At 63.0% G+C, this 45,350-nt stretch carries 38 protein-coding genes; 26 read left to right on the top strand and 12 right to left on the bottom strand.

All coding sequences use genetic code 11. The annotated features are described in order from the left end of the window. Window positions 1-94 precede the first annotated feature (94 nt). The 3 genes from ACTG4K_RS15495 to ACTG4K_RS15485 form a co-directional block, all read right to left on the bottom strand. Window positions 95-1,138 carry an ArsJ-associated glyceraldehyde-3-phosphate dehydrogenase gene (locus ACTG4K_RS15495; RefSeq protein WP_439115109.1) on the bottom strand — a complete coding sequence of 348 codons (1,044 nt, stop codon included), beginning with the start codon at window positions 1,136-1,138 and terminating at the stop codon, window positions 95-97. A 674-nt stretch (window positions 1,139-1,812) separates the two neighbouring features. Next, the gene (locus ACTG4K_RS15490) at window positions 1,813-2,727 is read right to left on the bottom strand and encodes a ketopantoate reductase family protein (protein ID WP_439115120.1); all 915 of its coding nucleotides are present in this window, start codon (window positions 2,725-2,727) and stop codon (window positions 1,813-1,815) included. A gap of 43 nt (window positions 2,728-2,770) precedes the next feature. Next, window positions 2,771-3,070 carry a hypothetical protein gene (locus tag ACTG4K_RS15485; RefSeq protein ID WP_439115108.1) on the bottom strand — a complete coding sequence of 100 codons (300 nt, stop codon included), beginning with the start codon at window positions 3,068-3,070 and terminating at the stop codon, window positions 2,771-2,773. A 329-nt stretch (window positions 3,071-3,399) separates the two neighbouring features. Here ACTG4K_RS15485 and ACTG4K_RS15480 point away from each other — a divergent pair, with 329 nt between their 5' ends. The 9 genes from ACTG4K_RS15480 to ACTG4K_RS15440 all read left to right on the top strand — a co-directional run bounded on the left by ACTG4K_RS15480 (window position 3,400) and on the right by ACTG4K_RS15440 (window position 13,152). Continuing rightward, on the top strand, window positions 3,400-4,302 hold the full coding sequence (locus ACTG4K_RS15480; protein WP_439115107.1) for a transporter substrate-binding domain-containing protein: 903 nt from the start codon (window positions 3,400-3,402) through the stop codon (window positions 4,300-4,302). A gap of 46 nt (window positions 4,303-4,348) precedes the next feature. Next, window positions 4,349-5,257, top strand: a complete 909-nt coding sequence (locus ACTG4K_RS15475; RefSeq protein ID WP_439115106.1) for an amino acid ABC transporter substrate-binding protein — start codon at window positions 4,349-4,351, stop codon at window positions 5,255-5,257. 91 nt (window positions 5,258-5,348) lie between these two features. Beyond that, the gene (locus tag ACTG4K_RS15470; protein WP_439115105.1) at window positions 5,349-6,248 is read left to right on the top strand and encodes an amino acid ABC transporter substrate-binding protein; all 900 of its coding nucleotides are present in this window, start codon (window positions 5,349-5,351) and stop codon (window positions 6,246-6,248) included. Between the two features lie 76 nt (window positions 6,249-6,324). Beyond that, a complete protein-coding gene (locus ACTG4K_RS15465) occupies window positions 6,325-7,065 on the top strand; it encodes an amino acid ABC transporter permease (protein ID WP_439115104.1) in 741 nt (246 codons plus the stop codon). Window position 7,066: 1 nt separating this feature from the next. Further along, window positions 7,067-7,732: an amino acid ABC transporter permease gene (locus tag ACTG4K_RS15460; protein WP_439115103.1), complete on the top strand. Its 666-nt coding sequence runs from the start codon at window positions 7,067-7,069 to the stop codon at window positions 7,730-7,732. Window positions 7,733-7,749: 17 nt separating this feature from the next. Next, window positions 7,750-8,484, top strand: coding sequence for an amino acid ABC transporter ATP-binding protein (locus ACTG4K_RS15455; protein ID WP_439115102.1), 735 nt, complete (start codon window positions 7,750-7,752; stop codon window positions 8,482-8,484). Between the two features lie 77 nt (window positions 8,485-8,561). Then, on the top strand, window positions 8,562-10,460 hold the full coding sequence (locus ACTG4K_RS15450; protein ID WP_439115101.1) for an ATP-binding protein: 1,899 nt from the start codon (window positions 8,562-8,564) through the stop codon (window positions 10,458-10,460). Then, window positions 10,457-11,827: a sigma-54-dependent transcriptional regulator gene (locus ACTG4K_RS15445; RefSeq protein ID WP_439115100.1), complete on the top strand. Its 1,371-nt coding sequence runs from the start codon at window positions 10,457-10,459 to the stop codon at window positions 11,825-11,827. The genes ACTG4K_RS15450 and ACTG4K_RS15445 overlap by 4 nt, the downstream gene beginning before the upstream one ends. 53 nt (window positions 11,828-11,880) lie before the next feature. Next, window positions 11,881-13,152 carry an amidohydrolase family protein gene (locus ACTG4K_RS15440; protein WP_439115099.1) on the top strand — a complete coding sequence of 424 codons (1,272 nt, stop codon included), beginning with the start codon at window positions 11,881-11,883 and terminating at the stop codon, window positions 13,150-13,152. Between the two features lie 568 nt (window positions 13,153-13,720). Here the strand turns inward: ACTG4K_RS15440 and ACTG4K_RS15435 are convergent. Continuing rightward, window positions 13,721-14,431: a hypothetical protein gene (locus ACTG4K_RS15435; RefSeq protein WP_439115098.1), complete on the bottom strand. Its 711-nt coding sequence runs from the start codon at window positions 14,429-14,431 to the stop codon at window positions 13,721-13,723. Between the two features lie 320 nt (window positions 14,432-14,751). Between ACTG4K_RS15435 and ACTG4K_RS15430 the strand changes: the two genes are divergently transcribed. The 5 genes from ACTG4K_RS15430 (at window position 14,752) to ACTG4K_RS15410 (ending at window position 21,005) form a co-directional block, all read left to right on the top strand. After that, entirely contained in the window at window positions 14,752-15,822 is a 1,071-nt protein-coding gene (locus tag ACTG4K_RS15430) for an ABC-three component system protein (protein WP_439115097.1), read from the top strand. Next, window positions 15,819-16,319 (top strand): three component ABC system middle component, encoded by a 501-nt coding sequence (locus ACTG4K_RS15425; RefSeq protein ID WP_439115096.1) that lies wholly within the window; start codon window positions 15,819-15,821, stop codon window positions 16,317-16,319. Before ACTG4K_RS15430 ends, ACTG4K_RS15425 begins: the two co-directional genes overlap by 4 nt. Next, entirely contained in the window at window positions 16,319-18,319 is a 2,001-nt protein-coding gene (locus tag ACTG4K_RS15420; RefSeq protein ID WP_439115095.1) for a DUF3732 domain-containing protein, read from the top strand. The genes ACTG4K_RS15425 and ACTG4K_RS15420 overlap by 1 nt, the downstream gene beginning before the upstream one ends. Before the next feature lie 265 nt (window positions 18,320-18,584). Then, on the top strand, window positions 18,585-18,752 hold the full coding sequence (locus tag ACTG4K_RS15415) for a hypothetical protein (protein WP_439115094.1): 168 nt from the start codon (window positions 18,585-18,587) through the stop codon (window positions 18,750-18,752). Between the two features lie 45 nt (window positions 18,753-18,797). Continuing rightward, on the top strand, window positions 18,798-21,005 hold the full coding sequence (locus ACTG4K_RS15410) for an ankyrin repeat domain-containing protein (protein ID WP_439115093.1): 2,208 nt from the start codon (window positions 18,798-18,800) through the stop codon (window positions 21,003-21,005). 580 nt (window positions 21,006-21,585) lie between these two features. Here the strand turns inward: ACTG4K_RS15410 and xdhB are convergent. Both xdhB and xdhA read right to left on the bottom strand, forming a co-directional pair. Continuing rightward, window positions 21,586-23,895 (bottom strand): xanthine dehydrogenase molybdopterin binding subunit, encoded by a 2,310-nt coding sequence (xdhB, locus tag ACTG4K_RS15405; RefSeq protein ID WP_439115092.1) that lies wholly within the window; start codon window positions 23,893-23,895, stop codon window positions 21,586-21,588. Then, the gene (gene xdhA / locus ACTG4K_RS15400) at window positions 23,892-25,388 is read right to left on the bottom strand and encodes a xanthine dehydrogenase small subunit (RefSeq protein WP_439115091.1); all 1,497 of its coding nucleotides are present in this window, start codon (window positions 25,386-25,388) and stop codon (window positions 23,892-23,894) included. Before xdhA ends, xdhB begins: the two co-directional genes overlap by 4 nt. A gap of 94 nt (window positions 25,389-25,482) precedes the next feature. On the opposite strand from xdhA, the gene ACTG4K_RS15395 reads away from it, so the two are divergent. From ACTG4K_RS15395 to ACTG4K_RS15365, 7 genes are all read left to right on the top strand, one after another. Beyond that, window positions 25,483-26,436 (top strand): LysR family transcriptional regulator, encoded by a 954-nt coding sequence (locus ACTG4K_RS15395; protein WP_439115090.1) that lies wholly within the window; start codon window positions 25,483-25,485, stop codon window positions 26,434-26,436. 17 nt (window positions 26,437-26,453) lie between these two features. Next, the gene (locus ACTG4K_RS15390) at window positions 26,454-27,995 is read left to right on the top strand and encodes an ABC transporter ATP-binding protein (protein WP_439115089.1); all 1,542 of its coding nucleotides are present in this window, start codon (window positions 26,454-26,456) and stop codon (window positions 27,993-27,995) included. Then, window positions 27,982-29,037 (top strand): ABC transporter permease, encoded by a 1,056-nt coding sequence (locus ACTG4K_RS15385; RefSeq protein WP_439115088.1) that lies wholly within the window; start codon window positions 27,982-27,984, stop codon window positions 29,035-29,037. The genes ACTG4K_RS15390 and ACTG4K_RS15385 overlap by 14 nt, the downstream gene beginning before the upstream one ends. 15 nt (window positions 29,038-29,052) lie before the next feature. Further along, window positions 29,053-29,973, top strand: coding sequence for an ABC transporter permease (locus tag ACTG4K_RS15380; RefSeq protein ID WP_439115087.1), 921 nt, complete (start codon window positions 29,053-29,055; stop codon window positions 29,971-29,973). 75 nt (window positions 29,974-30,048) lie between these two features. Continuing rightward, complete coding sequence (locus ACTG4K_RS15375; protein ID WP_439115086.1) at window positions 30,049-31,194, top strand: BMP family ABC transporter substrate-binding protein; 1,146 nt, start codon at window positions 30,049-30,051, stop codon at window positions 31,192-31,194. A 154-nt stretch (window positions 31,195-31,348) separates the two neighbouring features. Then, on the top strand, window positions 31,349-32,404 hold the full coding sequence (locus ACTG4K_RS15370; RefSeq protein ID WP_439115085.1) for a Rieske 2Fe-2S domain-containing protein: 1,056 nt from the start codon (window positions 31,349-31,351) through the stop codon (window positions 32,402-32,404). A 38-nt stretch (window positions 32,405-32,442) separates the two neighbouring features. Further along, window positions 32,443-33,483 carry an adenosine deaminase gene (locus ACTG4K_RS15365; RefSeq protein WP_439115084.1) on the top strand — a complete coding sequence of 347 codons (1,041 nt, stop codon included), beginning with the start codon at window positions 32,443-32,445 and terminating at the stop codon, window positions 33,481-33,483. Window positions 33,484-33,565: 82 nt separating this feature from the next. On the opposite strand, the gene ACTG4K_RS15360 is transcribed toward ACTG4K_RS15365, so the two are convergent. Further along, on the bottom strand, window positions 33,566-35,086 hold the full coding sequence (locus ACTG4K_RS15360) for a tripartite tricarboxylate transporter permease (protein ID WP_439115083.1): 1,521 nt from the start codon (window positions 35,084-35,086) through the stop codon (window positions 33,566-33,568). A 54-nt stretch (window positions 35,087-35,140) separates the two neighbouring features. After that, window positions 35,141-35,587 carry a tripartite tricarboxylate transporter TctB family protein gene (locus ACTG4K_RS15355; protein WP_439115082.1) on the bottom strand — a complete coding sequence of 149 codons (447 nt, stop codon included), beginning with the start codon at window positions 35,585-35,587 and terminating at the stop codon, window positions 35,141-35,143. 338 nt (window positions 35,588-35,925) lie between these two features. Between ACTG4K_RS15355 and ACTG4K_RS15350 the strand changes: the two genes are divergently transcribed. Both ACTG4K_RS15350 and guaD read left to right on the top strand, forming a co-directional pair. Continuing rightward, on the top strand, window positions 35,926-37,041 hold the full coding sequence (locus ACTG4K_RS15350; RefSeq protein ID WP_439115081.1) for a BMP family ABC transporter substrate-binding protein: 1,116 nt from the start codon (window positions 35,926-35,928) through the stop codon (window positions 37,039-37,041). 84 nt (window positions 37,042-37,125) lie between these two features. Then, window positions 37,126-38,415, top strand: a complete 1,290-nt coding sequence (gene guaD / locus ACTG4K_RS15345) for a guanine deaminase (RefSeq protein WP_439115080.1) — start codon at window positions 37,126-37,128, stop codon at window positions 38,413-38,415. A 61-nt stretch (window positions 38,416-38,476) separates the two neighbouring features. On the opposite strand, the gene ACTG4K_RS15340 is transcribed toward guaD, so the two are convergent. Genes ACTG4K_RS15340 through ACTG4K_RS15330 form a run of 3 tightly spaced genes read right to left on the bottom strand, consistent with a single transcriptional unit; the run spans window position 38,477 to window position 41,512 of the window. After that, window positions 38,477-39,475: a cytochrome d ubiquinol oxidase subunit II gene (locus ACTG4K_RS15340; RefSeq protein WP_439115079.1), complete on the bottom strand. Its 999-nt coding sequence runs from the start codon at window positions 39,473-39,475 to the stop codon at window positions 38,477-38,479. Between the two features lie 49 nt (window positions 39,476-39,524). Further along, entirely contained in the window at window positions 39,525-40,889 is a 1,365-nt protein-coding gene (locus ACTG4K_RS15335) for a cytochrome ubiquinol oxidase subunit I (protein ID WP_439115078.1), read from the bottom strand. A gap of 26 nt (window positions 40,890-40,915) precedes the next feature. After that, window positions 40,916-41,512 (bottom strand): GbsR/MarR family transcriptional regulator, encoded by a 597-nt coding sequence (locus tag ACTG4K_RS15330; protein ID WP_439115077.1) that lies wholly within the window; start codon window positions 41,510-41,512, stop codon window positions 40,916-40,918. 116 nt (window positions 41,513-41,628) lie between these two features. Here ACTG4K_RS15330 and dcd point away from each other — a divergent pair, with 116 nt between their 5' ends. Together dcd and ACTG4K_RS15320 are read left to right on the top strand one after the other, a co-directional pair. Then, complete coding sequence (dcd, locus tag ACTG4K_RS15325; RefSeq protein ID WP_439115076.1) at window positions 41,629-42,204, top strand: dCTP deaminase; 576 nt, start codon at window positions 41,629-41,631, stop codon at window positions 42,202-42,204. A gap of 199 nt (window positions 42,205-42,403) precedes the next feature. Beyond that, window positions 42,404-43,507: a fatty acid desaturase gene (locus tag ACTG4K_RS15320; protein ID WP_439115075.1), complete on the top strand. Its 1,104-nt coding sequence runs from the start codon at window positions 42,404-42,406 to the stop codon at window positions 43,505-43,507. A gap of 81 nt (window positions 43,508-43,588) precedes the next feature. Here ACTG4K_RS15320 and ACTG4K_RS15315 read toward each other — a convergent pair whose 3' ends face one another. Next, complete coding sequence (locus ACTG4K_RS15315) at window positions 43,589-44,287, bottom strand: DUF4136 domain-containing protein (protein ID WP_439115074.1); 699 nt, start codon at window positions 44,285-44,287, stop codon at window positions 43,589-43,591. Between the two features lie 151 nt (window positions 44,288-44,438). On the opposite strand from ACTG4K_RS15315, the gene ypfJ reads away from it, so the two are divergent. Beyond that, window positions 44,439-45,317, top strand: coding sequence for a KPN_02809 family neutral zinc metallopeptidase (ypfJ, locus tag ACTG4K_RS15310; protein ID WP_439115073.1), 879 nt, complete (start codon window positions 44,439-44,441; stop codon window positions 45,315-45,317). Window positions 45,318-45,350: the final 33 nt, after the last annotated feature.

Genomic DNA, 45,350 nt, shown 5'->3' with positions numbered 1-45,350 from the left:
GGTGAGGGTGAAGCCCCAGTAAGCGGCCGTGACGATGGCGTAGTTGCGGGTGGCGCTGCTGGCGCCGGGTGGCGATGCGGTGGCTTGAGACATGTCAAAGACCCAGGCTGTCCATGTAACCCGCCAGGTCCACCATGCGGCAGGCGTAGCCCATTTCGTTGTCGTACCAGGCGTACACCTTGAGCAGCGTGCCGTCGGTCACCAGGGTGGACAGGCCATCCACGATAGAGCTGCGTGTGTCGCGGGCGTAATCGGCGCTCACCAGCGGGCGCGCTTCATAGCCCAGGATACCGGCCAGCGGGCCGTTGGCGGCGGCCTCAAACAGCGCGTTCACTTCTTCGGCTGTGGTGGGGCGGTTGAGTTCAAACACACAGTCGGTCAGCGAGGCGTTGAGCGCCGGCACGCGCACCGCGTGGCCGTTGAGCTTGCCCTTGAGTTCGGGGTAGATCAGCGCGATGGCGGTGGCGCTGCCCGTGGTCGTGGGGGCCAGGCTCATCATGGCGCTGCGGGCGCGGCGCAGGTCTTTGTGCGGCGCGTCCACCACCAGGTTGGTGTTGGTGGGGTTGTGCAGCGTGGTGATCTGGCCGTGCTTGATGCCAATGGCCTCGTGCACCACCTTCACCACCGGCGCCAGGCAGTTGGTGGTGCAACTGGCGGCGGTCACGATGCGGTCGCGCGCCGGGTTGTACAGGTGCTCGTTCACGCCGACCACGATGTTCAGCACCTCGCCCACTTTCACCGGTGCCGCCACGATCACGCGCTTGGCGCCCCGGTCCAGGTGGCCCTGGATGGTCTCGGGCGTAAGGAACTTGCCGGTGCATTCCAGTACCAGGTCCACGCCCAGCTCGCCCCACGGGATGTCGCCCGGGGAGGTGTGGCTGCTGAACGAGAGCGTGCGTTCGTTGATGCGGATGGCGTGCTCGCCCTCAGCGGCGATGTCGGCACGCCATTTGCCCTGTACGCTGTCAAAGGCCAGCAGGTGGGCGGTGGCGGCAGCGCCCCCTTTTACCTCGTTGAGGTGCACCACTTCCAGGCGGTTGCCAGAGCGGGGGTCGGTGCTGTCGCGCTCGGCTGCGCCGAAGGCGGCGCGCAGGGCCAGGCGGCCGATGCGGCCCATGCCATTGATACCTACTTTCATGTGCAAAGCTCCTGTGCTTGATAGTTCATGTATTGTTGAATTATTCATTCGAAAGATGACGGTGTTGTGACACGCATGTTCAAAAACTGCGGGTCTCGGCCTGAGGCCTGCAGGCCCTCTTACCCGTCGCTGTATCCAAATTCCACGGTCTCCCAAGTCAGCGCTGCACCCGGCGCGCAGGCAGAACCGAGGTTCAGCGAGCGCAATCGAGGTTTTTTTTCGCGGCAGTAAACGTGACACCTGATGCTGCAGTGTGATCACCCTGAAACGGCGGTTCCCCGTTGAGCGGTCGCTCGTTCGGAAAATTGCCTCAGGTTTATTGGCGTCGGTGCCGTCGGTTCGTTCGGCCGAGAGCAGATGCTTGACGCGGAGCGAGCCGCATCGTCCCGGCTCAGCGGCCGCAACACCGCTTACCGCCGACGTTCATGATGGTGCGTGTGCCGATTCAAGGTGAGCGCGTGGTGCCAGAAAACGGGAGTACGCCACGATGAGACGAGCGTTGCCAATCGCAATCGCTGCACGCCGGTCTGTGGCCACACCGGGGGGATCGGCCTCTCGGGGCGAAACCAGTCGCCGGGGGCGCCACCCTCTTTCCCTGCCCCAGAGACCACAAAACACAGGCCTGCTGCAGCTCGCAAGGCCCGCGTGAACGCAGCCGCTTGGGCTTGCATGGCTTACGGCGGTGTTTTCACCGGGGTGGGTGGCTGTTCCACCAGCCGGGTCACCGCCCACAGCACCTGGTTGGCCGGTGTGGACACGCCCAGCGCTGCGCCGCGTTGCACCACGTAGCCGTTGAGGTGGTCGATCTCGCTGGGCTTGCCGCGCATCAGGTCTTGCGCAGTGGATGACAACTGGGTGGGCATCGTTTCGGCGATGTGGCGCACGGCGGTCTCCACGTCGCCGGCCAGGGTCACGCCGTCGGCAGCGGCCACGGCGCGGCATTCGGCCACCACGTCGCGCATGACCGCCAGCACGCCGGGACGCTGCACGAGTTCACCGTAGGCGATGCGGCCCACGGCCGAGAGCGCGTTGTAGGCGCAGTTGAGAATGAGTTTGGCCCAGAGTGCGCCACGCACGTTGTCGCTCACTTCGGTGGGCACGCCAGCGGCCACCAGGGCATGCGCCAGCTGGGCGCTGCGCGGTGAGGGTTCAATGACAAGTTCGCCGCGCCCGTGGTGTCTCAGGTGGCCAGGGCCGGCCATTTCGGTGGCCACATAGACCACGGCAGCCGCCACGGCCACACCGGGCAGCACGGAGCGCAGTCGCTCGGCGTTGTCCACGCCGTTTTGCAGGCACAGCACCAGCGCGTCGGGCAAAAGGTACTTGCGCATTTGTTCGCCGGCCGCTTCGGTGTCGGGCGACTTGACAGCAAACAGCACCACGTCGGCCCCGGCCACGGCGCTGGCTTCGGTGCTGGCCGCCAGCGGCACGGCTTCATCGAAATTCAGCGTTTGCAGGCGCAGGCCGCGTGCCTGAACCACCTGCACATGCGCCGGGCGGCCAATGAGCGTGACGCGGTGGCCGGCACGGGCCAGCATGCCGCCGTAATAGCAGCCCACGGCACCCGCGCCCATGACGGCAACCTTCAAAGCGTGGTGGGTGGGCATGGTCAAAGCGCGTTCAAAAGCGCGTTCAGAGCGGGTCGGCCAGCAGCTTGGACAGGGCAGCGACGTTGGCCGCGCTGGGCACTTGCGGCTTCATTTCGTCTTCTTCGGCGGTGGCGTTTTCGTGTGCCTGGATGGCGTGCACCATGGCGTATTGGTTTTCCCAGGACAGCGTTTTGCCCTCGGGGCACATGTCGCGCACGGTGCCAAACCAGTAGTAGCCGTCTTTGCCGCCAAAGAGCGTGTCGATGGCGCCAGCGTCGCCAGTTTTGATGCCCTGGGCCGCGAGGATGAGCTTGAGTTTGTGGAGGGAAGCGGAGTAATGCATGGGGCGTTTTTTATGGCGAACGGGGCAGCGGGACCGGGCGTGCCGGAGCACCGCAGCAGGGCCGCAGATTGTACTGAAGGCAGCATGCCGCGCGTTCAGCCTCGGCGCTGGTCGTCGGAGCGCGCCGGGCTTGGGCTGTGCGGTGTCGGCGGTCGGAAATCCGTTTTTTGGGTGGCCGGGGTGAGACGGTTTTCCGTTCGGTCGGGCGCGCCATGCCCGCCGAAAACACGGCTGGATGGCATTTTTTAGTGCCATTGAAAGCCTGTTCCTAGGGTTAACACCCGCTGGCATGGCGTTTGCAATAAGACACCTAACCACCCGCCACAACCATGAACCGTTTGCTCTCACTGTTTCCTTGTTGGCTGATATGCACGACCCTGGGCGCGCAGGCGCAGGCGCAGACGCCGGTGCTCACCACGCTGCAGAAAATTTCGCAAACCGCCACCATCAACCTGGGGCACCGCGAGTCGTCGGTGCCGTTTTCTTATTACGACAACCGCCGCCAGGTGGTGGGCTATTCGCATGACCTGATGCTGGCCGTCACGCAGAGCATCCAGAAGGAGCTCAAGTTGCCTGCGCTCGCGGTGAAGCTGGTGCCGGTGACGTCTCAAAACAGGATTCCCCTGGTGCAGAACGGTTCGGTGGACCTGGAGTGCGGCTCCACCACGAACAACCGCGAGCGGGCGCGCCAGGTGGCGTTTTCGGTGTCCATTTTCCAGACCAGTTCGCGGCTGCTCACCCGCCAGGATTCGGGCGTGGCCGAGCTGTCCGACTTGAAGGGGCGGCGCGTGCTGGTCACGGCCGGCACCACCAGCGAGCGCCAGCTCATGCTGTATGGCGAAACCCGTGGCATGCGCTTTGACATCGAGTCTGCCAAGGACCATGGACAGGCGTTTGCGCAGCTGCAGAGCGGCCGGGCGGAGGCGTTCATGATGGACGACGCTGTGTTGTACGGCTTGCGCGCCAAGGCCGATCGGCCCGACGACTGGCGTGTGGTGGGCCAGCCGATGGCCGCTGAGGTCTACGCCTGCATGCTGCGCAAAGACGATCCAGCATTCAAGGCGGTGGTAGACCGCAGCCTGACGCAGCTGATGCAGTCGGGCGAGGCGCTGAAGATTTACCGCCGCTGGTTTCAGTCGCCGATTCCGCCCAAAGGCCTAAACCTGAACTGGCCCGCGCCCGAGTCGCTGTTGGACTTGTACCGCACGCCCAACGACCGGCCGCTGGGCTGATCGGTTGAGGTTGTTTGACCCGCACCCGCTCACTCCAGGAATCCCCATGCCCTCACGCCCGTCTTTGGTCTTTATCGCTTGGCCGATCTTGCTCGCCATCGGCTTGGGCCCCGCGCTGCTGTCTGCGCATGCAGGGCCGGTGCTCGACCGCATCCGTTCCAGCGGCACGGTGGTGCTGGCACACCGCGAATCGTCGGTGCCGTTTTCCTTTGTGGGTGCCGACGGCCAGCCGGTGGGTTATGCGATGGATCTGTGCCTGAAGCTGGTGCAGGCGGTGGGCAAAGCGCTGAGCTTGCCCCAGGTGGGCACGAAGTTCGTTCAGGTCACCCCGTCCAACCGCATGGCGATGATCGAAAACAACACGGCCGACCTGGAGTGCGGTTCGACCACCAGCAACGCCGAGCGCCGTGAGAAGGTGGCGTTCACGGTGCCGCACTACATCACCGGCGCGCGCTACCTGGTGCGCGCCGACAGCCCGATTGCTGTGTTGCGCGACTTCAAAGGCCGCAAGCTGGTTTCCACTTCAGCAACCACCCCGCTGAAGGCGGTGACCCAAGCCAACAACCAGTTCATGCTGGGCATCACGGTGCTGGAGGCGCCCGACCACACGCGGGCGGTGGACATGGTGGCCTCAGGCGAAGTCGATGGGTTTGTGATGGACGACGTGTTGCTGTTTGGCTTGGCGGCCGGCCGACCCGACCCCAAGGCCTTCAAGGTGGTGGGCAAGTTCCTGACCATCGAGCCCCTGGCCATCATGCTGCCGCGCAACGACCCCGACTTCAAAAAATTGATCGATGCCGAGATGAAGCGACTGATTCGCACACAAGAGGCACAAGCCCTTTATGAGCGCTGGTTCCAGAGCCCCATACCGCCGTCCAACCGCTCGCTGAATCTGCCCATGAACTACCTGCTCAAGGATTTTTGGAAGTACCCCACCGACCAGGTGCCGGGTTGATGCCGATCCCGTTGTTGTTCCTTGTTTCCCGTTCGCTGTTTTTTTGTTCGCTGTTTTTTTGTTTTTCCCAACCCCCCTCAAAGGAATCACCATGAAGAAAACCCTGTTGGCTTTGGCTGCTTTGCTGGCCACCTCGACCGCAATGGCCCAAACGAGCGACACGCTCAAGAAAATCAAAGACACCGGTGGCGTGACCATGGGCGTGCGCGAGTCCTCGGGTGCGCTGTCGTACACCTTGGGTGACGGCAAGTTCGTGGGCTACCACGTCGAGATCTGCCAGAAAGTGCTGGCCGACGTGCAAAAGCAGCTGGGCCTGGCCAAGCTGGACATCAAGTACCAGCCCGTGACCTCGCAAAACCGCATTCCGCTGGTGCAAAACGGCACGGTGGACATCGAGTGCGGCTCGACCACCAACAACGCCGCGCGCCAGAAAGACGTGTCATTCGCCGTCACCACCTTTGTGGAGGAAGTGCGCATAGCCGTGAAGGCCAATTCCGGCATCACCTCCATTGGCCAGCTCAACGGCAAGAAAGTGGCTACCACCACAGGTACCACCTCGGTGCAGACGCTGCGCCGCAACGAGCGCGCCACCGGCGTTAACTTTGACGAGGTGTTCGGCAAAGACCACGCCGACAGCTTCCTGTTGCTCGAGTCCGGCCGTGCCGATGCCTTCGTGATGGACGGCGCCATTCTGGCCGGCAACATCGCCAAGGCCAAGAACCCGGCCGACTTCAAGCTCGTGGGCGAAGTCCTGTCGGTGGAACCCATCGCCATCATGATCCGCAAGGACGACGCCGCCTTCAAAAAGGCTGTGGACGACAGCCTCAAGGCCATGATGAAGTCGGGCGACATGGCCAAGCTGTGGACCAAGTGGTTTGAGCAGCCCATTGCCCCGTCCAACACCACGGTGGGCATGCCCGTGAACGAGAACACCAAGCTCGCCTGGGCCAACCCCAACGACAAGCCGATGGAAGACTACGCAAAGAAGTGATTTGCCCGGTTTGAAGGCATGAGCCTGGCCGCCCGGAACGTTTCGGGCGGCCCCATTTTTACTGAGGGGAATCGGTGTGGGTACATGGGATTGGCAGGTGTTTTGCAAAGACACCATTGAAGGTGAGGTGCAGCCCGGCTGCTTTGGCCAGGGTGGCGACATCACCTACCTGGACTGGCTGCTGTCTGCCTGGGGCTGGACACTGAGCGTGGCCGTGCTGGCTTTGGTGGTGGCGGTGCTGGTGGGCGCGGTGATGGGCATTTTTCGCACCACGCCCAGCAAATGGCTGGTGGCGGTGGGCAATGTGTGGACCGAGCTGTTTCGCAACATTCCGCTGCTGGTGCAGGTGTTCCTGTGGTATCACGTGCTGCCATCGCTGTTTGCGCCGCTGCGCGAGGTGCCCAGCTTCATTCTGGTGGTGTTCGCGCTGGGCTTCTTCACCTCGGCACGCATCGCCGAGCAGGTTCGCGCCGGCATTCAGAGCCTGCCGCAGGGTCAGCGCTACGCCGGCCTGGCCATGGGCCTGACGCTGGCGCAGACCTACCGCTACGTGCTGCTGCCCATGGCGTTTCGCATCGTCATACCGCCGCTCACCAGCGAAAGCATGAACATCATCAAGAATTCCTCGGTCGCTTTTGCCGTGTCGATTGCCGAACTCACCATGTTCGCCATGCAGGCGCAAGAAGAAACTTCGCGCGGCATCGAGGTGTACCTGGCGGTGACGGGGCTGTATTTCGTCTCCGCCTTCGCCGTCAACCGCCTCGCCCTGTTCATTGAACACAAGGTGCAGGTGCCCGGCATGATCGGAGGCCACTGAGATGAACCTCGACTTTTCGTTTCTCGATGTGTCGGTGCTGCAGAGCTTCGTGCTCAAGGGCCTTATCTTTTCGGTGCAACTCACCCTGGTGGCCATGGTCGGTGGCATTGTGTTGGGCACGGTGCTGGCGCTGATGCGGCTGTCGGGCAAGAAGTGGCTGGTGATACCGGCAGCGTTCTACGTGAACACGCTGCGTTCCATCCCGCTGGTGATGGTGATTTTGTGGTTCTTCCTGCTCATCCCGCTCATGATCGGCCAGCCCATGGGCGCGGAGCTGTCGGCCATGATCACCTTCACCGTGTTCGAAGCCGCGTACTTCTCGGAAATCATGCGCGCGGGCATCCAGAGCGTGCCCAAGGGGCAGGTGAACGCGGGCTACGCGGTGGGCTTGACCTACGGCCAGACCATGCAGTTCATTGTGTTGCCGCAGGCGTTTCGCAACATGCTGCCGGTGCTGATGACGCAGACCATCATCCTGTTTCAAGACACCTCGCTGGTGTACGCCATAGGCGCTTACGACCTGCTCAAAGGCTTTGAAGTGGCGGGTAAAAACTTCAACCGTCCAGTGGAAACCTATTTGGTCGCCGCTGTCGTGTATTTCGTCATTTGTTTCACGCTGTCGATGCTGGTGCGTCGGCTGCAGAAGAAAATTGCCATCATCCGCTGAGCGGCTGGAGAAGAACCATGATCGACATCAAAAACGTTTCCAAGTGGTACGGCAGTTTCCAGGTGCTGACCGACTGCACCACCGCCATTCAGAAGGGTGAGGTGGTGGTGGTGTGTGGCCCATCCGGCTCGGGCAAATCCACGCTGATCAAAACCGTGAACGCGCTGGAGCCCTTTCAAAAGGGCGACATCGTGGTGGATGGCATCAGCATCGCCAACCCCAAGACCAACCTGCCCCAGCTGCGCAGCCGCGTGGGTATGGTGTTCCAGCACTTTGAGCTGTTCCCGCACCTGAGCGTGACCGAAAACCTCACGCTGGCGCAGATCAAGGTGCTCGGCCGCAACGCCGACGAGGCCAAGACGCGCGGCCTGAAGATGTTGGACCGCGTGGGCCTGATGGCGCACAAAGACAAATTCCCCGGCCAGCTTTCGGGTGGACAGCAGCAGCGCGTGGCCATTGCGCGGGCGCTCAGCATGGACCCGATCGTGATGCTGTTCGACGAACCCACGTCGGCGCTGGACCCGGAAATGGTGGGCGAGGTGCTCGACGTGATGGTGAAGCTGGCCCACGAAGGCATGACCATGATGTGTGTGACGCATGAAATGGGTTTTGCCAAGAAGGTCAGCCATCGGGTGATCTTCATGGACGCCGGAAAGATCGTGGAAGATTGCCGCCGTGACGAGTTCTTCGGCAACCCCGACGCGCGTTCGCCCCGCGCCAAAGAATTTCTCTCCAAGATCCTGGCGCATTGAGGTTTTTCCAAGAGGTCGCCATCCACCCCGCACCCCTGTTCGGCCCACCGCCATCCCCGCCACGCCGTGGGCCCGGGTTGGCTTTGCGGCGCGCGCTGGTGGTGCTGGTGGCGCTGGCGCTGGTTGCGGCGGCCGGTTACGGGGTTTTTGAGCGCAGCTTCGACCAGGGCACCAGCCACCTGAGAGCCGCCTCCAACGGCCGCCTCGATCTGTTTGCCTCGGTGGTGGAGGCGCGTGTGCGCCGCCTGGAGCCGGTGCCGGCCACCATCCAGCTCAACCCCTTGGTGGTGCGGCTGCTGCAGACGCCCACGGCCGCGCATGCGCAAGCCGCCAACGACTACCTGGCCCGCCTGAATGCCCACCTGGGCAGCCTGGCGGTGTTTGTGCTGGATGTGCGCGGCGTGGTGCTGGCCTCCAGCAACACCGCGCTGCGCGACGACAGCCTGCGCGGCGAAGACGTGTCGTACCGCCCGTATTACCTGGAAGCGCTGGCCGGGCGCTCCACGCGCCACTTCGCTATCGGCAGCGGGGGCTATGCGGGCTACTTTGCTTCGCACCCCATCTACGACGGCCCCCGGGTGGTGGGCGTGGCGGCCATCAAGATTGGACTCGACGCGCTGGAACAAACCTGGCCCATGCTGGGCGCTCCGGCCTTGGTGACCGATGCCAATCAGGTGGTGATCCTGTCGTCGCAGCCCCAGTGGCGCTACACCTCGCTGGCGCCTTTGCCCACCGAGCGCCGGGTGGACCTGCAACTGGCGCAAACCTATGGTGCGCTGCGCCTGCCCCGGTTTCCCCTGAGCGTGGACCTGTCGGTGAACGAAGATTCCCAGGAGGTGCAAGGCCTGCTGCGCGGGGACGAGGCTCGGGTTTCTGCGGCGCTGGGTCAGGCGCCTGGCCGGGCCGATTTCATGGTGTTGGGCCGCTCGCTGGACGGCATGGACTGGCGCGTGCTCATCTTCAGCAGCCTGGCCACGGTGCGCCACCAGGCCCAGATCGACGGCATCGGCGGCGCTGTTTCCATGGCCTTCCTGCTGTTGCTGGCGCTGTACTGGGCGCAGCGTCAGCGCATTGAACGCCAGAAGCTGGCGGCCAAACGCCAGCTGGAGCAGGCCAACGTCGCACTGGAGCAAGAGGTGGCCCGGCGCACGCAAGAGCTGACCGACGCCAACACCTTGCTGCGCAAAGAAGTGACCGATCGCGAGCAGACCGAAATCACCCTGCGCGCGGCGCAAAACGAACGGGTGCACGCCGGCAAAATGGCGGTGCTGGGCCAGCTGGCGGCCAGCATCACGCACGAGCTCACGCAGCCGCTGGGCGCCATCCGCACCTTGTCGGGCAACGCCACCGAGTTCATGCGCCGAGGCAACCACGGCGCGGCGCAAGACAACCTGTCCATCGTGGCTCGGCTGGTTGACCAGATGGCGCGCATCATCGACCCGCTCAAAAGCTTTTCGCGCAAATCGACCGTGCGCCCTGAACCGACCGATGTGGGCCGCACCATTGAGCAGGCGCTGTTTTTGTTCCAGCTGCGCCAGCGCCACGAAAAAGTAGAGATCGACAACCAATGCCCGCCTGGGCGCTGGGTCGCCTGGTGCGATGCCAACCGGCTGGAGCAGGTGCTGGTCAACCTGGTGGGCAACGCGCTGGACGCCATGCGCGACGCCCCCCAAAAAACCCTGCGCATCACCGCCGAACTGCGCGCAGCGCACGAACCGCAGCTCATCGCCATTCAGGTGCAAGACACCGGCAAGGGCCTGAGCGAGGCCGACCTGGCCCACCTGTTCGAGCCGTTCTACACCACCAAAGCCAGCGGTGCTGGCCTGGGGCTGGGGCTGGTGATCTGCCGCGACATTGCCGCAGAATTCCAGGGCGACCTGACCGCTCGCAACGTACCCGGCGCGGGCGCTTGCTTCACCCTCACCGTGCCGCTGTGTCAACCTGCCACCCACGCACCTGTTCCTTTCAAACCATGAACCGCACCCTCACAGTTTTCCTGGTGGAAGACGATGCCGCCATGCAGCTCGGCTGCGTGCAGGCCCTGCAACTGGCCGACATTGCCGTGCGCGCTTTCGATTCGGCCGAAGCCGTGCTGCCACACATCAGCCCCGGCCTGGCCGGCGTGGTGGTCACCGACATGCGCCTGCCCGGGGCCGATGGCCTGTCGGTTATTTGCGAGGCGCGCGACATCGATCCCGACCTGCCGGTCATCATGATCACTGGCCACGGCGATGTGAACCTGGCCGTGCAGGCCATGCGCAGCGGTGCCTACGACTTCATTCCCAAACCGTTTTCACCCGAGCAGCTGGTGGAGGTGGTGCAACGCGCCCTGGAAAAGCGCCGCCTCACGCTGGAAGTGGCCAACCTGCGCCGCGCGCTCTCGCTCAGCGAAGGGCTGGAAGGGCAGCTGGTGGGCCATTCCCCCGCCATCCGCCGGGTGCGCCAGCTGGTCATGGAGGTGGCCGATTCACCGGTGGACGTGCTCATTCGTGGTGAAACCGGCACCGGCAAAGAGGTGGTGGCGCGCGCGCTGCACGAGCATTCACGCCGCTGCAAAGCGCCTTATGTGGCGCTGAACTGCGGCGGCTTGCCCGACTCACTGCTCGACAGCGAACTCTTTGGCCACGAGGCCGGCGCCTTCACCGGGGCGCAAAAGCGCCGCATCGGGCGCATCGAACACGCCCACGGCGGCACCCTGTTTCTGGACGAGCTGGAAAGCATGCCGCAGGGCGTGCAGGTGAAGCTGCTGCGCGTGCTGCAAGAGCGCAGCCTGGAGCGCCTGGGCTCCAACCAGAGCCAGTCGGTGGACGTGCGCGTGGTCGCTGCCACCAAAGACGACCTGCTGGAGCGGGCGCGGCAGGGCAGCTTTCGCGCCGACCTGGTGTACCGCCTGAACGTGGTCAACATCGAACTGCCGCCCCTGCGCGAGCGCCGCGACGACATACCCATGCTGCTGGAGCATTTCATGCTCCTGGCGGCCAGCCGCTACGGCCGCCAGCAACCCAACATTCCCCAGGCCCAGCTGCGCCAGCTGATGGCGCGAGACTGGCCCGGCAACGTGCGCGAGCTGCGCAACGTAGCCGACGCGCTGGTGCTGGGCGTGGGTCCGCAGTGGGTTTCACCGCACGGGCCAGCGCCCGACGCGGCCGACCCCGAAGCGCAGCCCACGCTGACCGAAACGGTGGAGCAGTTCGAACGCAGCCTGATCGCCGAAGCCCTGCAACGCCAAGCCGGCCACGTGGGCCAGACCGCCAAAGCGCTGCGCATTCCCAAAACCACCCTGGTGGACAAGATCAGGAAGCATGGGCTGGGCAAGGGGGATGCGGCTGTGGACGGGTATTGAGGCAGTGCCTTCTGGGGGGTCGACTGGTGCCACAAAGCAGACACAATGCTCCCATGCTCGACCTGCTGATCACCCACGCCACGCTCCCCGACGGGCGAACCGACATGTCTGTTGCGGTGCAAGCCGGCCGTATTGTCGAGGTGGCCGCCGGGCTGCTGGCGCCTGCGCACGAAACGGTGGATGCCGCTGGGCAGTTGCTGAGCCCGCCGTTTTGCGATCCGCACTTTCACCTGGACGCCACGCTCAGCTATGGCCTGCCACGCGTGAACCAGAGCGGCACCTTGCTCGAAGGCATTGCGCTTTGGGGTGAACTCAAGCCGCTGTTGACCCAAGACGCGCTGGTGGAGCGGGCGCTGACGTACTGCGACTGGGCCGTGGCCAAAGGCCTGCTGGCGATTCGCAGCCATGTGGACACCAGCGACGCCAGCCTGTTGCCGGTGCGTGCCCTGCTGGCGGTGAAACAGCGCGTGGCGCCTTATCTGGACTTGCAGCTGGTGGCCTTTCCGCAAGACGGCGTGTTGCGCGCCCCGGGTGGCCTGGACAACCTGAAGCGTGCGCTGGACCTGGGCGTGGACGTGGTGGGCGGCATCCCGCATTTCGAGCGCACCATGAGCGAGGGCGCAGCCAGCGTGAAGGTGTTGTGTGAATTGGCGGCACAGCGCGGCCTGCCGGTGGACATGCATTGCGACGAGTCGGACGACCCGCTCTCGCGCCACATCGAAACGCTGGCGTATGAAACCCAGCGCCTGGGCCTGCAGGGCCGCGTCAACGGCTCGCACCTCACGTCGATGCACAGCATGGACAACTACTACGTGAGCAAGCTGATCCCGCTCATCGCCGAAAGCGGCGTCAGCGCGGTGGCCAACCCGCTGATCAACATCACGCTGCAAGGCCGGCACGACACCTACCCCAAGCGGCGCGGCCTGACGCGCGTGCCCGAGCTGATGGCCGCTGGCGTGACGGTGGCCTTCGGCCACGACTGCGTGATGGACCCGTGGTACAGCCTGGGGCAGGCGGACATGCTGGAGGTGGCGCACATGGGCCTGCATGTGGCGCAGATGACCAGCCAGGCCGGCATGCGCCAGTGCTTTGACGCGGTGACCGTGAACGCGGCGAAGGTGATGGGGCTCACGGGCTACGGCATCGCGCCGGGCAACGCAGCGAGCTTTGTGCTGCTGCAGGCGCGCGACCCCATCGAGGCGATCCGCCTGCGTGCCACGCGGCTGAAGGTGTGGCGCAAGGGGCGGCTGTTGTCGCACATGGCGCCCGCTGCCGCAGACCTGGCCCTGCCGGGGCGTCCCGGCTCCACGGCGTTCGTCCGGTAGGGGCGGCGGTCTGGCTTGGTGGTGATGTGGCTGCTGGGTTGTTGGTCAGTTTGAGGCTGATATGCACAGGTCCCAGTTATGAACAGTTGCCAAGGGCGATCAAGCTGAGTGCTTCGATTCGTTTATGCCACGGACAGCTGCGGTTTTCGTGAACTGGACATAGGCCCTGCGTAGCCGCAAGACTTGTGATCCCATAAAAGGAGAAGGCGCTGTCCTGGCTGCAGGATCCCTTCGTCGTCGCACGCCGCTTCGGGGCAGATGACTCGCTATTGGACTTGCTCAAGAACTTGTGACTATGTTTAGCCCGTGGCCGCGATGGCTCTTCCCGTTCGAGGGAGCGCCGCTGCCGTGCAGATCCGAACTGCTCATAACAGCCTTTATGTAGAGCTCTACATAAAGGCTGATTACCGACGCTCAGTGGAAAAACTCAGACGGCGGCTGTGCGCCCAAAGCAGGCTCTCACAGGAATTCTGGTAGTAGCTTTCTGAAGCTAGCGTCCTGCCAATTTGTCGTTCTACTCATCCAGAAGTTCGGTTTTCCCGCAGACGCCGCCCATGTTCATCCCTTTTCAGGTGCTCGGCGCCGCCAATGCCCTGAAGCCTAATTGTTGAGTCGGCGGTTCATCTCCGAACGAGCGGTAGTAGATGCGGCCATCGCTGCCGCTCGGGACAAAGTTCGTTGTGGCCAGCCATCCCCGCACCCGGTGCATCGCGGAGATGAAGGCTGGCATCACATCGACATACACGCTCGCGACATCGAAGCCTTCCCTGTTTGCCACAGTCGATATGTCGGCAAAGCGCAGGTCCTGCTCCCACAGCGCGCCGATGGTGGCCCTGTCCGCTGCCTTCAATTTGGCGTTGGGCAACCGCTTCCGAAAGTCATCGAGTGGCAGGTAGTAGCGCAGCACCACAAGCTCTGATTCAGGCGTCAGGCTGGCGAACAAATACTTGCGTGATGGCAGCTTCTTGGTCTCCTCGTGCGCCAGAACGAAGGCGTCCCAGCTCAGGAAAAGATCGTGGTCGCGATGATGGATGGCGTTACGCAGCACGATGAGCAGCGCCGTGTCCGCGTGCTTGAAGTAGTTAAAGCCTTGCAGGTCTTTCGTGACGTCGTACAGAGTATGAAACTTCTCAAGCTTTCCCTCGAGAGTGCGGTCCTGTCTCGTGACCGCGTCTGGGCGGTCGACTTCGTATAGCGCAGCAAAGTCCATGTGGGCCTCGACATACAGCCGTAGCGTATTCGACAGGCTTTCCCATGCGTGTTCGATGACCGTCGCCATTCCTTCTCCCTTGTTCTGCGCTTGCGACACCCGCCCGCTGTCAGTATTGTTACCTTAGTCAACCCCCAGGGCGATTAACACTCCGGCCGCTCTCGCACCGTGCCGTCCCCTGCCGCTCAATATCTTTGAAGGCCTTATTGCAGCGCATGTAAGATTGTGTAGGCATCAAATTAGGGGGGTCAATGTCGAAAACGACGGGGAGAGGAAACTCTCGACTGCGGCGTAAGACCGAGGTCCCTGGTCAGGCGTTGGGCATCGGGCTTCAGTACACGCGTCTCGTGCAACTACTGTTCCAGGCTCCTCCAGGTAGCGCCTGCAGCATGGAGTATTTGGACGACGTCGCGCAGGAAGATCCCGAGGGTGTCAAGCTCGGACAGAGCAAGAGCGCTCGCACGGCCAACCCTGTAGCGGATCGAGCCAAATCGCTTTGGAAGACTTTGTCGAACTGGATCACGTTGGCAGAGGAGGGCGGCTGCGATCCGGACCGTACGGTGTTCGAGATGTATGTGTCGCGCCCCGTGTCGGGGACACTGGTCGATGCCTTTTCTGCTGCCACAACGTTGGACGCCTCCCAGGCCGCCATCCTGATGGCGCGCACCACGCTGTGGGGCGAGGCGCCGAAATACCCCCTGCGTAGCGCTGTCGCGACTGAGATCACGCACTACGTTGGCAAAGTCTTCGATGCCGACCCAGAGCTGGTGACGCGGGTGATCAAAAACTTCACCCTGACGTGCGCCTCGGGGAGCCCGCAGGCCGACGTCATAGCCATTCTCAAGACACACCCGATCTCGCATAGCCGCATTCGTGACATCGCTGACCACATGAGTGGCGTCGTCAAGAATCGTATTGACGAGCTCTTAGAGGTGGGTAAGCCGGCCATCGTCACGAGCGACGAGTTCCACACTTGGTACACCGCTTACGTCCAGAAGATCGACCGAGACACGGTGCTGCAAAGTCATGCAAAGCGGCCCAGCGATCAAGAAACCGAAGTCTATCTTCCCAGGGTGTTCGTTCAACAGCTTGACATGATCGGTTTGCCGTTTGAGGACAAGCTCGAGGCAGTGAGTGACTACCTCATGGCAGCAGCGGACCGCACGGCTTGGGCCGCTAGCGGAGACGTGGACCCCACGTCGTTCGACGAACTTGACGTCAACCTCAAGCGCAGGTGGAAGAACAAGCGGCTTGCCTGCAAGGTTGCTCATGGTGACAAATGCCTTGATGTGCAGGGTTTAGCGCTATACGCCGATTGCATGGACCTCACCGTGGCTGTGCAGCAGAAGGAGACACCTGACCACTTCATCCCGGGCTGCCTGCACCGCTTGGCTGATGACCTGTTGATCGGCTGGCATCCTGAGTTCGCAGTTCAGCTCAGACCTAAGAAGGCGGCATGACGATGCTGGCAAGAGAAGCGCAGAACGTACAGAACCCCGCACTTGGCGCGGCCATCCTTTGGCGCTTTTGCTGTGCCTATGGGACGACACACCCAACGAACGACGCGCCTGCTCTGCCCACATTGTTTGTAGTGTTGCCAATCGTGTTGCACCAGGCTACCGCCGAACTGCTGCGCCGTACCCGGCCGAGTTCGGGCCTTCGAGCCTTCGCGGCCAAATTCGGCGACACCACCGTCTCCAAGCAAGACCTGCTGCTGCAGATCCATGATCGAGCGCTGCGCTGGCGAACCCTGACGCTGCAATCGATCGAACTGGCGGCGGCGGGGCACTTGATCCATCTGACCGAAACCGGCGAGGTCATACCCTTGTCCAAGACCAAGGCGCGCGGGCTGCCCGATGAAGTAAAGCAGCTGATGAACGACGCGGAAAAGCTCGGCGCGTGGTGCGGGTCACTGACCCTGCACGAGATTGCGACAACACTAAAGGTGAGGCTCTGATGTTTTTCCAGATCCGTGCGATTCTGCTTTGGCCCCGTAATTCGGCCTTCAAACCGCGTCGGCTGCAGTTTGCCTTAGGCAAGGTCAATGTGATCAGCGGGGCCTCGCGTACCGGCAAGTCAGCGGTCATCCCCATCATTGATTATTGCCTGGGCTCCAGCACCTGCTCCATCCCTGTCAACACCATCCGCAAGCACTGCGAGTGGTTCGGTGTGATCGTTGCGACCGCCCAAGGCGACAAACTGCTGGCGCGTCGGGAACCCGGCGCGCAGCGAAGCACCGACGACATGTTTCTGATGGAAGCAAACACCATCGTCGACGTGCCGCACCGCATCGTAAAGAACACTAATGCCGATGCGGTGAAGCGTCTGCTTGACGACCTGGCAGGTCTCTCAAAGCTGGACTTTTCGGGCGGCGAGGAATCGACCGGCTTCGACGGACGGCCGAGTTTTCGGGATCTGGCTGCCTTCACTTTTCAGCCGCAGAACATAATTGCCAACCCTGATGTGTTGTTCTTCAAGACCAACACCTACGAGCACCGCGAGAAGCTGCGCAAGATCTTCCCTTACGTGTTGGGGGCAGTGACACCAGGGTTGATGGCCAAGCAGTTCGAGCTGCAGCGCACGAGGTCGGAGTTGAGGCGCAAGGAGCGCGAACTCAAGGAAGCCCAGGAGGTGTCGGCGCGCTGGCTGGCCGATCTCACCGCCAAGTTCAGCGAGGCGCAGGAGTTGGGCCTGACTCCTAAGCCGGAGCAGCAGCTGACGCGGAGCCAGATGATCGAGTTGCTAGAAGAGGTTGTCGCCCGCACGGATCTGACGATCACTGTCAGCACTGCGACAATTTCCGAAGCTCTGAGCGAACTCAACGGCCTGGAGGCGGAGGAGCGGGAGGTATCGCGCGAGCTGACCACGCTGCGGCACCGGCTGGAAGAGATGAACCGAATGCGCGTGGGTGGCAACCAGTACGACGCCGCCATCGGCTTGCAGCGGGGCCGCCTACAGCTGTCCAGTTGGTTGATCGGCCATACCGACGACCAGGCTGACTGCCCCATGTGTGGCAGCCACACGGCGTCGGCCCGCACAAAGCTCGAAGTGCTGTCCGCCCGGCTTGAAGAAGTTGAGGCTGAGGTCGGCGTGGACAAGGAAGTACCTGCGGCCTTCGATCGGGAATTGCAGCGTGTGACGACCGAGGTTGGCGTGACAACAGAACGCCTTCGCTCAGTTCAGCTTCGCAAGCGGGCATTGTCCGGCCGATCAAAGGAAGCCAGTGAGCGCCAGTTCGCGGCGAAAAAGGGCGAGCGCTTTGTCGGGAATTTGGAAGCAGCGTTGGATCTGCACAGGCGACTGGGCAGCGACAGCGGCTTGGTGGACGAGGTGGCAAAGATGCGCGACATCGTGCAAGCGTTGGAGGCCGAGTTGAAAGCACAGGAGGTAGACACTCGCAAGCGCCGCGCCCTGAATGCCGTAAATAGCCATGCCGGTCGACTCCTGCCCTCCCTAGACGTCGAGAACCCGGACGACCCGATCTCGCTGGAAATCAGCGACCTGACGATCAAAGTCCGCGGCGCGGATCGTGACGATTACCTGTCGGAAATTGGCAGCGGCTCTAACTGGCTTTCCTACCACCTTGCCATGCTGCTGGCGCTTCATCAGTTCTACCTGTCCCAGAATCAGAGCCCGGTGCCAGGCTTCCTAGTGCTGGATCAGCCCAGCCAGGTTTACTTCCCAAAGAACTTGGTGCGACGTCCGGATGAAGGGGATCAGGAGCTGCGCCTGCGCGACGAGGATATCGACGCAGTGCGCAAGGTCTTCGAGGTCCTGGGCAAGGTTGTGATGAGAGCCGAGGGCAAGCTGCAGGTCATTGTGCTGGACCATGCGTCGCGCGACGTGTGGGGCGACAGTGCGGGGGTTGTGGGCCTGAAAGAGTGGCGTGAAGGCATCAAGCTCGTACCGATGCGTTGGCTGGAAGAGGACCCTGACGGGGCGCCGCATCAAGGTTGAAAGTCCCTCATTTCTCTAAGGTGCCACTGGCGCATGGATGACACGCTGTGTGGCCATGACTGTGAATTCAGTATTGCTACATCTCCGTCAGCATTCGCTGCAAAACCGCACCTGAAGCTTCGATGATCGCTTTGACTATGGGCAGCGAAATGCTTCAGCAGAAAAATCACCAGAATCATTCGGTGCCGTGTCGTGATCGAAATCAGTGCCTGCAGGAGGATAGCGACGTGCTGCTTTTGGCACGTATTTCCCCGAAAGGACTGACATGAACACGAAGATTTCCACCCCGGCCGGTCGCCCCGCATCGCCGATGACTCCTGTTGCGGCTTCCCGCATTCAGGGCACGGCGGCCAAGGGCAATGGCGGTGGCGTTGCCAAGGGCAGTTTTGCTGCGCGAGCCCAGAGTGCGGCCACGAAGGTTGGTAAACGCTAAATCGGCACGGGCGGCATCCGTGCCGCCCGCCCAAACACAACAGATATGACAATCTACGTTTTTCCACAGGTCGGCCAGCTCCTCCGAGCACTCATCACCAGTGCGGGCTACCGTCGCCGAATCACCGACCTCGGCCTAGACAAAGATCTTGACGACTTGGCCACCGATTTTCGCCCAGGCTCATCGTGCGACTTGATGGTGAAAATCGAAGACGCCGTCCAGCGCGACATGGCCGTGGACTGCGGCGTGCAGTGGGCACAGTTCTTCCGCCTGACTTGGCACAAGACGCGCTGCGCCATTCAACAGTCCGTGCAAGCGGTCGATACCGGCCCCCTTGCTGATGAATCAGGGGGAGCGGCTGTTCGCCACGGCTTCGAGGTTCCGATGTTGTCGGGCCTTGTAAAGCTGGTGGCTCACGAACACCCTGGCATAGACATCGATTCCTGGTGGAGCAGTCCAGTAGCCGCTTGGGTCAAGCTGATAGCGAACTTCGCAAAGTTGACCGAAAGTGAAATTGTGTCCCGTCTTCACGAAACTCCCAGGACAACTGAGCGTTGGATGGCCGGTGAGCCTACCCGTGAGTTGCAGTGGCCGTTTCGTAAGACCGTGTTGAAGGTACTACATGACAATAGTGGAGGTAAACAGCACTCGCCTCAAGATGTGGACCAACTTACTGGCTGGTTGACTTTCGCTGTCGCATTCCAATCGCTGACTATTGAGACCCGTAAACTCATCCGACAGGATTTTGAGCTGAGACGGCAGCATCCATGGTCACTGCAAGAGTTCCTGACCAAACTGACTCACCAGAGTCTGATTGCTGGGGCACAGCCAGTTCGCGAATTGGCAATTCCTCTGCTGACTCGAATCGAGCGGCATTTCTCAGTGGAACTGCGTAACCTTGATGCGGCACAACGTGACCTGAACAGCTTTCAACGCCTTATCGAGCAGGAACCCCCGCATTGGCGACGTTCGTATCAGCACATCCACGACTGGTTCGCTGGAAGACTCGCCGCAATAAAGGGCCGCAAAGCCGATGCGTTAGCTCTTTATGAAAAGGCCGTGGAGGGTGTCTGGTGGTTCGGTGGCCCGAACCAACTGCCGATGCTGAACGAGGCGTTGCTTCATGCAGTAGGCGTGGGCGACAGCGTTGCGGCTCAGCATTACTGGGACAAGACATTCATGCTTGGCCTCAATCGATGGCCGAAGAGACCACTCGATGAACAAGAGCGCCGCCGACTAGCCTTCGCATTCGAGCGCCAGTTTTCACCTCAGAAGGCAAAGGATCGAGTTCCACCACCGGTCGAATTCATCTTGAGGGAGACACCCTTTGAACTCAGCCGGGAACAGTTGAAGAGTCCGAACCGGAAGGTGAAACACGCCGAAGGGCGCACGCGACGAACGCCATTGATGGATGCCATACGCGAAGGCTCACTCTCTGATGTCAAACGCGCCATTGCAGCCGGAGGCGACCCGAACGATTTCATCAAGGAATCCGGTGAGGGGGCACTCACCTATGCCATGCGCCGGGCGTGCGACCGGGGTGATCCGGTCATCATGGATTACTTGTTGCAGCTCGACTTGTCGAAGGAAACGGTCAACCGCCAGGCATCAACCAGCCGTGAAACGCCGCTGAAGATTGCCATCGAGATGGCCGACGCAGAAGCCGTGGAGCGTCTGATTGCGTTGGGCGCCGATGTCGAACAGCCCAGCGACTATTCGGTGTCGGCGCTCTGCTACGCGATGTTGCTCTTGCACGGCAGCATTCATCGTACTGATCCGACCCAAGAAACAGCGTACCTGGCAGGAAAGACCAGGGCCGATGTCCACGACGCCAAGGACGGCGCTGCACTGGACATCCAACTGGTCGCACGACGCCAGGTGCAAGCTGCTCTCCGCGAAGCTTCTCCGAGAAATCGCGCCATTTTCGATGCTGTGATGGAGCACTACATAAGGCCAGCCGAGCCACGTCGCAAGGTGGTGCTCGCGCTGTTGAAATGTGGTGCCGACGCCAACCGGCGCTACAAGGTCGAACCTCACCATCTGGCCGAATGGACGCCAACCCTGTTCGCTGCGCAGATTGGAGACATTGAAATCTTCAAGTCTCTGGTCGAGCATGGCGGCGACGCAGACATGGTGCTGATGCAGTCTTCCGCACTCGAACGGTATGACGCCCTGTGGGTCGCAGTGGACCACGGGCGCCATGCCATCGTCGATTTCCTTGTTAAGCGCGCAAGTAGTTCATATAGCGGCTGAGTATCCTCTCGAATTTTCCAGACTTTGGTTCGGCGCCGTGTCGGGACTTTGCAGTGCCGAAATCAGATCCTCCTGTTATTGCATTAACAGGGGGACTTTCATGCGCTACTGTCGGGACAAACAGATCAACAAGTTGGTCGCAGACCTTGTTCGGGAGGGTTGGCAATTCAGCCGAGGCAAACACGGTAAGCTGCGCACCCCATCTGGCAATGGGTTCGTGACAGTCCCCAGCACTCCGAGCGACCACCGAACGTTCCACAACCTCTGCCGAGACATACGCAAGCAAGCCTCCGCAGATTGACCGAAAAAGATGCTCCGGGCACGCTCAAGTTGGGCAAGTCAAGGAGTCCACCCAGGGTTGGTACCGTCAGTCTGAGTGATGATGAAGCGGTCGGTCACTTGGCGCCAGTTGGTCTCGAAAGCCCGATGACCGTAGTACCTCGTACAGCCTCTTATTAGCTGTTTGCGTCAGTAAGCTTGGCAGCGCCCACAGGCCGCTCCCGCTACAAAACGCCCTCCAGGCTTTGTATGCAACGCGCCACCCTGGGTAACTGAAGGCTCGCCCAGCGCTGTGAACTTCTTATTCCCCCAAGGCCCGCAACACCTCTTCCGCCGTGGCCGGTGCGTTCATCGCCTCAGGGTTCCCACCCGCCTGCGCCACCGCGTTGCGCAGCGCTTCAAACACGCTGATGCCCAGCATGAACGGCGGCTCGCCCACGGCTTTGCTGCCGTGTACGTTGTCTTCCCGGTTCGGCTCGGGCCAGAGGTCCACCTTGAAATGGGCGGGCACGTCGCCGGTGGTGGGTATTTTGTAGGTGCTGGGGGCGTGGGTGCGCAGCAGGCCTTTGGCGTCCCACACCAGCTGCTCGGTGGTGAGCCAGCCCATGCCCTGCACAAAGCCGCCTTCAATCTGGCCAATGTCGATGGCCGGGTTGATGCTGTGGCCCACGTCGTGCAGGATGTCCACCTTCAGCACGCGGCTTTCGCCGGTGAGGGTGTCGATGGCGACTTCGCTCACGGCGGCGCCGTAGGAGAAGTAATAAAACGGCCGGCCGGTGAGGGTGGTTTTGTCGTAGTGGATTTTGGGTGTGCGGTAGAAACCGTCGCTCCAGAGCTGGATGCGGTTGGCGTAGGCGGCGCCTACCACGTCTTCAAACCGGCGGCTGGATTTTTCGGTGGTGACGTGGCCGCCGGCAAACCGCACCGAGCCCGCGCCCACGCCGTCGAGCCCGGCCACGAAGGCGGCGAGGTTGCTGCGCACGGTGCGCGCGGCGAACTGGGCGGCGCGGCCGTTCAGGTCGGTGCCGCTGCTGGCGGCGGTGGCGCTGGCGTTGGGCACTTTGCTGGTATCGGCCGCCGTGCACAGCACGCGCTCAAACGGCACGCCCAGCTCGTCGGCCACGATCTGGGCCACCTTGGTGTTCAGCCCCTGGCCCATTTCGGTGCCGCCGTGGTTCACCTGCACGCTGCCGTCGGTGTACACATGCACCAGCGCACCGGCCTGGTTGAACAGCGTGGCGGTGAAGCTGATGCCGAACTTGACCGGCGTGAGCGCGATGCCGCGCTTGATGACCGGGCTTTGCGCGTTCCAGGCAGCAATCTGCTCGCGCCGCTCGCGGTAGCCGCTGGTGCGCGCGAGTTGCGAGATGAGCGGCTGCAGGATGTTGTCTTCCACCTTCATCTGGTAGTGGGTGGTGTCACGGCGCCGTTCCGGCGTGGTTTCACTCTTCGGCGCGATGACTTCATCGCTGTACAGGTTGCGCAGCCGCACATCCAGCGGGTCCAGGCCGAGCGTGCGCGCGATGTCGCTCAGGATGCGCTCGATCACGATCACGCCTTGCGGGCCGCCGAAGCCGCGAAACGCCGTGTGGCTTTGGGTGTTGGTTTTGCAGCGGTAGGAGCTGATCGATACGTCTTCCAGATAGTAGGCGTTGTCGGCGTGGAAGATGGCGCGGTCGGCCACCGGGCCGGACAGGTCGGCGCTGAAGCCGCAGTTGACCAGCATCTCCAGTTCCAGCCCGCAGAGCAGGCCGCTGTCGTCAAAACCGGCGCGGTAGTGGTAGGCGAAGGGGTGGCGTTTGCCGGTGATCAGAAAGTCGTCGTCGCGGTCCAGCCGCAGCTTCACCGGGCATTTCAGTTGGTTGGCTGCAATGGCCGCCCACACCGCCAGGTGCCCGGCCTGCGTTTCCTTGCCGCCAAAGCCGCCGCCCATGCGCCGGCATTCCACGGTGACGGCGTGGTTGGGCAGACCCAGCGCGTGCGATACCCAGTGCTGCACCTCGCCGGGGTGCTGGGTGCTGCTGTACACCCACCACTGGTTCTGCTCCAGCGGCAGCACGTAGGCGATCTGGCCTTCCAGGTAAAAGTGTTCCTGGCCGCCCACCTCAAACGTGCCTTCCAGCTGGTGCGGCGCGCGTTGCAGGGCGGCCTGCGCGTCGCCGCGCTTCACATGCACCGGCGGCAACACGTAGCTTTGCTGCGCGTGGGCTTCGTGCACGCTGAGCACAGCCGGCAGAGTCTCTACATTCCATTTCACCAGCCGCGCGGCGCGGCGGGCGGCCATCACCGTGTCGGCCACGATCAGTCCGCCCACCTGGCCGAGAAACTGCACCGTGCCATGGGCGAACACCGGCTCGTCGTGGGCAAAGGCAGCAAGCAGGGTGTCGCCCGGAATGTCCTGCGCGCTGATGAAGGCGCGCACGCCCGGCACGGCCAGGGCGGCGCTGGCGTCTAGCCCCAGCAGCGTGCCGTGGGCCACGGGTGAGCACACCGGCGCGGCGTGCAGCGTGCCGCGCACTTCGGGTATGTCGTCGATGTAGGTGGCTGCGCCAGCGACCTGGGCGCGGGCGCTTTCGTGGAATCTGGATTGGCCTGCGGCTGGTGCGTTCATGCCAGTGCCTCCAGCGTCTGGATGTTTTCGAGGTTGATGGCCGTCATGCCTTGGCTTTCCAGCCAGAAGCGCTGCAGCAGGTTCCCCAGCACGGTGTGGCGGTAGCGGGCGCTGGCGCGCATGTCCGATATGGGCTGGAATTCGGCGCGCAACACCGCGATGGCGTGTGTGACGGTGTCTGCGTTCCAGGGCTGGCCGAGCAGGGCGGCTTCGGTCTGGCAGGCGCGGGCCGGGGTGGCGGCCACGCCACCGGCGCCGATGGAAATGTGTTGCACCACGCCGTCTTGCACCGTCATCTGGATGGCCAGGCAGACGGCGGAAATGTCGTCGTCGAAGCGCTTACTGATCTTGTAGGCCTTCATCGTTTCGTCTGGCATGGGTCGTGGCACTTTGATCCAGCACAGCAGTTCATCGGGGCGCATCACGTTGGTGCGGTAGCCGGTGTACAGGTTTTCCAGTCGCAACTCGCGGTGGGCCACTTCACCACCGGCAGCGGTCTTTTTCCAGCGCATCAGCACCACGCTGGCGCCCAGCGCAATCAGCAGCGGCATGCTGTCGCCAATGGGCGAGCCGTTGGCCACGTTGCCGCCCATCGTGCCTGAGTTGCGTACCGGCAGGCCGGCAAAGCGCTGTGAAAACGCGAGCAGCTGTGGGCGCTCTTGCACCAACGCGGCGAACGCGTCGGCCAACGGCACGGAGGCACCAATGGCGATGTGGTGCGGGTAGCGTTCAACCCGGCGCAGCTCGCGTGCAGCGGTCACGTCGAGCACCCGCTCAAACCGCTTGTGCAGCTTGGTCACCCACAGGCCCACGTCGGTGCAGCCGGCCACCACCTGGGCTTTGGGAAACTTGGCCCGTTGCTGCAACAGCGCGGCCAAGGTGGTGGGGCGCAGGTAGCTGGCGTTGTCGCTGGGCCGGGTTTTCAGGGCTTTCAGCGCGACCAGTGTGGCAGCTTCGTCCACCGCACAGCCGGCGGGCAGCGGCAGGCTGCCCATGGTTTCAGCCGCATCCAGAATGGGGCGGTAGCCGGTGCAGCGGCACAGGTTGCCCGACAGGTCGGCCTGCGCCTGCTCGCGGCTGATGCCCCGTCCGCCACTGTTCTGGTAAGCACCAAACAGGCTCATCACAAAGCCCGGTGTGCAAAAGCCGCACTGGCTGGCGTGGCACTGCAACATGGCCTCTTGGGCGGGGTGCAGTTCGCCAGCGTCGGAGCCTATGTCCTCGGCAGTGAACACCGCCATGCCCGACACCGAATGGGCCAGGCGGATGCAGCTGTTGACGGCCCGGTAGCTGAGCCGACCGCCCACCGCTTCACCCAGCACCACGGTGCAGGCACCGCAGTCGCCCTCGCCGCAGCCTTCTTTGGTGGCGCTCAGGTGCAGGTCTTCGCGCAGCACCTCCAGCAGGGTTCGGTCGGGTGGTACATTGCGCAGCGTCACGGGCTGGCCGCGCCGCAAGAAAGTCAGGGGACGGGAGACAATTTCAGAGGTCATGCGCGCCAGCATAGCGCCACCGCCATGGCACAACATATGCTCATGCGTATGGCCCGAATGCCCAAAACACCATTCACTTGCATATGACAAGGGTATGAAATACGTCTCCATGTTCGACAAGATTGATCTGCACCTGATCCGTGTGCTCCACACCGTGCTCACCGAGCGCAGTGTGTCGCGCGCGGCGCTGCGTCTGGGCATGTACCAGCCGGCGGTGAGTGCAGCGCTCAAGCGCCTGCGCGACCTGGCCGGTGACCCGCTTTTGGTGCGTTCGGGCGCCGGCATGGTGCCCACGGTGGCGGGTCTGCGCATGATCGAACCCGCGGCCGACATCTTGCGCAGCGCGGCCGTGTTGTTTTCAGACGCCCGCAGCTTCGACCCCGCCACCGCCCAGCACAGTTTCAGCCTGGCCGCCAGCGACTACCTGGACCCGCTGTTTCTGCCCCAGCTGGTGACGCAAATCAAAAGCCTGGCGCCCCAGTGCCCGATCGACATCCACCCGCTCTCGGCCGACGCCGACTACCGCCAGCAAATCGCGCAGGGCGAGGTGGACGTGGTGATCGGCAACTGGGCCAAGCCGCCCGACGACCTGCACCTGGGCCGGCTGTTTGGCGACGAGGTGGTGTGCCTGGTGTCCAACCAGCACCCGGCCGTGCGCCGGGGCTGGGACGCAGAAGCCTGGCTGGCGGCCGAGCACATTGCCCCCACGCCCACCCACCCCGGCGCCCGCGGTGTCATCGACGACCACCTGGCTTCGCAGGGGCTCACCCGCCACATCACGGTGCGCTGCCCGCATTTCGGGCTGATTCCCGCCATGGTGGCAGGCAGTTTGCTGGTGCTGACCACAGGGCGGCAATATTGCGAGCGTTTCACCGCCTCGCTACCGGTGCAGGTGCTGCCGTGCCCGGTGCCTTTTCCCCGCATGATGTATTACCAACTCTGGCACGAACGCACCCACGCGTCCAACGCCGCGCGCTGGCTGCGCGAGCAAGTCAAGAGCGTGGCGGCTTCGCTGCGCCGCCCTGAGTCCGATGCCGCCGCAGCCTGAAACCCCATAGGAAGTCCATGACCACTGCCCGATTGCAATTGACCGGCATCACCAAGCGCTACCCCGGCGTGGTGGCCAACAACGGTGTGTCGCTCACCGTGGCGCCCGGCGAGGTGCACGCCGTGCTGGGCGAAAACGGCGCCGGCAAGTCCACGCTGATGAAAATCATCTACGGCTCGGTCAAGCCCGACGAAGGCTCGGTCATGTTCAACGGCCGGCCCGTGCATGTGCGCAACCCACAGGAAGCGCGCGCGCTGGGCATCAGCATGGTGTTTCAGCACTTCAGCCTGTTTGACACGCTCACCGTGGCCGAAAACGTGTGGCTGGGGCTGGACAAATCGCTCACGCTGTCCGAAGTCAGTGCCAGCATCACCGCGAAGGCGGCCGAATACGGCCTGGACATTGACCCGGTACGGCCCGTGCACACGCTCAGCGTGGGCGAAATGCAGCGAGTGGAGATCATTCGCGCGCTGCTCACCAACCCGCAGTTGCTCATATTGGATGAACCGACCTCGGTGCTGACGCCGCAGGCGGTGGAAAAGCTGTTTGTGGTGCTGAAGAAGCTGGCGTCGGAAGGCTGCAGCATCTTGTACATCAGCCACAAGCTGCATGAAATTCGCGAACTGTGCAACGCCTGCACGGTGCTGCGCGGCGGGCAGGTCACCGGCGTGTGCGACCCGCGTGAGGAAAGCAACGCCTCGCTGAGCCGCCTGATGATTGGCGCCGAGCCGCCGGCGCTGAAGGTGCGCGCGCTCAACGCGGGCGCCGACGTGTTGCAGGTGGCCGGCCTCACGCTGGCCAGCGACGACCCGTTTGGCACCCATCTGGCTGGCATTGCGATGACCGTCCGCAGCGGCGAGGTGGTGGGCATTGCCGGTGTGTCGGGCAACGGCCAGAGTGAACTGCTGTATTGCCTGTCGGGCGAAACCACACGGGCGCCGGTGGGCAGCATACGGGTGGGCGGGGTGGATGCCTCGCGCTTTGGCCCGGGCAAGCGCCGTGCGCTGGGCCTGCACTTTGTGCCTGAAGAGCGCCTGGGCCGCGGCGCAGTGCCCACGCTGTCGCTGGCGCACAACCTGCTGCTGTCGCGCCGCGATGCGCTGGGCGCGGGCGGCTGGCTGAAGCTGGGTGCCCTCAAGGCGCAGGCGGCCGACATCATTGCGCGCTACAACGTCAAGGCCAACGGGCCGGACGCGGCGGCCAAATCGCTCTCGGGCGGCAACCTGCAAAAGTTCATCGTGGGCCGCGAGATCGAAGCCAAGCCCAAACTGCTGATCGTGAGCCAGCCCACCTGGGGCGTGGACGTGGGCGCGGCGGCGCAGATTCGCGGCGAAATTTTGGCGCTGCGCGACGCCGGTTGCGCGGTGCTGGTGGTCAGCGAAGAGCTGGACGAGCTGTTCGAAATCAGCGACCGCCTGCACGTCATCGCCAAGGGCAGGTTGTCACCCAGCTTGAACCGGGCAGACGCCACCATCGAGCGCATTGGCGAGTGGATGTCTGGCCTGTGGGAAGCCCCTGCGCACAACAACACAAAGGAGACCGCCCATGCTGCGGCTTGAAGTCCGCCCCCAGCCTTCCGCGCGCTGGGGCTATGCCTCGCCGCTGCTGGCGCTGGCCATCACCGTGGTCATCGGTGTCGTTCTGTTCGCGTTGCTGGGCAAAGACCCGGTGCGGGGATTGCAGGTGTTTTTCTGGGAGCCCATCAAAAGCACCTATGCCCTGTCCGAGCTGATGGTCAAGGCCACGCCGTTGCTCATCATTGCGTTGGGGCTGGCGGTGTGTTTTCGCTCCAATGTGTGGAACATTGGCGCCGAGGGCCAATTTGTCATTGGGGCTATTTTTGCTGCTGGTGTGGCGCTCATGGCCGAAAAAACCACCGGCCCCTGGATCATCCCGGCCATTCTGGCCGCGGGGGTGTTGGGCGGCATGGTGTGGGCGGGCATCGTGGCGTTGCTGCGCGACCGCTTCAACGCCAACGAAATTCTGGTCAGCCTGATGCTGGTGTACGTGGCGGTGCAGGTGCTGAACTTTCTGGTCTATGGCCCCTGGAAAGACCCGCTGGGCTACAACTTTCCGCAAACCAAGACCTTTGAGTCGGTCACGCAGATCCCCAAACTCATGCAGGGCTCGCGCGTCAACATCGGTCTGCTCATTGCGCTGGGCGGTGTGGCGGCGGTGTGGATCTTTCTGTTTCGCACCTACGCCGGCTACGCCCAGCTGGTGGGCGGCCTGGCGCCAGCCGCCGCGCGCTACGCCGGGTTTTCGTCGCGCAAGGCGCTGTGGATCGCGCTGCTCACCTCCGGCGGCGCAGCTGGCTTGGCCGGCGCGCTGGAAGTGGCCGGGCCCATTGGCCAGCTTACGCCGTATGTGCCGGCCGGCTACGGTTTCGCGGCCATCATCGTGGCCTTTGTGGGCCGCCTGCACCCGGTGGGCATTGTGTTTTCGGCCATCCTCATGAGCATGTTCTACATCGGCGGCGAGCTGGCGCAGTCGCGCATGGGTCTGCCCAAATCCATCACCGGGGTGTTTCAGGGTTTGCTGCTGTTTGCGCTGTTGGCCTGCGACACGTTGATTGCCTATCGGCTCGTGTGGAAAAAATGACCGGGAAAGACTGACATGGAATCCATCGCACTCCTCATCGCCGCATCGCTCAACGCCGGCACCGTGCTGGCCATTGCGTCGCTGGGCCTGCTCATCAACGAAAAGGCCGGCATTGTCAACCTGGGGGCCGAGGGCATGATGCTGTGCGCCGCGCTGGCCGGTTTCGCTACGGTGGTGCACACCGGCAGCACCGTGGCTGGCTTTGCTGCCGGCATGGCAGCAGGGGCTTTGCTGGCGGCCATTTTTGGTGGGCTGGTGATCTGGCTCAACACCAACCAGTACGCCACCGGGCTGGCGCTGTCGCTCTTTGGCGGCGGTTTTTCGGCTTTCGCTGGCACGCGTTACGTTCAGGAAAAACTGCCTGAGCAGACCCAGTTCGCCATTCCGGTGCTGGCCGACATTCCGTTGCTCGGCCCGGCGCTGTTTCGCCACCACCCCATGGTGTATGTGTGCGTGGGCATTGTGTTTGGGCTGATCTGGTTTTTGTACCGCACACGCGCCGGCCTGGTGCTGCGCAGCGTGGGCGAGAGCCCCGAGTCGGCACATGCGCTGGGTTACCCGGTGCGCCGCATCCGGCTGATGGCCGTCATGGCCGGTGGCGCCCTGTGCGGGCTGGCGGGCGCCTATGTGTCCACCGTGTACACGCCGCTGTGGGTGGAGGGCATGATCGCTGGCAAGGGCTGGATCGCGCTGGCACTCACCACCTTTGCCACCTGGCGCCCGGCACGCGTATTGCTTGGTGCGTATCTGTTCGGTGGCGTCACCATGTTGCAGTTCCATTTGCAGGGGATCGGGGTCAACGTGCCCAGCCAGTTCCTGACCATGATGCCCTACGTGGCCACGATCGTGGTGCTGGTGCTCATCTCCCGCAACCCAACCTGGATTCGCATCAACATGCCGACCTCGATCGGAAAACCGTTCTATCCCGGCGCATAATTTCGCCTTGAGTTTTTCAGTATTCCGTTCTTGAAGTTCCCTGTTCCTAACCCCTGATCCAACCAAGAGGTTTCCATGACCGACCTGAGCAAACGTTCCTTGATCAAGCTTGCTGCCCTCACGGCAGTGGCCAGCGCCGCGCTGATCGGCTGCGGCAAGAAAGAAGAGGCCGCCCCGGCACCAGCACCCGCACCTGCGGTGGTGGAAGCGCCCAAAGCCGAGCCGCTGAAAATTGCGTTTGCCTACGTGGGCCCGGTGGGCGACGGCGGCTGGACCTTTGCCCACGACAACGGCCGCAAGGCCCTGGAAGCCGAGTTTGGCGACAAGATCGTGACGAGTTTTGTGGAAAACGTGCCCGAGAGCGCCGACGCCGAGCGCGTCATTCGCGACCTGGCCGGCCAGGGCAACAAGTTGATCTTCGGCACCACTTTCGGCTACATGGAACCCATGCTGAAAGTGGCGCCCGACTTTGCAGACGTGAAGTTTGAGCACGCCACCGGCTACAAAACCGCTGCCAACCTGCGCACCTACGACAGCCGCACCTACGAAGGCGCTTACATGGCGGGCGTGATCGCTGGCGCCATGACCAAGTCCAACACCCTGGGTGTGGTGGCCTCTATTCCAATTCCCGAAGTGATCCGCAACATCAACAGCTTCACCATGGGCGCCCAGTCGGTGAACCCCAAGGTCAAGACCAAGGTGGTGTGGGTGAATGGCTGGTTCGACCCACCGAAGGAAACCGAAGCCGCCACCTCGCTGATCAACGGCGGTGCTGACGTGCTGTTCCAGAACACCGACTCTTCGGCGGTGCTGCAGACCGCTGAAAAAATGGGCAAGCGCGCGTTCGGCTGGGACTCGGACATGACCGCCTACGGCCCCAAGGCCCACCTGGGTTCCGCCATCATCAACTGGGCGCCTTACTACATCAAGGCCACCAAAGATGCGCTGGAAGGCACCTGGAGCACCGGTGGCGTGTGGTGGGGTGTGAAAGAAGGCGCGATTGACATGGTGTCGGTGGCCGAAGACGTGCCTGCCGAAACCAAAGCCAAGATTGACGAAATTCGCAATGGTCTGAAAGACGGCAGCTTCTCTATCTGGAAAGGCCCGATCCTGGACCAGGCCGGAAAAGAAGTGCTGGCGGCTGACGCTGTGGCCGACGACGCTTTCCTGGGTGGTGTGAAGTTCTATGTCAAGGGCGTAGAAGGCAAAGTGCCGAACTAAGGCACCACCCCTCTCTGCGCCGCTTCGCGTCACCCCAAGGGGGCGATGCAAGCGGCCCGGCAGAGCCGGTTCCACCGCATGCTGGGTGGGGCGCGCGCGCCGGACACACTCGCCGCTGCTTCTTAGCCGCGGCGTTTTTCATTGAGGTACCCACATGATCGAAGCACAGCTCTGGCACCCGGTGACCGCTTCGCACAGCGTGCGTGAAGCGCCTGTGGCGGTGGCGCTGCTGGGGCAGTCGCTCGTGCTCTGGCGTGAGCCAGGGCACGAAGGCGCACTGGGTGTGGTGCACGCCTGGGCCGACCGTTGCCCGCACCGGGGCGCTCGCTTGTCGCTGGGTCGGGTGCTGCACCACCTGCACGGCGCGCGGCTGGAATGCCCGTACCACGGCTGGCAGTTTGGCGGCGATGCGGCGGCGGCTCAGGCCACGGCCGCGTGCGGGCGCTGCGTGCATGTGCCTGCTGCACCGCTGTTTGAGCCGCCGGCCGCGCACACGGCCACGGTGTTTGAAGCCTGCGAGCAGCACGGCCTGGTCTGGGTGCGTCTGGCCGCGCCTGACCGTACCCACGTGCCTGCCAGCTTGCAGCAGCCGCCCGCGTTTGCCCCTTGGCAAGACCCGCTGTGGCGGCAAGTGCTGTGTGGTCCTTACGAGGTGAACACCAGCGCGCCGCGCCTGGTGGAAAATTTTCTGGACCTGAGCCACTTTGGCTTTGTGCACGAAGGCTGGCTGGGTGCCCGCAGCCACGCGCAGGTGGATACCGGCCAGGTGCAAGAAACCGCTGAAGGCCTGGTGGCCAGCGACTGCCGCGCCTGGCAGCCGCGCGCTTATGCGGGTGCGAGTGACGGCGGTTGGGTGGCCTACCGCTACACCGTGCCGCATCCGTTTGCCGCCATCTTGCGCAAAGACGCCACCGAGGGCGACCCAGTGAGCAACGCCATTGCGCTGTTCATCCGGCCAGACGCTGCCGGCTCGTGCACCGCCTGGTTCGCCATGGCCACGCTGGGCGACTTGTCGGATGACGAGGAGCTGCGCGCCTTTCAGGACGAGGTGTTTGCGCAAGACCGACCAGTGGTGGAGTCGCAGCAGCCCAAGGCTTTGCCCATCGGCAAAGACGGCCCCATAGCCGAGGTGCACAGTCCGGCCGACCGCATGTCCAGCGCCTACCGCCGATACCTGACCCGCCTGGGCGTGTCGCTCGGTGTGTGCTGAACACCGCGCACGGCTTTTGAACCTTTCCAGGACTTGACATGACGAACCCTGCCGTTGAACGCGCTGTGGCACTGGCCCGCGCTATCCCCAAAGCCGAGCTGCACATCCACATTGAAGGCTCGCTGGAGCCTGAACTCATTTTTGCGCTGGCCCAGCGCAACGGCGTGACACTGCCTTACGCCAGCGTGGAGGCCTTGCGCGCGGCTTATGCGTTCACCGATCTGCAGAGCTTTCTGGACATTTATTACGCCGGTGCCAGCGTATTGCTGAAGGCTGAAGACTTTCACGACATGGCGTGGGCTTATTTCCTGCGCGCAAAGGCCGACAACGTGGTCCACGCCGAAATTTTCTTTGACCCGCAGACCCACACCGCCCGTGGGGTGCCCATGGCCACGGTGGTGCAAGGGCTGGCCAGCGCCTGCCGCCAGGCCGAGGCTGAGTTGGGTGTCAGTTCGGCGCTGATCCTGTGTTTTTTGCGCCACCTGAGCGAAGAAGACGCCTTTGCCACCCTGGAAGCCGCGCTGCCCTACCGCGAGCATTTTGTGGGTGTGGGGCTCGATTCCAGCGAACTCGGGCACCCGCCCGAAAAATTCGAGCGCGTGTTTGCGCGCTGCCGCGAGCTGGGACTGCGCCTGGTGGCACATGCTGGCGAAGAGGGCCCGCCCGAATACATGTGGCAAGCCATTGACTTGCTCAAGGTCCAGCGCATTGACCACGGCGTGGCCTGCCTGCAAGACCCGCTGCTGGTGGCTGAGCTGGCGCACACGCGCCTGCCGCTCACGGTGTGTCCGCTGTCCAATCTGAAACTGTGCGTGGTGCGCGACTTGCGCGAGCACCCCCTGAAAACGATGCTGGACGCAGGGCTTTGTGTGACGGTGAATTCAGACGACCCCGCTTATTTCGGTGGCTACATGAACGCCAACTTTGCGCAAACCGTGGCCGCCCTGGGCTTGTCCGAAACCGAGGTGTTTACCCTGGCGCGCAACAGCGTGGAAGCCAGCTTTGTGAGCGAAAGCCAGCGAGCTAGCCTGTATGTCGCCGTGAACCGGGGGGTGGCCGCGTTTGAAATGAAGAACTGAAAAGAATTGAACCACCCATAAAAAAACGCCGTGGGCATCACCAGCTGATGCCCACGGCGTTGCGCTTTTCAGCGCTGCAGCGTCAGAGCTGCTGGGCGTCTGCTTCTTTCTCGCGGGCCCGCATGAATTCTCTCAGCGAACCCCAGGCGCTCCACAGCAGAATGGCCGCACCAAAAGCAAGGAAGCCGGCGCTGATGGGACGCTCGATGAAGGTGGACAGCTCGCCACGCGACAGCAGCAAGGCGCGGCGCAGGTTTTCTTCCATCAGTGGGCCCAGCACAAAACCGAGCAGCAGCGGAGCGGCTTCAAACTTGAACACCGCCAGCAAATAGCCCACGGCACCGATACCGGCGACCATCAACACGTCAAAGGTGTTGTTGTTGACGCTGTACACCCCCAGGCTGATGAACACCAGAATGGCTGGGAACAAGACCCGGTAAGGGATGCGCAAAATGGCGACCCACATGCCGATCATCGGCAGGTTCAGCACCAGCAGCATGATGTTGCCAATACCGAAGCTCACGATCAGGCCCCAGAACAGCTCGGGCTGTTGGGACATGAGCATGGGGCCGGGCTGGATGCCGTGGATGATCAGCGCACCCAGCATCAGCGCCATCACGGCGTCGCCCGGAATACCCAGCGACAGTGTGGGCACAAAGGCGGTTTGGGCCGCAGCGTTGTTGGCCGCTTCGGGTGCGGTAATGCCCTCGATGGCACCGTTGCCAAAACGGCTGGGGTCCTTGGCAATCTTCTTTTCGACGGCATACGACATGAATGATGCAATGGAAGCGCCGGTGCCGGGCAGGGCGCCGAAGAAGCTGCCAATGCCGGTGCCGCGCAGCATGGGCATGATCGAGTCTTTCATGTCCTTTCGCGTGGGCGTCATGGTGCGCATCGTGATTTTCTCCTTGACGTCGCTGCCGCGGACCTGGTTGATGCCTGAGATCACCTCGGAAACACCAAACATGCCCATGGCCAGCGCCACCAGGTTGATGCCGTCCATCAGCTCAGGGATGCCGAAGTCGAAACGGGCCTGGCCCGAGTTGACGTCGGTGCCCACCGTGCCCAGCAACAAGCCAAGGATCACCATCGACAAGCCTTTGGCCGGCGAGCCGGAGGCCAGGGCCGATGCGGCAACGAGGCCCAGCAGCATCATCGCGAAGTATTCGGCGGCGCCGAATTTCAGGCCCAGTTCGGCAATGGCCGGCGAGAACAGGACCAGCGCCAGAATGCCCAGCATGGAGCCGACAAACGAGGCGATGGTGGTCATGAACAGCGCGACACCCGCCCGGCCCTGCTTGGCCATGGGGTAGCCGTCAAGGCAGGCCACGGCCGAAGACGGTGTGCCCGGCAGGTTCAGCAGAATCGACGCGGTGGAACCGCCGTATTGGGCACCGTAGTAAATGCCCGCCAGCATTACGATGGCTGCGGTGGGTGGAATGTGGTAGGTGATGGGCAGCAGCAGCGAGATCGTTGCGAGCGCCCCGATGCCTGGCAACACGCCAATCAGCGTGCCCAGAAACACGCCAATAAAGCAATACAGCAGCGTGACCGGTTGCAGTGCCGATTCAAGGCCGAGCATCAGGCCGTTGAGAATGTCCATGGTGTTGTGTCTCTCAGGGTTGTGTGGGATGAGCGGGCTGGGCGTTGAAAGCCATCAGGGGCTCCACGGCCAGATGGGCAGAATCATGCTCAAACCCAGGCCGAATACCAGGTAGGTGATGGCGGCCACGCCCACCGCGATCATCAGACGGCCTTTCCAGCGGGTGTTGTTGTCCGCCAGCGTGGCCAGCACCACAGACAGCATGGTGGCCACGATCAGACCCAGCACCTTCAGCGTGAGCGCAAAGGCCACTATGCTGGCCATGACCAGAGCGAAGGTTTTCCACTGCACCTTGATGGCCGGCCCGCTTCGAAAGAACGCCGGGACGGCGATCATGAGACCCAGCACCGCCAGCAAGGCGCCCAGCGTGACCGGGAAGTAGCCCGCACCCATGCGGTTGAGATCGCCGAACTCGTAGCGCTGGGCGTAGACCGCCGCAAACACCCCGAGGGCAGCCAAACCCAAGCCGCCGAGAACATCTTGAATGTCCTTGTGTTTCATTTTTATCGTCTCCAGTTGAAGGACTGTTGTGCCGCATGTCTCAAGTGCAGCTGCTGCCTGATTGGAATTGCAAAACCCTTCGTTGTCGCTACGTAATTGCACTTAGGACGCTGTGCAATGGATGTCCTGCGGCGGCACAAGCCCATATTTTTCGAGCCGACAACGCAAAAACGGCTGCCCGGCTTGGGCTTTGGTGCTTGAGCACCACGCGGCCATGACCGTTCTGTGGCGGGTACCTGCGCTCTGGCAGCGCCAAGCCGTGTATTAAAATGGTGGCAGCGAGCCGGTGCTTCCCTGGCTCGCTTTTTTCATTTGCGGAAGCCATGTAGAGGACCACCATGTACAAAAACCTCGTGACCCGGCGCGCCTGCGCTTGGCTGGTCACCAGCTTTTTCTTTTCTTTTCCCCTCACCACGACCGCACAGACGCTCAGCCCGCCGCCGCTGCCTGCTGCGCCACTCAAGGCCGCTTTTGTGTATGTGGCGCCGCTGACCGACGCGGGCTGGGTGCGACAGCACGAACAGGGCCGCCTCGCGGTGGCCACAGCGCTGGGCGCTCAGGTGCAGACCCATTTTGTAGAAAACGTGGCCGAGGGCGCCGACGCCGAGCGCGTCATCCGCGACCTGGCGCGCCAGGGGCACGGCATTATCTTCACGCCCAGCTTTGGCTACATGGAGCCCACGCTCAAGGTGGCCAAAGAATTTCCGGGTGTGAAGTTCGAGTCCGTTACCGGCTACAAGACAGCGCCCAACGTGGCCACCGCCAACGCGCGCTATTACGAAGGCCGTTACCTGGCTGGCATTGCGGCGGGCCGCCTGGCCACGCAGGCCGGTTACGTGGCAGGCTTCCCGATCCCCGAGGTGATTCAGGGCATCAATGCCTTCACCTTGGGCATGCGCTCGGTTAACCCTGCTGCCACCGTGCGCGTGGTCTGGCTGGGTGAATGGTTCAACCCGCCGCGCGAACGCGACGCTGCCATGACGCTGATGAACCAAGGCGCCGAGGTGCTGGCGTTTCACACCGGCTCCACCGCCGTCATGGCCGCTGCGCAAGAGCGAGGCAAGCTGGCGGTGGCCTACCACTCCGACATGCGCAACGTGGCGCCCGATGCGCAGGTGGTGGCGGTGACCCACCTGTGGGGCGGGTACTACACCCGCCGCGTCCAGGCGGTGCTGGACGGCAGCTGGCAAAGCGCCAGCGTGTGGGGTGGCGTGAAGGACGGCATGGTGCGTGTGGATGGGTTCGGCAGCAAGGTGCCGGCTGCCGTGCGCCAAGAGGTGCTGGCGCGCCAGACCGACATGGCAGCGGGCAAGCTCCGGGTGTTTGCCGCCAACACCGCAGTGCTCAGCAACGAAGGCAAGGTGGTCATCGGTGCGGGGCAGGCGCTGTCGGACGCCGACATCCTCAACATGAACTGGCTGGTGGACGGCGTGCAGACCAAGCTGGGCCACTGAAAAGCTGGGAGCGGCCCCTGGGCATGACAACTATGCCGGGGGCGTTATGGCGGCCGATGTGAACAGCGCTAAGCTAAGCCCTCTATGAAAGCCTACCGCGCCGCTGTTCTCCGTTTCGCTGACGACCAGACCCCCGTGTACGAGCCCGATGGTCTGCTGGTGGTGGGGCCCGACGTCACCGGGCAGCGCGTGGTTCGTGCTGTTGGCGATCATGCTGCGCTGGTGGACCGCTTTCCCGGTGTGGCCATTGAAGACTTGCGTGGGCACATCATTGCGCCGGGCTTTGTGGATCTGCACATTCACTACCCGCAAACCGATGTGATCGGTGCGCCCGCAGCGGGCTTGTTGCCCTGGCTGGAAAACTACACGTTTCCGCACGAATCGCGGTTCTCTGACCTCGGCTACGCACGTGGCGTGGCCGAATTCTTTCTGGACGAACTGCAGCGCCATGGTGTCACCACGGCGCTGGCTTTTGCCACCTCACACCCGAGTTCGGTGAACGCGATGTTTGAAGCCGCACAGGCCCGCGGCGTACGCCTCATCACCGGCAAAGTGCTGCAAGACCGCCACAGCCCCGACGGCGTGCGCGACGATACCGAGCAGAGCCTCATCGACACCGAAACGCTCATTCGGCGCTGGCACGGCGTGGACCGCCTGGGCTACGCCATCACGCCGCGTTTTGCGCCCACCAGCACGCCCGAGCAGCTGCGCGGCGCGGGCGAGCTGGCCGCGCGCTACCCCAGCGTGTGGGTGCAGTCGCATGTGGCCGAAAACCGCGACGAGGTTCAGTGGGTGGCCGAGTTGTTCCCTCGGGCGCGAAGCTATTTGGACGTGTATGCCGATTTCGGGCTGCTGCGCGAGCGCGCCATTTACGCGCATTGCATCCACCTGGACGCGGCTGACCGCGCGCTCATGCAGCAAACGGGCGCCGCTGCGGCGGTGAGCCCGACGAGCAACCTTTTCTTGGGCAGCGGATTTTTCGACTACGCCAGCGCTGCTGCCGCTGGCATGCGCTACGGCCTGGCCAGCGACGTGGGCGGTGGCACCAGCTTCTCACCCTTCCACACCATGCTGGCCGCTTACTACGTGGGCCGCGAGGGCCACACCAAAACCGGCCTGAGCCTGACGCCGAGCCAGTTGTGGTGGCAGCACACCGCAGGGGCAGCGGCCGCCCTCGGGCTGGGTGGTGTGGTGGGCAATCTGCAACCCGGTTGCGAAGCCGACTTCGTGGTGCTCAACCCGCAGGCCACGCCGCTGCTGGCCCGCAAGACCGCGCAAGCCAACAGCCTGGACGAACTGCTGTTTGCACTGATCGTGCTGGGTGATGATCGGGTGGTGGCGCGCACCGTGATCGCGGCGCCAGCCACACGCTGAAGCCCCGCCGCGCCCTGAAGCTGCGCTCGCCTGTGCGCTGGGCTGCTGCCAGGGCGGGTGGTTACCCGTACTTGAGTTCGGTGGCCTTGCCCCAGAACACCCGGTACATGAACACGGTGTAGCCAATGATCACCGGCAGCGTGATCGCCACGCCGATGAAGATCACGTTGAGCGACGCGGTGCTGATGGCCGCTTCCCACACCGTCATGCGCCCAATCACGATGTCCGGGAAGATGCTGTAGGCCAGGCCGAAGAACGCCAGCACGAAGATCAGCACGGTGTTGGCAAACACCAACCAGCCGTAGCCCGCCGACACCAGAGCCGGGCGTGTCACCACCCAGCGCATGGCGAAAAAGGCCAGCGCACACATGAGCGGCACCGGCAGCAAGGCGAACACCTGCGGTACGCCAAACCACTTGTCGATCACTCCGGCCTTCACCAGCGGTGTGGCCGCGGAAATGGCCAACAGGGCAGCGGCCATGGGCCACATCACCCGGCGCGCCCAGTGCACCGCGCGCTGCTGCAAATCGCCGTCGGTTTTCATGATCAACCAGCCTGCGCCCAGCAGCACATAGGCGGCTGGCAGGGTCAGGGCAATGCCCAGGCTGAAGGCCCAGCCCAGCGCACCGGGGGCAAAGCCGGTGATGTAGCTGCCCAGCATCCAGCCCTGAGCCGCCGAGGCCATGAGCGAACCCGCGAAAAACGCGCGGTTCCAGAACGGCTTGTAGCGCGTGGGCGCCTTGACACGAAAGTCGAATGCCACGCCGCGCAAGATGAGTCCGATCAGCATCACCGCCACCGGCAGGTACAGCGCTTGCAACACCATGCCGTGTGCAAATGGAAACGCAATCAGCAACACGCCCACACCCAGCACCAGCCAGGTTTCGTTGGCGTCCCAGAACGGACCGATGCTGGCGATCATGGTGTCTTTCTCGCTGTCTTGGGCCAGCGGCAGCAGCAGACCGACGCCCAGGTCGTAGCCGTCCAGGACCACATAGGCCAGCAGGGAGAGGCCCATCACGGCGAGGAAAAACAGCGGGAGGAATTCAGCCCAGGTCATGTGCATCTTTCAAGCGAGTGGGTATCGGGTCGGGAAAGCGGTTCGGCACTCACACGCCCGCTTTGCCGAGTACGGCGCCTTTGGGTGATTCGGGGGCATGCTGCCTGGGGTTCTCGGCCATGTACTTGAGCACACCCACATAGGTCACCAACAGCAGTCCGTAGACGATGAGGTACGCGGTGAGCGTGAGCGCGATGTAGGCCGAAGGCACCGTGGTCGCCGCTTCGCTGGTGCGCATCAGCCCATAAACCAGGTAGGGCTGGCGCCCGATTTCGGTCACGTACCAGCCGGCGAGCGTGGCCACCCAGCCAGAGAAAGCCATGCCCGAGAGCACCCACAGCAGGGGCCGTGGCAAGGTCACCTCGGCTTGCTGGCGCTGCTTCCACAGGCGCCAGGCGGCGAAGCCGGCCACCAGCAGCATCAGCGTGCCCACGCCCACCATCACGCGGAAGGCGTAGAACACCGGCGCCACCGGCGGGTGTGAGCCCTGGAAGTCGTTCAGCCCTTTCACCTCGCCGTCCAGATCGTGTGTCAGCACCAGGCTGGCCAGTTTGGGAATTTTGATGGCGAAGTGGGTGGTGCGCTCTTCTTCGTCCGGGATGCCGAACAGCGTCAGCGGCGCCCCGCGCTCGGTGTCCCAGATGCCTTCCATGGCAGCCACTTTGGCGGGCTGATGCTCCAGAGTATTGAGCCCGTGGAGGTCACCGGCCAAAAACTGCAAGGGCATGACGGCGGCGGCGGTGAACACCGCGGCGCGCAGGGCCTTGTGGGTGCCGCGGGTGGCGCTGCCTTTGAGCAGCTGCCAGGCGCACAGACCGGCGATCAGGAACGAAGCCGTCAGCGCCGAGGCGAGCAGCTTGTGGGCCAGTCGGTAGGGGAACGAGGGGTTGAAGACCACAGCCAGCCAGTCGGTGGGGATGAACTGGCCATTGACGATCTCGTAGCCTGCGGGGGTGTGCATCCACGAGTTGAGGCTGAGAATCCAGAACGCCGACATGGTGGTACCGATCGCCACCAGGAAGGTGGCAATCAGGTGCACCCGCTCGCTGACCCGGCCACGGCCAAACAGCATGATGCCCAGGAAGCTGGCTTCTAAAAAGAACGCGGTCAGTACCTCATAACCCAGCAGCGGGCCTGAGATGTTGCCTGTGCGCTCCATGAAGCCCGGCCAGTTGGTGCCGAACTGGAAGCTCATGACGATGCCCGACACCACGCCCAGCGCAAAGGTCAGGGCAAACACTTTGGTCCAGAAGTAATACGCATCCTCCCACGCCGCATCGCGCGTCTGTACCAGGCGGACCCGGAAGAACAGCAGGAACCAGCAGAGTGCGATCGTGATCGTTGGAAAAAGAATGTGAAAACTGATGTTCGCCGCGAACTGAATGCGGGAGAGGACAAGGGCGTCGAGTTCCATGGTGGGGTGCTCTCGGGGAGGGGGAATTAAGCGGTGTTCCGACCGGTATCGCCAGCCGCGGGCTTGTTGCTGCGGCCGGTGAGGCGGTCTTTGAGTTCCAGCACTTTGGTCACGGTGCTGCCCATGCCCATCAGCTGCAGGGCGGTCTCTGGTGCCAGTTTCTGTACGTCGTCAAACCAACTCATCAAGCGGTCGATCAGCTCGTGCATCTCGCGCATGCGCTGTTGGGCGTGGCGCTCGGCGTCGCCGTTAGGGGTCTGCAGCAAGGCCGAACGAAGCATCGACAGCGTGGGCTCAATTTCTCGTCGGCGCCGTTCCTCGGCCAATACGCGGAAAATTTCCCACACATCCTCCGGGGCGTCGAAATATTCCCGGCGGTCACCCGGCAGGTGGCGCAGGCGCACCAGCCGCCACGCCTGAAGTTCCTTCAGGCCCATCGACACATTTGAGCGAGAAAAGCCAAGCGCATCGGCGATATCGTCGGCGTTGATGGCCGTTTGCGAAATGAAGAGCAAGGCGTAAATTTGTCCGACCGTGCGGTTGATGCCCCAGCGGCTGCCCATCTCGCCAAAGTGGTTCACAAACTCGCGGCTGAGTGCTGGAAGGGGGGTGGGTATGGCCATGTGGATTCCTTGTTTTTTGAATTTTCAGTAATTACTGAAAACCTTGAATGTGTTCAGGTCTTCGCACCCCCCGACCTGCCTACAATCATCAGCAGCTAAAACCGGAGCACACCAGCATGAGTATCAAGAGCGACAAATGGATCCGCCGCATGGCCGAGCAGCACGGCATGATCGAGCCCTTCGAGCCTGGCCAGATCCGACAAAACGCCGCTGGCGAAAAAATCGTGAGTTACGGCACCAGCAGCTACGGTTACGACATCCGTTGCGCGCCCGAGTTCAAAGTGTTCACCAACATTCACAGCACGGTGGTGGACCCGAAAAACTTTGATGAAAACAGCTTTGTGGACATCAACAAAGACGTTTGCGTCATTCCACCCAACAGCTTCGCGCTGGCGCGCACCATGGAATATTTCCGCATTCCGCGCAATGTGCTGACCATCTGCCTGGGCAAGAGCACTTACGCGCGTTGCGGCATTATTGTCAACGTGACCCCATTCGAGCCCGAGTGGGAAGGCTATGTGACGCTGGAGTTCAGCAACACCACGCCGTTGCCCGCCAAAATCTACGCGGGTGAAGGCTGCGCACAGGTGCTGTTCTTTGAAAGCGACAAAGACGATGTGTGCGAAGTTAGCTACAAAGACCGTGGCGGCAAATACCAGGGCCAGGTGGGCGTGACGCTGCCCAAAACCTGAGTCTGAATCCGGCTGGGCCGGCCGTGGCGGTTTGACATGCATCAAAGTGGCGCGGCCGCGCTCCGGCTAGCATCGCGCTTCCTGTTTGCGGACACCCACGGTGGTGTCGCTGCGTATTCATCGCGGGTCTTGGCCCGCGTTTGTGTGTACCGCACGCCTTCCGTGTGTGCTTCCCGGGACCAACCTCCCCAACTGCTTCATGTCTCAAATTTCGCCTTCGTTCCAGCATCCTGAGCCCATTCCCCTGGGGCATCCCTTGCCGCACCGCAAGGTGATCCGGGGCTGGCTGGCGCCCATCGTGGAGCGCCGCACCGCGTTGGCGGTGTGCTTGCTGGCCCTTGACCTGTTCATTTATGCCGCGCTCATGGCCGGCACCGTGTTGCTGGAGGCCTGGTGGGCCAAGCTGCTCTGCGGCATGGCCGCGGGTTTCATGATCGGGCGGTTGTTCGTCATCGGGCACGACGCCTGCCACCAGAGCTACACCCCGCACCGCCGACTGAACCGCGTGCTGGGCCGTATCGCCTTCACCGTGTCGCTCACACCCTACAGCCTGTGGGAGGTGGGGCACAACGTGGTGCACCACGGCTACACCAACCTCAAGGGCGTCGACTTCGTGTGGGCGCCGCTCACCAAAGACGAGTTCGAAGCGCTGTCACCCGGGCGCCGTGCGCTGGAACGGCTTTACCGCAGCGGTTGGGGCCCGGCGTTTTATTACCTGATAGAAATGTGGTGGCTGCGCATGTTCTTCCCGCGCAAAACCTACATGGGCACACAGCGCAAAGAATTTGTGTGGGACGGTGTGTATGTCGTGGCCAGCGCGCTGGTCTGGATCGGCGTATTGGTGGCTGCAGCGTTTGCCACCGGGCAGTCGGTGTGGGCCACGCTGGGTTATGGCTTTGTGGTGCCGTTCATGTTCTGGAACGCCATGATCGGTTTTGTGGTGTACATCCACCACACGCACACGGCGGTGCAGTGGCACGACGACAAAGGCGCCTGGGCCAAGGCCGCGCCGTTTGTGTCCACCACCGTGCACATGACCTTTTCTATGCGCATCGGCGCACTGATGCACCACATCATGGAGCACACCGCGCACCACGTGGACATGAGCATTCCCCTCTACAAGCTGGAAGGCGCACAACAGGTGCTGGAAGAGGCCTTGCCGGGCCGCATCATCGTGCAGAAGTTTTCGTGGGGTTGGTATTTCGATACCGCGCGCAAATGCAAGCTCTACGACTTCACCCGCCGCTGCTGGACAGACTTCCAGGGCCAGCCCACCAGCGACTTCAAGCCAGCGGTGGTGTGATTCGCAGCGCTCCCTGCGGGAGCAAAAAAAGCGCTGCCTTGCAGCGCTTTTTTTGGGTCGGGTTTTCTGAGGCCAGCGTGTTCAGCGGTTTTCCAGCTCAAAGGTGACGCGCCGCACCTGCGCATTGGCACCGGGAAAATCCTGGAAAACGGCCCGCACCAGGTAGGGCACCACCTCCACCAGATCGCCGTCGCTGCCGTCGTGCACGGCGGTGGCCTCAAACACCGTTCGGGTCGCTCCGGCGGGCGGTTGGGCTGCCGTGATGCGCACCTGCAACCGGCTTTCTTGCACCGTGCGGGTCACCTCGCGGTCCCCCACGTAGCGCACGCCCATGGGGTCGGGCACCCAGTGCCCACCCAAGAGCTGCCCCTGTGCATTGCGCCAGGGCGGCACATACACCCACTGGTCGCTGTACACCGCTTCCAGCCGCTTGCGCTCGCGCTCGCTCAGCGTGGCGTGCAGTTGCACCACAAAGGACCCTGCTTGCCCCTCTGCCGCACGCTGCAACCCCAGGCGCTCCAGCTCGTTGGCCACCAGCGCCTGGTAGGCCGCCATTTCCAGCGTCCTTTCAGGCTCAGCCGGCGCAAAGCTAAAGCGCTGCCCAGCCGCGTTCGCAGGCCATTGGTTGAAACGTGTCACCTTCGCTGTCAGCGTGTTGGCGCAGCCGGCCAACAGCAAAAGCGACGCCAAAGCAACACCGGCGGCACAACGCCACACGCCCCGCTGGGACTGGGTTGGAAGAGGGTGAGCTTGGGCTCGGGAGGCGCGTGCTGTTTGCATAATGTGTTGATCGGTTCTTTTTAAACAGGATTGTGCGACGATTTGCGCACTTGCCAAGTTCCCCACCTCCCACCGCAGATCCCGGAGAAGCCATGCACGTCTCAACCTGTTCCTGCGCGCGGCCCGTGGCCCATTCACCGGTGGTTCGGCCATGAAGTGGGGCAACAACCGCCAGTCGGACCAGGTGGAAGACCGCCGCTCACAGCCGGGTGGCGGTCGTCGTACCGGGGGCAAAGGTATTGGTCTGGGCACCATCGCCATCGCATTGGTGGCAGGCTGGATCTTCGGCATCAACCCGATGACGATTCTCGGGGTGCTGGGTGGTGGCGGGGAGATCATGGCGCCCCCACAAACCCAAAACGCCCCTGTTCCAATGCAGAAACCCACCGACGACATGGGCCAGTTTGTGGCCGCGGTGCTGGGGGGCACCGAAGACGTGTGGGGCGATGTGTTTCGCCAGAGCGGCAGCACCTACCGCAAACCCCGTCTGGTGCTGTTTCGTGGCGCCACGCCCACGGCTTGTGGCACGGGACAGTCGGCCATGGGGCCGTTTTATTGCCCGGGTGACGAAAAGGTCTACATCGACCTCAGCTTTTACGACACGCTCAAGCGCGAGTTGGGCGCACCCGGCGACTTTGCGCAGGCCTACGTAATTGCCCATGAGGTGGGCCACCACGTGCAAAACCTGTTGGGCGTCACCGACAAGCTGGACCAGCTGCGTGGGAGCGTCAGCGAGCGCGAATACAACGCCCTGAGTGTTCGACTGGAATTGCAGGCCGACTGCTTCGCGGGCATCTGGGCCCACCACAACCACAAAAACCAGGCCATTCTGGAGCCTGGCGACGTGGAGGAGGCCTTGAACGCTGCCGCCGCCATTGGCGACGATGCCCTGCAGCGCAAGAGCCAGGGGCAGATCGTGCCCGACAGCTTCACCCATGGCACCAGTGCGCAGCGCCAGCGCTGGTTCCGCATGGGTTTGGAACAAGGCCAGGTGCCCCTGTGCGACACCTTCAACGCACGCAGTTTGTAACCATGCCTCCAGCCCCAGAGTGCAGCCATACGC

Source organism: Hydrogenophaga sp., from assembly GCF_965657535.1.
Classification (GTDB): domain Bacteria; phylum Pseudomonadota; class Gammaproteobacteria; order Burkholderiales; family Burkholderiaceae_C; genus Hydrogenophaga.
The sequence above is the reverse complement of the archived record's forward strand: the minus strand, read 5'-3'. Positions and strand labels throughout refer to the sequence as shown.

What these genes read in the sequence shown, in the direction of transcription:
- ACTG4K_RS15495 (WP_439115109.1), bottom strand. Translation starts at nt 1,138, where the DNA reads ATGAAAGTAGGTATCAATGGCATGGGCCGCATCGGCCGCCTGGCCCTG.
- ACTG4K_RS15485 (WP_439115108.1), bottom strand. Translation starts at nt 3,070, where the DNA reads ATGCATTACTCCGCTTCCCTCCACAAACTCAAGCTCATCCTCGCGGCC.
- ACTG4K_RS15480 (WP_439115107.1), top strand. Translation starts at nt 3,400, where the DNA reads ATGAACCGTTTGCTCTCACTGTTTCCTTGTTGGCTGATATGCACGACC.
- ACTG4K_RS15475 (WP_439115106.1), top strand. Translation starts at nt 4,349, where the DNA reads ATGCCCTCACGCCCGTCTTTGGTCTTTATCGCTTGGCCGATCTTGCTC.
- ACTG4K_RS15470 (WP_439115105.1), top strand. Translation starts at nt 5,349, where the DNA reads ATGAAGAAAACCCTGTTGGCTTTGGCTGCTTTGCTGGCCACCTCGACC.
- ACTG4K_RS15460 (WP_439115103.1), top strand. Translation starts at nt 7,067, where the DNA reads ATGAACCTCGACTTTTCGTTTCTCGATGTGTCGGTGCTGCAGAGCTTC.
- ACTG4K_RS15455 (WP_439115102.1), top strand. Translation starts at nt 7,750, where the DNA reads ATGATCGACATCAAAAACGTTTCCAAGTGGTACGGCAGTTTCCAGGTG.
- ACTG4K_RS15445 (WP_439115100.1), top strand. Translation starts at nt 10,457, where the DNA reads ATGAACCGCACCCTCACAGTTTTCCTGGTGGAAGACGATGCCGCCATG.
- ACTG4K_RS15440 (WP_439115099.1), top strand. Translation starts at nt 11,881, where the DNA reads ATGCTCGACCTGCTGATCACCCACGCCACGCTCCCCGACGGGCGAACC.
- ACTG4K_RS15435 (WP_439115098.1), bottom strand. Translation starts at nt 14,431, where the DNA reads ATGGCGACGGTCATCGAACACGCATGGGAAAGCCTGTCGAATACGCTA.
- ACTG4K_RS15430 (WP_439115097.1), top strand. Translation starts at nt 14,752, where the DNA reads ATGGAGTATTTGGACGACGTCGCGCAGGAAGATCCCGAGGGTGTCAAG.
- ACTG4K_RS15425 (WP_439115096.1), top strand. Translation starts at nt 15,819, where the DNA reads ATGACGATGCTGGCAAGAGAAGCGCAGAACGTACAGAACCCCGCACTT.
- ACTG4K_RS15420 (WP_439115095.1), top strand. Translation starts at nt 16,319, where the DNA reads ATGTTTTTCCAGATCCGTGCGATTCTGCTTTGGCCCCGTAATTCGGCC.
- ACTG4K_RS15415 (WP_439115094.1), top strand. Translation starts at nt 18,585, where the DNA reads ATGAACACGAAGATTTCCACCCCGGCCGGTCGCCCCGCATCGCCGATG.
- ACTG4K_RS15410 (WP_439115093.1), top strand. Translation starts at nt 18,798, where the DNA reads ATGACAATCTACGTTTTTCCACAGGTCGGCCAGCTCCTCCGAGCACTC.
- xdhB (WP_439115092.1), bottom strand. Translation starts at nt 23,895, where the DNA reads ATGAACGCACCAGCCGCAGGCCAATCCAGATTCCACGAAAGCGCCCGC.
- xdhA (WP_439115091.1), bottom strand. Translation starts at nt 25,388, where the DNA reads ATGACCTCTGAAATTGTCTCCCGTCCCCTGACTTTCTTGCGGCGCGGC.
- ACTG4K_RS15395 (WP_439115090.1), top strand. Translation starts at nt 25,483, where the DNA reads ATGAAATACGTCTCCATGTTCGACAAGATTGATCTGCACCTGATCCGT.
- ACTG4K_RS15390 (WP_439115089.1), top strand. Translation starts at nt 26,454, where the DNA reads ATGACCACTGCCCGATTGCAATTGACCGGCATCACCAAGCGCTACCCC.
- ACTG4K_RS15385 (WP_439115088.1), top strand. Translation starts at nt 27,982, where the DNA reads ATGCTGCGGCTTGAAGTCCGCCCCCAGCCTTCCGCGCGCTGGGGCTAT.
- ACTG4K_RS15380 (WP_439115087.1), top strand. Translation starts at nt 29,053, where the DNA reads ATGGAATCCATCGCACTCCTCATCGCCGCATCGCTCAACGCCGGCACC.
- ACTG4K_RS15375 (WP_439115086.1), top strand. Translation starts at nt 30,049, where the DNA reads ATGACCGACCTGAGCAAACGTTCCTTGATCAAGCTTGCTGCCCTCACG.
- ACTG4K_RS15370 (WP_439115085.1), top strand. Translation starts at nt 31,349, where the DNA reads ATGATCGAAGCACAGCTCTGGCACCCGGTGACCGCTTCGCACAGCGTG.
- ACTG4K_RS15365 (WP_439115084.1), top strand. Translation starts at nt 32,443, where the DNA reads ATGACGAACCCTGCCGTTGAACGCGCTGTGGCACTGGCCCGCGCTATC.
- ACTG4K_RS15360 (WP_439115083.1), bottom strand. Translation starts at nt 35,086, where the DNA reads ATGGACATTCTCAACGGCCTGATGCTCGGCCTTGAATCGGCACTGCAA.
- ACTG4K_RS15355 (WP_439115082.1), bottom strand. Translation starts at nt 35,587, where the DNA reads ATGAAACACAAGGACATTCAAGATGTTCTCGGCGGCTTGGGTTTGGCT.
- ACTG4K_RS15350 (WP_439115081.1), top strand. Translation starts at nt 35,926, where the DNA reads ATGTACAAAAACCTCGTGACCCGGCGCGCCTGCGCTTGGCTGGTCACC.
- guaD (WP_439115080.1), top strand. Translation starts at nt 37,126, where the DNA reads ATGAAAGCCTACCGCGCCGCTGTTCTCCGTTTCGCTGACGACCAGACC.
- ACTG4K_RS15340 (WP_439115079.1), bottom strand. Translation starts at nt 39,475, where the DNA reads ATGACCTGGGCTGAATTCCTCCCGCTGTTTTTCCTCGCCGTGATGGGC.
- ACTG4K_RS15335 (WP_439115078.1), bottom strand. Translation starts at nt 40,889, where the DNA reads ATGGAACTCGACGCCCTTGTCCTCTCCCGCATTCAGTTCGCGGCGAAC.
- ACTG4K_RS15330 (WP_439115077.1), bottom strand. Translation starts at nt 41,512, where the DNA reads ATGGCCATACCCACCCCCCTTCCAGCACTCAGCCGCGAGTTTGTGAAC.
- dcd (WP_439115076.1), top strand. Translation starts at nt 41,629, where the DNA reads ATGAGTATCAAGAGCGACAAATGGATCCGCCGCATGGCCGAGCAGCAC.
- ACTG4K_RS15320 (WP_439115075.1), top strand. Translation starts at nt 42,404, where the DNA reads ATGTCTCAAATTTCGCCTTCGTTCCAGCATCCTGAGCCCATTCCCCTG.
- ACTG4K_RS15315 (WP_439115074.1), bottom strand. Translation starts at nt 44,287, where the DNA reads ATGCAAACAGCACGCGCCTCCCGAGCCCAAGCTCACCCTCTTCCAACC.
- ypfJ (WP_439115073.1), top strand. Translation starts at nt 44,439, where the DNA reads ATGAAGTGGGGCAACAACCGCCAGTCGGACCAGGTGGAAGACCGCCGC.